We start from the raw sequence: 57,671 nt of genomic DNA on the forward strand, positions 1-57,671 counted from the left end.
GCCAGGCAGCGAGTACGGCGGCAGGGAGCACGCGGAGTCACCGGAGTGAACGCCTGCCTGCTCGATGTGTTGCATGATCGCGCCGATCACCACGTCAGTGCCGTCGCAGACCGCATCCACGTCCATTTCGATGGCGCAGTTGAGGAAGTGGTCGAGCAGCACAGGGCTGTCGTTCGACACTTTCACCGCGTCACGCAGGTAACGCTTCAGCTCTTCTTCTTCGTAAACGATTTCCATCGCACGACCGCCCAGTACATAGGACGGACGAACCACCAGCGGGTAGCCGATCTTGGCAGCAGCACGAATCGCTTCGTCTTCGCTGCGCACGGTGGCGTTTGGCGGCTGACGCAGGTTCAGGCGCTCGACCATTTGCTGGAAACGCTCACGATCTTCGGCACGGTCGATGGCGTCAGGGCTGGTGCCGATGATTGGCACGCCGGCTTCTTCCAGAGCGCGAGCCAGTTTCAACGGAGTCTGGCCGCCGTATTGGACGATCACGCCTTTGGGCTTCTCGACTCGGCAGATTTCCAGCACGTCTTCCAGGGTCACTGGCTCGAAGTACAGGCGATCGGAGGTGTCGTAATCAGTGGATACGGTTTCCGGGTTGCAGTTGACCATGATGGTCTCGTAACCGTCTTCGCGCAGAGCCAATGCCGCGTGTACGCAGCAGTAGTCGAACTCGATACCCTGGCCGATACGGTTTGGACCGCCGCCGAGGATCATGATCTTGTCGCGGCCCGATGGCGCGGCTTCGCACTCTTCCTCGTAAGTCGAGTACATGTAGGCGGTGTCGGTGGCGAACTCGGCCGCGCAGGTGTCAACGCGCTTGTAGACCGGGTAAACCTCGAGCTTGTGACGGTGGCGACGCAACGCCTTCTCGGTCACGCCCAGCAGCTTGGCCAGACGCATGTCGGAGAAGCCTTTGCGCTTGAGGCGGAACATCACGTCGCGGTCGATGCTGGCCAGACCCAGGGTCTTGACCTTCTCTTCTTCCTTGATCAGATCTTCGATCTGCACCAGGAACCACGGGTCGATCATGTTCATGCCGAAGATGTCTTCGACCGACAGACCGGCGCGGAAGGCATCAGCCACGTACCAGATACGCTCGGCGCCCGGCACGGTCAGTTCGCGCTTGAGCACGCTCATGCTTTCCGGGTTGCTCAGGTCGAGCTTCTCGTCCAGGCCGCAAACGCCCACTTCCAGACCGCGAAGGGCTTTCTGCAGGGATTCCTGGAAGGTCCGGCCGATGGCCATGACTTCACCGACCGACTTCATTTGAGTGGTCAGGCGTGCGTCGGCTTTCGGGAATTTCTCGAAGGCGAAACGTGGCAGCTTGGTCACAACGTAGTCGATGGACGGCTCGAAGGACGCAGGCGTAGCGCCGCCGGTGATTTCGTTCGACAGTTCGTCGAGGGTGTAGCCGATCGCCAGCTTGGCAGCGATACGCGCAATCGGGAAACCAGTGGCTTTCGAGGCCAGCGCTGAAGAGCGGGAAACACGCGGGTTCATCTCGATCACGACCATACGGCCAGTGTCCGGGCAGATGCCGAACTGAACGTTGGAGCCGCCGGTTTCCACGCCGATCTCACGCAGTACCGCCAACGAGGCGTTACGCATGATCTGGTATTCCTTGTCCGTCAAGGTCTGTGCTGGCGCAACAGTGATCGAGTCACCAGTGTGCACGCCCATCGGGTCAAAGTTTTCGATGGAGCAGACGATGATGCAGTTGTCCTTCTTATCGCGGACAACCTCCATCTCGTACTCTTTCCAGCCGATCAGGGATTCGTCGATCAGCAGCTCTTTGGTTGGCGACAGGTCCAGACCACGGGCGCAGATTTCTTCGAATTCTTCACGGTTGTAAGCAATACCGCCACCGGTGCCACCCATGGTGAAGGACGGACGGATGATGCACGGGAAGCCCAGGCGTTCGAGAACGGCGTTGGCTTCTTCCATGCTGTGGGCGATACCCGAACGCGGGCAGTCCAGGCCGATGGATTTCATCGCCTTGTCGAAGCGCGAACGGTCTTCAGCCTTGTCGATGGTGTCCGCATTGGCGCCGATCATCTCTACGCCGAACTTCTCCAGAACGCCTTCGCGCTCCAGGTCCAGTGCACAGTTCAGAGCGGTCTGGCCACCCATGGTTGGCAGCAGCGCGTCCGGACGCTCTTTCTCGATGATCTTGGCAACGGTCTGCCATTTGATCGGCTCGATGTAGGTGGCGTCGGCCATGTCCGGGTCGGTCATGATGGTCGCCGGGTTGGAGTTCACCAGGATGACGCGGTAACCCTCTTCGCGCAGGGCTTTACAGGCCTGGGCGCCGGAGTAGTCGAATTCGCAGGCCTGGCCGATAACGATCGGGCCAGCGCCGAGAATCAGGATGCTTTTAATGTCTGTACGTTTTGGCATGGGTTTGTCACTCAAATCCGCAGGTCAGTCGGCAAGCCGTCTTGTTCAATCTTTGAAGCCTTGAGGGGGCCGCCGGTGTCGGGACCGCCCTCAAACCTTGCACCATCAAGGCGAGCGATCAGCGTCGCTTGGCCATCTCGTTGATGAAGCGATCGAACAATGGCGCTACGTCGTTCGGGCCAGGGCTGGCTTCCGGGTGACCCTGGAAGCTGAAGGCGCTCTTGTCAGTACGCTCGATGCCTTGCAGGGTGCCGTCGAACAGCGATTTGTGGGTCGCGCGAACGTTGGCCGGCAGGGTCGCTTCGTCTACGGCAAAACCGTGGTTCTGGCTGGTGATCATCACCACACCGCTGTCCAGATCCTGGACCGGGTGGTTGGCACCGTGGTGGCCATGGCCCATTTTCAGGGTCTTGGCGCCGGAGGCCAGAGCCAGCAGTTGGTGACCGAGGCAGATGCCGAACACCGGGATCTCGGTTTCGAGCACGTCCTTGATCGCCTGGATCGCGTAGTCGCATGGCTCCGGATCACCAGGGCCGTTGGACAGGAACACGCCGTCCGGCTTCATTGCCAGCACATCGGCAGCAGGCGTTTGTGCAGGTACCACGGTCACGCGGCAACCGCGCGCGACCAGCATGCGCAGGATGTTCAGCTTGACGCCGTAGTCGTAGGCGACCACGTGGTACGGCAGCTCGGCAGCGTCGATGGTTGCGTGGCTGTCGGTTTTCAGATCCCAGACAGTCGAGCGCCATTCGTACTGCTCTTTGGTGCTGACGACTTTTGCCAGGTCCATGCCTTTCAGGCCAGGGAAACCCTGTGCGGCGGCGATGGCGGCGGCTTCAGAAATGTTGTCACCGGCCATGATGCAGCCGTTCTGTGCGCCTTTCTCACGCAGAATGCGCGTCAGACGGCGGGTGTCGATACCGGCGATAGCCACAACGTTGTTGGCTTTCAGGTAGTCAGACAGGGACATCGTGTTACGCCAGTTGCTCGCAACCAGTGGCAGGTCACGAATGACCAGGCCAGCAGACCAGACGCGGTCAGACTCGGCGTCTTCCGGCGTGGTGCCGGTGTTGCCGATGTGCGGGTAGGTCAGGGTAACGATCTGTTGGGCGTAGGAAGGATCGGTAAGGATTTCCTGATAGCCGGTCATTGCGGTGTTAAACACCACCTCACCAACGGTTTGACCGTCGGCTCCAATGGCTTCGCCGCGAAAAATGCTGCCATCAGCAAGGGCGAGTATGGCTGGCTTAGTCAAGAAGACCTCCCGTAAATAAAGCCTGAAAGGGCGATCGCAGGTTGTAAAAAAGCGGAGTGACGTATGGACACGTCACCCCGCTTCTTCACCGAATAATTCTGCGCGCTTTTAGTGGACACACTAAAGCTGTAGCTTACAGAAAAAGGCCTTTTTGGTCTACCGCCAATGAGCCCGAAAGGCTGGAGAATGCGACAGGACGTCGCTTGGCAGTGTAAAACCGGGCTCAAACGCTGGGTCTGAGCCCGATTTCGGGTGCATCTTAACGCAAATCAAGCACGTCTTGCATGTCGTAAAGACCCGGCTCACGACCATCGAGCCACAACGCAGCCCGCACCGCCCCCTTGGCGAAGGTCATGCGGCTGGACGCTTTATGGGTGATTTCCAGACGCTCACCTTCGCAGGCGAACAGCACCGTGTGATCACCGACCACATCACCGCCACGAACCGTGGCAAAGCCGATCGTTTCACGCTCACGCGCGCCGGTATGCCCTTCGCGACCATAGACCGCAACCTTCTGCAGATCACGATCCAGGGCACTGGCAATCACTTCACCCATGCGCAACGCGGTGCCTGAAGGCGCATCAATCTTGTGCCGGTGATGCGCTTCGATGATTTCGATGTCCGCGTCATCACCCAGCACGCGCGCCGCCATGTCGAGCAACTTCAGCGACAGGTTGACACCGACACTGAAATTGGCCGCGAACACGATAGGAATGTCTTTGCCCGCTTCGGTCAGCAACTGCTTCTGCGCAGCCTCCAGCCCCGTCGTGCCGATGACCATGGCTTTGCCGGCCTTGCGACAGAACGCGAGGTTTTTCAGCATGACTTCCGGCAGCGTAAAGTCGATCAACACATCGAACTCATCAGCGACCGACTCCAGATTGCCGGACAACGGCACGCCGATGCGGCCCAGCGAGGCCAGCTCGCCAGCATCCACACCAATCAGTGTGCTGCCGGGGCGCACGATGGCCGCCGTCAGACCGGTCAGCGGCGCACGCTGTTGCACGGCCTCGACCAGAATCTTGCCCATGCGCCCGGCAGCGCCCATCACAGCTATACGTCGCATGCCGACTCCTTACAAATCGCCGAAGAAGCGCTTCACGCCTTCAAACCAACCGGTGGTTTTCGGCGAATGGCTGTTGTCGTCCGCCAAAGAGCTGCGGAATTCTTCCAGCAGTTCACGCTGACGACGACCCAGGTTGACCGGGGTTTCAACCGCCACGCGGCACATCAGGTCACCGGCACCGCCGCCACGCACTGGCGCAACGCCTTTGCCGCGAACGCGGAACTGCTTGCCGGTCTGGGTCCCCTCAGGGATTTTCAGTTTGACTCGACCATCAAGGGTCGGAATCTCCAGCTCTCCGCCCAACGCCGCATCGACAAAACTGATCGGCACTTCGCAGAACAGGTGCTTGCCGTCACGCTGGAAGATCGCGTGCTCGCGCACATTGATCACCACGTACAGGTCGCCCGTCGGGCCACCCTGAGCGCCCGCCTCGCCTTCGCCAGACAGGCGAATGCGGTCACCGGTATCGACACCGGCCGGCACTTTGACGGAAAGGGTTTTGTACTCTTCGACGCGGCCTTCGCCGTTGCAGGAGTTGCACGGGTCGGAAATGATCTTGCCTTGGCCATGGCAACGCGGGCAGGTTTGCTGCACCGAGAAGAAGCCTTGCTGCATACGGACCTGGCCGATACCGCCGCACGTCGGGCAAGTGACTGGCGAGGAGCCTTTCTTGGCACCCGAACCCTCGCACGGCTTGCAGTTAACCAGCGTCGGAACACGGATATTCACGGTGGTACCGCGCACCGCTTCTTCCAGGTTCAGTTCCAGGGTGTAACGCAGGTCGCTGCCGCGCTGGGCGCCGCCACGGGAACCGCCGCGACCACCACCGAAGAAGTCACTGAAGACATCGCCAAAGATGTCGGAGAAGTTCTGACCGCCAAAACCGGCACCGCCGCCGCCCATGCTTGGGTCGACACCGGCATGACCATATTGGTCGTAGGCCGCGCGCTTGCTGGAGTCGGACAGTACTTCGTAGGCCTCGTTGGCCTCCTTGAACATCTCTTCCGACGTTTTGTCATCGGGATTACGGTCCGGGTGATGCTTCATCGCCAGGCGGCGGTAGGCCTTCTTCAGGTCTGCTTCGCTTGAGCCACGCTCAACACCCAATACTTCGTAATAGTCACGCTTTGCCATATGTCTTTGCACTCTTGAGGACGTTCGGCAAACCTCTCCTGAGCCTTGCCAAACTCGTTGAGCCCCAATACAGGCCCGGACCCAACTCACGTCAATTCAACGATCCTGGTCTTTGATTCATTGCGGTACTTTCGGCTCGAAAAGCAGGAGCATTCCCGGCCATACCAACAACACACGAGCGTTGTCGCATGCTGTAAAAATTCGCGTATTCCAGACACGCCAACGCGGGAGCAAGCTCCCGCGCGGCGACATCCTACCAGTCACCGCCTAAAGGCAGTCAACCGGGCGACCAACAACTTACTTGTGGTCTTTGACTTCTTCGAACTCGGCATCAACAACGTCGTCAGCCTTTTCAGCTTTTTCGTCTTGCGGTGCCGCGCCTTCAGCAGGCTGGGCCTGTTCGGCGTACATCTTCTGCGCCACTGGAGCAGAGACTTTCGACAGCTCTTCAACTTTGGCTTCGATTGCAGCTTTGTCGTCGCCTTTGACGGCGGCTTCCAGAGCAACAACAGCGGCTTCGATTGCAGTCTTCTCTTCGGCAGTCACTTTATCGCCAGCGTCAGCGACCATTTTGCGCGTCGAGTGAACCAGTGCATCGCCCTGGTTGCGAGCGGTCGCCAGCTCTTCGAACTGACGGTCTGCGTCGGCGTTGGTTTCAGCATCGCGAATCATCTGCTGAATTTCTTCCTCGGACAGACCGGAGTTGGCCTTGATCACGATCGACTGAGTCTTGCCGGTGGCCTTGTCTTTGGCGCCTACGTGCAGAATGCCGTTGGCGTCGATGTCGAAGGTCACTTCAATTTGTGGCACGCCACGTGGTGCTGGCGGAATCTCGGCCAGGTCGAACTTGCCCAAGGACTTGTTCTGGGCCGCTTGCTTACGCTCACCTTGCAGCACGTGAATGGTCACAGCGCCCTGGTTGTCATCGGCAGTCGAGAATACTTGCGATTTCTTGGTAGGAATCGTGGTGTTTTTCTCGATCAGCGCGGTCATCACGCCACCCATGGTTTCGATACCCAGGGTCAGCGGGCTAACGTCCAGCAGCAGAACGTCTTTAACGTCGCCAGCCAATACCGCGCCCTGGATAGCAGCACCCATGGCCACCGCTTCGTCCGGGTTCACGTCTTTACGAGCTTCTTTACCGAAGAACTCGGTTACCAGCTTCTGAACCAGTGGCATACGGGTCTGACCGCCGACCAGGATCACGTCGTTGATCGCGCCAACGTCAATACCGGAGTCTTTCAGCGCGATGCGGCAAGGTTCGATGGTGCGCTGAACCAGGTCTTCAACCAGTGCTTCCAACTTGGCGCGAGAAATCTTCACGTTCAAGTGCTTCGGACCGGTGGCGTCTGCAGTGATGTACGGCAGGTTCACGTCGGTCGACAGCGCGGAGGACAGCTCGATCTTGGCTTTTTCAGCGGCTTCTTTCAGGCGCTGCATCGCCAGCGGGTCACCTTTGAGGTTCATGCCGCTTTCTTTCTTGAATTCGTCGACGAGGTAGTCGATCAGACGAATGTCAAAGTCTTCACCACCCAGGAACGTGTCGCCGTTGGTGGCCAATACTTCGAACTGGTGCTCGCCATCAACTTCAGCGATCTCGATCACGGAAACGTCGAAAGTACCGCCGCCCAAGTCGTAAACGATCACGGTGTGATCGCCTTTCGCCTTGTCCATACCGTAAGCCAGAGCGGCTGCGGTGGGTTCGTTGATGATACGTTTTACGTCCAGGCCCGCGATGCGGCCGGCGTCTTTGGTGGCTTGACGCTGGCTGTCGTTGAAGTAGGCCGGAACGGTGATCACCGCTTCAGTCACTGGCTCGCCGAGGTAGTCTTCGGCGGTCTTCTTCATTTTCTTCAGAATTTCAGCCGAGATTTGTGGCGGCGACATTTTCTGGCCGTTCACTTCTACCCACGCGTCGCCGTTGTCGGCCTTGGCGATTTTGTACGGGACCATCTTGATGTCTTTCTGTACGACTTCTTCGTCGAACTTACGACCGATCAGACGCTTCACCGCATACAGGGTGTTATGCGGATTGGTCACAGCCTGACGCTTGGCCGATTGGCCAACCAGAATTTCGCCATCGTTGGCGTAAGCGATGATCGACGGCGTAGTACGCGCGCCTTCAGCGTTTTCAATAACTTTGGCTACGCCGTTTTCCAGCACGGAGACGCAGGAGTTGGTAGTCCCCAGGTCGATACCGATAATTTTGCCCATGTTCACTCTCCCGAAACTTTGGATTTGGATGCCGCAGCAGTGGTGGCTAACTGCGGTAGCACTTAAACGCTTGACTTATAAATGGGGGCCTTGCGGCCAATTTCAAGCCTGCTCGTCAATCGAAGGCGAAACTGGTGCCGGGGCTTTGCTGACCACGACCATGGCCGGGCGCAGCAGGCGACCATTGAGCTGATAGCCCTTCTGGAACACCTTGAGCACGCTATTTGGCTCGACATCAGCGCTTTCCTGCATGGCCATGGCCTGATGCTGAACAGCGTTGAACGGTTCGCCATGCGGATCGATCGCTTCCAGCTGATAGCGTTTCAGGGTGTCCTGGAACATTTTCAGGGTCAGCTCGATGCCTTCGCGCATTGGGCGGATGCTTTCGTCGTCCGGGTTGGACAACTCCAGACCACGCTCCAGGCTGTCGATGATCGGCAGCAAATCGCCTGCAAACTTTTCGAGGGCGAATTTGTGCGCTTTTTCTACATCCTGCTCAGCGCGACGGCGGACGTTCTGCAGATCGGCGGCAACACGCAAAGCCTGATCCTGCGCGCCTGCCAGTTGCTCTTCGAGCACTTGTACACGAGCCGCCAGGTCATCACCCGAAGCCGTGGAGCCCTGGTTGGCGTCTTGATTTTGCGTATCCACTGTCTGTTCGTCAGCCATAGATTTCTCCTTTCAATATCGTCCGTGAGCTCAACTCACGCTTCTGTCCCGGTATATGGGGCCGCAAAAATCAGCTTCAAGGGGCTCGTTGCGATTAACCCTACAAAAAGCGCTGCATTGCGATTACCCGACGCACCACGCATTTCGTCAGACTGAGCAAATCGAGCTAAGCGAGGGCATTGTCAGGCGCAAATAAAACACTGTATAAATAACCAGACCTAAAGCCTGGGAGCGGCCTTTATGCTGGTGCACCTGTCCGTACATAACTACGCCATCGTTGAACACCTCGATCTCGAACTCGATCGCGGGATGAGCGTGATCACCGGGGAAACCGGTGCCGGCAAGTCGATCATGCTCGACGCCCTGGGCCTGACCCTGGGTGATCGCGCCGACAGTGGAGTAGTCCGCCCCGGCGCAGACAAGGCCGACATCCTGGCGACCTTCGACCTGGTCGATATCCCGGAAGCCAGCGCCTGGCTCGCCGAGCGCGACCTTGAAAGCGATGGCCCGTGCATCCTGCGCCGGGTGATCACCGCCGAAGGCCGCTCCCGTGGCTATATCAACGGCACGCCCTGCCCGCTCGGCGACCTCAAGGCCCTGGGCGAGCTGCTGATCGATATCCACAGCCAGCATGAGCACCAATCGCTGCTCAAGACCGACACCCATCGCCGACTGCTCGATGAATACGCCGGGGCCACGGACCTTGCACGCCAAGTGCAGTTGGCCGCTCAACGGTGGCGCCAGACCCGCCAGGAACTGGAGCGCCTTTCCAACTCCGGCGACGAGCAACGCGCCCGCCATCAATTGCTCAGCTATCAGCTTGAAGAGTTGGAGAACCTTGGGCTCGGCGAAAACGAGCTGGAACAACTTGAGCAGGAACACAAGAACCTGACCAACGCCGAAACCCTGCTGGGCATCTGCCGGCAAGTGGTCGAGCAGTGCAGCGAAAGTGATTCTGGCAATGTCCTCAATGCCCTCACCGCAAGCCTCAATCGCCTCTCAAGCGTCAACAACTCGATCGGCGCCTTGGGCGAGGCCAGCAGCCTGCTGACCAGCGCACAGATTCAGGTAGAAGAAGCGGTAGGCGAACTGAACCGCTTCCTCGACAACTTCGACGCCGACCCGGCGCGCCTGCAATACCTGGAAGAACGCCTCGATGCGATCTACACCATGGCGCGCAAACACCGCATCCAGCCGACTGAGGTCGCGGAGATGCAGCAGCGACTGCTGGATGAAATCGAAACCCTGAATGCCAACGATGAATCCATCGAACGGCTGAGCGATGAACTGGCCTCTTATGCCCGTCATTATCAGGAGAAGGCGCGCGAGCTGAGTGACTTGCGCCATCAAGCGTCGAGCAGCCTGGCCAGCGCCGTTGAGCAGGAGATCCAGCGACTGGGCATGCCCGGCGGTCGTTTCACCATCGAGTTGCGCCCCAACAGCAGTGATGAGCTGCTGCCCAATGGCCTCGAACAGGTCGAACTGCTGGTGAGCGCCAACCCCGGCCAACCATTAAAAGCCTTGGCCAAAGTGGCTTCGGGCGGTGAGCTGTCGCGGATCAGCCTGGCGATTCAGGTGATCACCGCACAGACCTCTCGTGTCCCGACACTGGTATTCGACGAAGTAGACGTGGGCATTGGCGGCCCGACCGCCGAGATCGTAGGTCAGTTGTTACGGCGCCTCGGAGAGCGTGGGCAAGTGCTGACCGTCACTCACTTGCCGCAAGTAGCCGCTCAGGGTCACCAACATTTATTCGTGCACAAGGTACGGGGCGAAGAGGCGACCCACACCGCCGTCTCCAAGCTGAGCAAAAATGATCGCGTCGAAGAAGTGGCGCGGATGCTGGGCGGCATCGACCTGACCAAGGAATCCCTGGCCCACGCGAAAAAGATGGTCGTCACCGCAAAGATTTAAGATCGGCAGACAGCACGAAGGCGACCCTGGGGTCGCCTTCGTTCGTTTCGCGAATGTGAAATTCGCGCGACATGCTTACTTTTTCTTGCGTACGTACAGCACCAGATTGTGATCAACCATCTCGAAACCATACTTGTCGACGATGGCTTTCTGAAGGCGCTCGATTTCTTCGTCGAAGAATTCGATCACTTCGCTGGTCTCGACGTTGACCATATGGTCGTGATGCTTGCCGTCATCCAGTTCGAAGACCGCATGGCCTCCGTCGAAGTTGTGCCGCACCACAAGGCCAGCCGCCTCGAACTGAGTCAGTACACGGTAAACCGTGGCCAGACCGACGTCCTCACCAGCCTCCATCAGTGCCTTGTAAACATCTTCGGCACTCATGTGGCGCTGCTCGGCGGAATCGAGCATTTGCAGAATTTTGACCCGTGGAAGGGTCACTTTGAGGCCGGCTTTGCGTAGTTCGCTATTTTCAACCATGGTCAGCTTTCTCGCGATGCTGCTTCGCAGCTTCTCTTAATGCGGGTATGATCGGCGTTTACGTTGTCCCAGCCAAGATAGTGGAAGTCGCCCACCGATGCAAAACACCAAGCTCTTGCTAACCAGTTTCACCTTTGTGGGACTGCTCGCACTCGCCGGTTGTTCATTCCCCGGGGTTTACAAAATCGACATCCAGCAGGGCAATGTCGTCACGCAGGACATGATAGACCAGTTACGCCCGGGAATGACCCGCAAGCAAGTACGGTTTATCATGGGTAACCCTCTGCTGACCGACACGTTCCATGCCGATCGCTGGGATTATCTGTACAGCCTGCAACCGGGTGGCGGTGAACGCCAACAGGAACGCATCAGCGTTATCTTCAACCCAAATGACCAGCTTGTCAGCCTCTCTGGTGATTTCATGCCAGGCGTGAGCCGCGACGAAGCCATTCTCGGCAAGGACAGCGGCACGCAAGTCGCTGCACCAGCAGAAAACGCCGAGAAGCCAAAACCGGAAAAACCGGTCAAGCCAGGTTCGTTGCTGGACCAGATCCAGAAGGACGTCGACGGTGTAGAAACCGTTCCAGTCCCGACGCCAACACCGCTGGACACTTCGCCGCAATAATTTGCGACGCAATAAAAAACCCGGAATCTCCGGGTTTTTTATTGCCTGGCGTTTCGTGAATCACTGATTCCGCGCTTTGGCCTCGGCTGCCTTGGCGGCACGCAAGCGACGAACCTCCTTGGGATCCACCAGCAATGGCCGGTAAATCTCGATCCGATCACCCGCATGAACCGGATGCACATCAGGGTCGGCAATGACCTTGCCGAATATACCCACCGGGCAAGTGCCCAGATCCAGCTCCGGAAACTGCGCACCTACCGCTGATTTGCGCAACGCCTCGCGCACCGACGCGCCGTCAGGCACAGCGACCGTCAGCAATACCTGACGATCAGCCGCGGCATACACCACTTCGACCTCAATCACCGACTCAACCATGAATCTGCTTGGCGCGCTGGCAGAACGCGTCCACCAGCGTGTTGGCCGCCTGATTGAACAACGGCCCCAACGTCGCGCGAACAATCGGTCCGGCATAGTCGAACGACAGATCCAGACTGATTTTGCAGGCCTTATCCGTCAGCGGCTTGAACACCCAGATACCGTGCAACTGAGTGAAAGGCCCCTCTTCAAGGTTCATCTCGATCGACTGCCCGGGCACCAACGTGTTCCGAGTAACGAAATGCTGGCTCAAACCGCCTTTGGCCACCCCGACGCTGGCGCGCATGTGCTCCGGCGAGCTTTCCAGGACTTCGGCTGCCGAACACCACGGCAAAAACTCGGGATAACGCGCTACGTCGTTGACCAGGTCATACAGCGCCTGCGCCGGGTACGGCAGCAGGGCCGAGCGTTGAATATGCGTCGTCATGTCAGCGTCACTTCCACAGCTGGGCGGCAAACACTACAAGAATGCCGATGGGCGCCACATAGCGCATCAAGAACAGGGACAGGCCAAACAGTATCGGGCTGCGGATCGACAACTCGTCGCGCACCGCTTCACGCCCCATGATCCAGCCTGCAAACACCACGAAACACAAACCGCCGAGTGGCAACATGATCCGCGAGGTGAAAAAGTCGATCACACCAAAGAAGTCCAGGCCGCCGGCCGCGCCCCATTGGTAGAGGTGGAACATCCCGCCTTCGTTCACGAAAAACTTGGCTTGCTTCCAGATATTGAAGGAAAACACGGTGCCCAGACCAACGAACCAGCAGGTAAACGCCAGCCAGAACGTGACCCAGGCGCGGCTGACCTTGGTGCGTTCAACCAGATACGCGACCATCGGCTCGAGCAGCGAAATCGCCGAACTCCAGGCTGCAACCGCGACCAGCACGAAGAACACTACGCCCATCAACTGGCCAAACACTACGTTACCAAAGGCAAAAGGCAGGCTGACGAACATCAGGCCAGGGCCTTCGCTCGGGTTCAGGCCCGCAGCGAACACAATCGGAAACAATGCCAGACCGGCCACCAGCGAAACGAACGTATCGAGCAGTGCCACGCCAACCACGGTGCCGGAAATCGACGAGTTCTTCGGCATATAAGCGCCGTAGATCATGATTGAACCAACGCCCACGCTCAGCGAGAAGAACGCATGGCCCATGGCGGGCAGCAAGCCGTCGAGGACTTTTTCCGGGTGGAAGTCGAACATGAAATGCACGCCCTCCATGAAATGCCCGGTGGTCATGCTGTAACCCAGCAGCACGATGATCATCACAAACAGCAGCGGCATCATGATCCGCAAGCTGCGCTCAAGCCCGGCGACCACGCCTTTGGCGATCACCACGGCAGACAGCAGCATGAAAATCGTGTGCCAAAGTGTCAGGCGCCACGGGTCGGCGATCACATTACCGAAGTACGCGCCGACTTGGTCAGGCGTCACACCCTGGAAGTCACCACGGCCCATGTCGATGATGTAATCCAGCGACCAGCCGCCGACCACACTATAGAAAGACAGGATCAGCAACGCCGTGATCATCCCGGCGAAGGCGCCCCAGGACCACTTGCCCGAATGCCCCGCCTCCAGCGCCAGCACCTTCAAGGCATTGGCCGGACTTTGCCGGGCACGACGGCCGATCAGGGTTTCGGCCAGCATGACCGGTACGCCGATCAGCGCGATACAGGCCAGGAACATCAGCACGAAAGCGCCGCCGCCGTAAACGCCAACCATGTACGGGAATTTCCAGATACTACCCAGGCCCACGGCCGAACCGGTCGCGGCGAGTATGAAGACCCAGCGGCTAGCCCAACTGCCGTGGACAGAAACCTTGTCTGTCGACATCGTTATCACGCCCAAGCGTTCAAAAAAGAGGCCGCATTGTCCGGGATTCAATCAACCTGCTCAAGCACGTAGCGATACCGTAGCCGACTTGCTTGCAACTCCCTATAATGCCGCCCCTATGGCTAAACAGAAGAAACACCCAACAGGGACCATCGCGCAAAACAAAAAGGCGCGACACGATTACTTCATCGAGCATAAGTTCGAGGCTGGTCTGGTCCTGGCCGGCTGGGAAGTAAAAAGTCTGCGGGCAAGCAAGCTGCAACTGGTCGACAGTTACGTGCTGCTCAAGGATGGCGAAGCCTGGCTGCTTGGCAGCCACATCACGCCGCTGATGACGGCCAGCACGCACGTCATCGCTGATCCGACCCGTACCCGCAAATTGCTGCTCAACCGCCGCGAGCTGGAAAAGCTGGCGGCCGCGGTGCAGCAAAAAGGCTATGCCTGCGTGTGCCTGTCCTGGTACTGGAGCAAGCACATGGTCAAGTGCGAGATCGCACTGGGCAAGGGCAAGAAGGAATACGACAAGCGTGATACCGAACGCGAACGCGACGCCGGTCGTGAACTGGCCCGTGCGGTGCGCAACAAGGGCAAGGAAGATTAACTTCCTACCCTGATCATTCCCACGCTCTGCGTGGGAATGATCGTTTGCTGACTACATCCCCTTGCGCCGCTCCGCCCGAGCCATGCGCTGCACTTCCTGACGCACCTCTTCCAGCACTTCCTGCACATACAAAATATGGCGACTGGAAACTTCCCGCGCCTGCTCCGCCCGCCCTTCGATAATCGCCATGTACAACTCCCGATGCTGCGTGATCAGCATGTCGCGGGTTTCCGTGCGCTGCTTGTACATGCCGCCAATGTTGGTCACCACGTTGCGCTTGAGCAGGTCGAACAACCCGCGAATCGTGTGCAGCAGCACCGCGTTATGACTGGCTTCCGCAATGGCCAGGTGGAAACTGGCGTCCGCCGCGCCCTCTTCGGCCCGACTCACGTCGTCATGACGCGAATAACAGTCCTGGAGCACCTCAAACGCTGCCGTCAGCCGCTCGCGATCGACATCGGTGGCGCGCAAAGCCGCGTAATAAGCGCATGACGCTTCCAGGGTATGACGAAATTCCAGCAGATCGCGCTGCGCCTCGGGGTTGTTTTCCAGCAGATGCAGCAATGGATCGCTGAAGGTCGACCCCAGCGAATCGACGACATAATTGCCACCGCCCTGACGACTGACCAGCAAGCCCTTGGCTGCCAGTTTCTGAATCGCCTCGCGCAACGAAGGGCGTGACACGCCGAACTGCTCGGCCAGTGCACGTTCGGCCGGCAAGCGCTCACCGGACTTCAGCGTGCCTTCAAGGATCATCCCCTCGAGCCGCTCGACAATATCGTCAGACAAACGGCGCTGACGTATCTGATCAAACCCCATAACTCACTTCTCCACGATCCCGACCGCTCGCCGGGCTCTCTATTCTGGCCTATTGGCGCGGCGTCAGCACCTGCCAGGAAGACGCTCGATCAAGCCGGTCAGCGGCATTACACACGGCGTATTCGACAAAAGTTTTAGGGCGGCAAATTGACACACCGCACAGAAGGCTTTTACCCTAGCCAACAGCGATTGTAAATTGGTATTACCAATTAACCAAGAACGCTGCCCAGTGCCTGACCAACAACAATTAGGGGCCACCCCATATGCAAACCTGGCAACAGCTCTACACCCCGCTCGGCAGTCTCGGCATCTCCGCCCTCGCGGCCGTCATCCCCATCGTATTTTTCTTCCTGGCGTTGGCGGTGTTCCGCCTCAAAGGCCATGTGGCCGGCAGCATCACCTTGGCGTTGTCGATTGCCGTGGCGATCTTTGCCTTCCAGATGCCGGTCGACATGGCGTTCGCCGCCGCCGGTTATGGCTTCGCCTACGGTCTGTGGCCCATTGCCTGGATCATCGTGGCGGCTGTGTTCCTGTACAAACTGACGGTCAAGAGCGGTCAGTTCGAAGTGATCCGTAGCTCGGTACTGTCGATCACCGACGACCAGCGCTTGCAGGTGTTGCTGATCGGGTTCTGCTTCGGTGCATTCCTCGAAGGCGCTGCCGGTTTCGGTGCACCGGTGGCGATTACCGCTGCCCTGCTCGTCGGCCTGGGCTTCAATCCGCTGTACGCGGCCGGCCTGTGCCTGATCGCCAACACCGCGCCCGTCGCATTCGGCGCCTTGGGGATCCCGATCATCGTGGCCGGGCAAGTGACCGGTATCGACGCGTTCAAGATCGGCGCCATGACCGGTCGCCAGCTGCCGCTGCTGTCGCTGTTCGTGCCGTTCTGGCTGGTGTTCATGATGGACGGCATGCGCGGCGTGAAGGAAACCTGGCCTGCCGCGCTGGTGGCCGGCTTGAGCTTCGCCATCACCCAATACTTCACATCCAACTTCATTGGCCCGGAACTGCCGGACATCACCTCGGCCCTGGTCAGCCTGATTTCCCTGACCCTGTTCCTGAAAGTCTGGCAGCCGAAACGCGCCGCCGGCCAACACATTGCCGGTGCCGTCTCGGCGTCCGTGGTGACCGCCAGCGTCGGTGGTTTCGGTCAGCCGCGCACCACCGTGGCCTCGCCGTATAGCCTCGGTGAAATCTTCAAAGCCTGGTCGCCATTCCTGATCCTCACCGTACTCGTCACCATCTGGACCCTGAAGCCGTTCAAGGCGATGTTCGCGGCCGGCGGTTCGATGTACAGCTGGGTGTTCAACTTCGCCATCCCGCACCTGGATCAAATGGTGATCAAGGTGGCACCGATCGTGGCGGCCCCGACGGCCATCCCGGCAGTGTTCAAGCTCGACCCGATTTCCGCGACCGGCACGGCGATTTTCTTCTCTGCGCTGATCTCGATGCTGGTGCTGAAGATCAATTTCAAAACTGGTCTGACCACTTTTAAAGAGACCTTCTACGAACTGCGCTGGCCGATCCTGTCCATCGGCATGGTGCTGGCGTTCGCCTTCGTCACCAACTACTCCGGCATGTCGTCGACCATGGCGCTGGTGTTGGCAGCGACGGGCGCAGCGTTCCCGTTCTTCTCGCCGTTCCTCGGCTGGCTGGGCGTGTTCCTGACCGGTTCCGACACCTCGTCCAACGCCCTGTTCAGTTCGTTGCAAGCGACCACCGCACACCAGATCGGTGTCAGCGATGTGTTGCTGGTGGCGGCAAACACCAGCGGCGGCGTGACCGGCAAGATGATCTCGCCACAATCGATCGCCGTGGCCTGCGCCGCAACCGGCTTGGTGGGCAAGGAATCGGATCTGTTCCGCTTCACCCTCAAGCACAGCCTATTCTTTGCAACGATAGTCGGCTTGATCACCCTGGCTCAGGCCTATTGGTTCACCGGCATGCTGGTGCACTAAGTACTACAGGTTAAAACGCAAAAACCGACGCCGGACCACGATTCCGGCGTCAGCAATTCACAACCCGGTCTGCAAGGCTGCTGAAAGCTTCCCGCTCTATATTCAGCAGCCTCAGCGGACGGATAACCGGGACTCACCCGGAGACACGCCTGATGAGCGAGCTTTTTTACAACGCTGTGCCGAACGCGACCCGCGTCGCCCCGCCACTGCCCGAGCCTCGGCAATACCCCAGCGAGAAACCGTCACGGGTGTACCTGTTCGGGACTTGCGTAGTGGACTTGTTCTACCCGGAAGCCGGGATGGACGCGATCCACTTGCTGGAACGCGAAGGCATTCGTGTCGAGTACCCACAAGGGCAAAGCTGCTGCGGACAACCCGCCTACACTTCGGGTTACACCGAGCAGGCAAGGACCGTGGCGCGTTCGCAACTGGCGCTGTTCGCCGGAGATTTTCCGGTGGTGGTGCCGTCGGGATCGTGTGCCGGGATGTTGCGCGAACACTATGCCGACTTGTTCAAGGACGAGCCGGACACGTTGAAGCAAGTCCAGGCGCTCGCCGCCCGGACGTACGAACTGGCCGAGTTCCTGCTGTTTGTCTGCAAGGTGCAGCTCAAGGACAGCGGTGAGCCGGTCAAAGTGGCGTTGCACACATCATGCTCGGCACGCCGGGAAATGAACACCCACCTGCACGGTCGCGAGTTATTGGCGCAATTGAGCAACGTGGAGCGGGTCAATCACGACCACGAAAGCGAATGTTGTGGCTTCGGTGGGACGTTCAGCGTCCGTATGCCAGACATTTCCGGCGCGATGGTGGCGGACAAGACCCGGTCGTTGAAGGAATCTGGCGCGCACAAGGTACTCAGTGCCGACTGCGGTTGCCTGATGAACATCAACGGCTCGCTGGAGAAACAGCAGGAAGCATTGCGCGGCCAGCACCTGGCCAGTTTCCTCTGGCAGCGAACCGGAGGTGCCCGATGAGCACTTCCACGATTATTCCGACGGTCAGCGTCGACGAAGATTTTCGTGCCCGGGCTCACAAGGCGTTGGACGACAAGCAACTGCGAAACAACTTTCGCACTGCGATGGATTCACTGATGACAAAACGGGCAGCGTCCTTCAGCGATGCCCACGAAAGAGAACATTTGCGATCGCTGGGCAATGCTGTCCGCGCCCGTACGTTATCCAAGTTGCCCGATTTGCTCGAGCAGCTTGAACAGAACCTGACCCGCAACGGTGTGACAGTGCACTGGGCGGAAACGGTGGACGAAGCCAATGGCATCGTCCTCTCGATCATCCGCGCTCACGAGGGGCGGCAAGTGATCAAGGGCAAATCGATGGTCAGCGAAGAGATGGAGATGAATCATTTCCTCGCTGATCAAGGCATTGAATGCCTGGAATCGGACATGGGCGAGTACATCGTCCAGCTCGACCACGAGAAGCCTTCACACATTATTATGCCGGCGATCCACAAGAATGCCGGTCAGGTCGCGTCCTTGTTCCACGACAAACTTGGCGTGGAATACACAAAGGACGTTGACCAACTCATTCAGATCGGTCGCAGAGTCTTGCGGCAGAAATTCTTCGAAGCGGACATCGGCGTCTCCGGTGTCAACTTCGCCGTGGCCGAAACCGGCACCCTGTTGCTGGTGGAAAACGAAGGCAACGGGCGCATGACCACGTCGGTGCCACCGGTGCACATCGCCGTGACCGGTATCGAAAAAGTCGTGGAAAACCTGCGCGACGTGGTGCCGTTGCTGTCACTGCTGACCCGCTCGGCGCTGGGCATTCCGATCACCACCTACGTCAACATGATCTCCGGGCCGCGCAAGGCGCATGAACTCGACGGTCCTCAGGAAGTGCACCTGGTCTTGCTCGACAACGGTCGCAGCCAGGCATTTGCCGACAGCGAACTGCGCCAGACCCTGAACTGCATCCGCTGCGGCGCCTGTATGAATCATTGCCCGGTCTACACCCGAATCGGCGGCCACGCCTATGGGGAGGTTTACCCTGGGCCTATCGGAAAAATCATCACGCCGCACATGGTCGGCCTGGCGAAAGTCCCGGACCACCCCAGCGCCTCATCGCTTTGTGGTGCGTGTGGCGAGGTCTGCCCGGTAAAAATCCCGATCCCTGCATTGCTGCGTCGCCTGCGGGAAGAGAACGTCAAAGCCCCGAACAGCCCGCATCAAGTCATGCGCGGCCAAGGCAGCAAGTATTCGCGCAAAGAACGGTTCATCTGGAATGCCTGGGCGAAGCTCAACAGTTCGCCGACGTTGTATCGGCTGTTCGTTTTCTTCGCCACACGGCTGCGCGCGCTCACGCCGAACCATATCGGCCCGTGGACGCAGAACCACAGCGCCCCCAAACCCGCCGCCCGCTCACTGCACGACATGGCCCGCGAGCATTTGGCCAAACAGGGAGACCGTTGATGAGCGCCAGACAAAACATCCTCGCCAAGTTACGGAAAAGTCTGACCGGCACTACGCCGGTGCCTGACGAGTTCGACGTCGAACTGGTGACAGCGCCCTACACCTACACCGCTGAACAACGCATTCCGCAGCTGCGCAAATTGATGGAAGCGGTGCACACCGAAATCCACCTGACATCGGGCGAAGGCTGGCCTTCGCTGCTGGCCCGGTTGTTACAGGATCGTCAGTTGCCCAGCCTGTTGATCGCGCCGACTACACCTCACGGGGAACACATCACTCAGCATTGGGCGAAAAATCCGGGGCTGCCGGCGCTCAAAGCCTACGACCGCCCGATTGAAGAATGGAAAGCCGAGTTGTTCAACGAGACTCCGGCCAGCCTCACCGGCACCCTTGGCGCAATCGCGGCCACCGGTAGCCTGATTCTGTGGCCGACGCGGGAAGAGCCGCGCCTGATGAGCCTGGTGCCACCGGTGCATTTCGCCCTGCTCAAGGCCAGTGAAATTCGCGACAACTTCTATCAGGTGCAGCAGGAATTCAACTGGGCCCACGGCATGCCGACCAACGCCTTGCTGGTGTCCGGCCCGTCGAAAACCGCCGACATTGAACAGATCCTCGCCTACGGCGCGCACGGTCCGAAAGACCTTGTCGTGTTGATCCTGGAGGACCAATGAGTCTACCGGCGGCTTTCCTTAGAGATGCACAGCAACTGATCCCCCAAGCGCGACGTTTCGACGACCCGCTGTCGACATTGGCCTTCGGCACTGATGCCAGTTTCTATCGGCTGATTCCGCAACTGGTAATTCGCGTCGAGTCCGAAGATGAAGTGGTGGCGCTGCTCAAACTGGCGCAACGGGATCAGGTCCCGGTGACCTTCCGCGCCGCCGGCACCAGCCTGTCTGGCCAGGCTATCAGCGATTCGGTGCTGATCGTGTTGGGGGATAACTGGAACGGTCGCGAGATTCGTGGCCAAGGTACGCAAATCCGCCTGCAACCGGGCGTGATCGGCGCACAAGCCAACGCCTGGCTGGCCCCGTTCGGACGCAAGATCGGCCCGGACCCGGCCTCGATCAACGCCTGTAAAATTGGCGGCATCGTCGCCAACAACGCCAGCGGCATGTGTTGCGGCACGGCGCAGAATACTTATCACACGCTGGCCGGCATTCGGCTGGTGCTGGCCGATGGCAGCCGCCTCGATACCGAAGACGCGGCCAGTGTGGCGGCGTTTCGACAAAGCCACGCCCCGTTGCTTGAACGTCTGGCCACGTTGGGCCGCGAGACGCGCGCCAACGCCGAACTGGCGGCAAGAATCCGCCACAAATACCGTCTGAAAAATACCACCGGCCTGTCACTCAATGCCTTGGTGGATTTCGACGAGCCTGTGGATATCTTGAGCCACTTGCTGGTGGGCTCCGAAGGGACCCTCGGCTTTATCAGCGCGGTGACTTACGACACGGTGATCGATCACCCGAACAAGGCCTCGGCGCTGATCGTGTTCCCGGACGTGGAAACCTGCTGCAACGCCGTGACCGTACTGAAAAGCCAACCGGTGTCGGCCGTGGAACTGCTGGACCGTCGCAGCCTGCGCTCGGTACAGGACAAACCCGGCATGCCCGCTTTCGTACAACAGCTGTCGAACAATGCTTGCGCGCTGCTGATCGAATCCCGCGCCGCATCGTCCACTTTGCTGCAGGAACAACTGGCGCAGATCATGGCGTCGCTGACCTCGTTCCCCATGGAAAAACAGGTCGACTTCACCGAAGACCCGGTGGAAAACGCCCGCCTCTGGGCGATCCGCAAAGACACCTTCCCCGCCGTCGGCGCCGTGCGCAAAACCGGCACCACGGTGATCATCGAAGACGTGACCTTCCCGGTGGAACAACTGGCCATCGGCGTCAATCGCCTGATCGAGCTGTTCGACAAACATCACTACGACGAAGCGATCCTTTTCGGACACGCACTGGAAGGCAATCTGCACTTCGTCTTCACCCAAGGCTTCAACAACCCGGAAGAAGTCGCACGCTATCAGGCGTTCATGGACGACGTGGCGCAGTTGGTGGCGGTGGAATTCGGTGGCTCGCTAAAGGCCGAACACGGCACCGGGCGCAACATGGCGCCCTTCGTCGAACTGGAATGGGGCAGCGATGCCTACCAGTTGATGTGGCAGCTCAAACGCCTGCTCGACCCCAATGGCATTCTCAATCCGGACGTGGTGCTCAGCGAAGATCCACAGATCCACCTCAAGCACCTGAAACCGTTGCCGGCCGCCGATGAGATTGTGGATAAGTGCATCGAGTGCGGTTTCTGCGAGCCGGTGTGCCCGTCGAAAGGCCTGACCCTGAGCCCGCGTCAGCGCATCGTGATCTGGCGGGATATTCAGGCGAAAAAACGCGCAGGCGTTGATACCACCGAACTCGAAGCCGCTTACGAATATCAAGGCATCGACACCTGCGCGGCCACCGGTCTTTGTGCGCAACGCTGCCCTGTCGGCATCAATACCGGCGAGCTGGTGAAAAAACTCCGCAGCCGCAACGCAACGCGTACGAAAACCGCCAACTGGCTGGAAGGCAATTTCGCCACGGCACTGCAAGGTGCGCGTTTCACCCTGCACGTTGCCAATGGCGCACGGATGCTGCTGGGAGCGCCACGCCTGGCGAAGCTGTCGGCGACGCTGACGAAGCTGTCCAAAGGGCAGGTCCCGCAGTGGACCAACGCCATGCCGCAGCCGGAAAAAGCCATTCGCTTCAGCCCGACCGTGTCGGACGAACGCCCTCGGGTGGTGTACCTGGCGGCGTGTGTGTCGCGAGTCATGGGCCCGGCGGCGGGTGATAAAGAGCAGATGTCGCTGTACGACAAAACCCGTGGACTGCTGGAAAAAGCCGGTTACCAAGTGGTCTTCCCGGACAATCAGGACAACCTCTGCTGTGGCCAGCCATTCGCCTCAAAAGGTTACGCCGAACAGGCCGAACACAAACGCCAGGAACTGATCGGCGCCTTGCTGCACGCCAGTCGCGGCGGGCTCGACCCGATTTACTGCGACACCAGCCCCTGCACGCTGCGGCTGGTTCAGGACCTGGGCGACGTTCGACTGGACCTGTACGACCCGGTGCGATTCATCCGTACGCATTTGATGGATCGCCTGGATTTCACACCGCAGGAAGCGCCGATTGCCGTACACGTCACGTGCAGTACCCAGCACCTTGGCGAGAGCCAGGCGTTGATTGATCTGGCGCGCAAGTGCAGCAAAACCGTGGTCATTCCTGAAGGGATTCACTGCTGCGGGTTTGCCGGTGACAAGGGTTTCACCACGCCGGAACTGAACGCTCATTCGCTAAGAACGCTCAAGGACGCGGTGCAGCAGTGCAGCGAGGGGATTTCCACCAGCCGCACCTGTGAGATCGGGCTGTCGCAACATGGCGGCATTGATTACCACGGGCTAGTCTATCTGGTGGACCGCGTTACCCAGGCTAGGGCGACCTGAGCAAGACCTCAAGGAAGGCGCATTCAAGCGCTTTTTTTAGTGTTTCTTGCCAGAACCGACAGCAGTACAGCAAAAATTTAGAACCCTGACGTGCCGCCGCAGTCCACTGATCAAGTCCCGCAAAAGTGGGACCTTCCCAACACTCGGCAGCCCGTCCTGATGGTCAGAATGACTGGCCTCAGTTCAAGGAGATACACATGAAACGTTCTGTACTGTTTGGTCTGTTCGTTACTGCCTCACTGCTGGCTTCCCCCTCGTTTGCCGCCGAAAAAGATCTATGCGCGGTCAATCTGCAAACCATCGAAAACGCACAGGCACAGATTCCTGCGGAGATGGCTGACCAGGTAGCGGACTCCGTCAAGCAAGCCCAAGCGGACCATGCAAAAGGCACCAAGGAAGGTACTGACGCTTGCATCGCCGAGACCAATGACACCATCAAGATGATCAAGGACGCGAACAAAGGCGGGAAGTAACCCGGCTCTGGGCCGACCTTCGGGTTGGCACGCTGGCTCTAACCGATACACATCCAAAACCCGCCAATTGCGGGTTTTGGTGCATTTGGGGTTTGATAATCCCTTATAGCGCCATTGCTTCCATCAGTCAGTTTTTCCATAGCTTTTTTTGCACAAACCGAATTACTGTGCCGCGCCGTAGTCTTTTAGATAAGCCCATCAATCGTGGCTGACTATCCGCTCGAGGAGATACCCATGAAACGTACCGCACTCGCTGGTCTGTTCATTTGCGCTGCAATGTTGGCCTCTCCGGTATTTGCTGCGGACAACAACCTGTGTACGAGCAAGCTGCAAGAGCTCGAAGCCAAAGTGAATTCGCTGCCAGCGACCGCCACCAATGCGCCGGAGATCAAAAGACTGTTGGCCAGCGCCAAAGCGTCACAAGCCGCCAAAGATGACAAAAAATGCGCCACCGAGGCCAGTCAGGCATTGGCGATGGCCAATTGAACAACGAACCAACCCATGATCAATCGAAGCCCACCTTGCGGGTGGCCTTCTGAAGCGTGTTGGCGTACACTGCACAGGCCTGTTGCTCACTTTGATTCACCGAGTAGCAGGCTCGGGGCCGTTTAGGATTCGACGCCGGTTGCGAAACTTTAGGTGCATGCCGAGTTGGTAACAGAACTCGTAAATCCACTGTTGCAACTACTTATAGTTGCCAATGACGAAACCTACGGCCAGGAATTCTCTCTCGCTGCGTAAGCAGCTTTAGATCCTGAGCTTCTGGTACCTTCGGGTCCAGCAATCACCAGGGGATGTCTGTAAACCCAAAGTGATTGTCATATAGAACAGAATCGCCGTGCAGTACGTTGTGGACGAAGCGGCTAAAACTTACACAACTCGCCCAAAGCACCCTGCCCTTCGGGTCGCTGAGGGTTAACTTAATAGAAACGGCTACGCATGTAGTACCGACAGCGGAGTACTGGCGGACGGGGGTTCAAATCCCCCCGGCTCCACCACTTCATCATCTAAAGACGTCCACGGACGTCTTTTTTTGTGCCTGAAATCCAGTAAATACGGGGATATCAGGGCTGCGGGGGGCTTTCCAGGTTTTTTAAGTTCCAGGCGATTTGGTATTCCCAATGGTATTCCCGGCTACCCGGCGCTAATCTTGGGAATACCAAAAGGTGTCATGGAGTACTTCTCATGTGCGCTCAAACTACCCGCCTCTCCGACCGCCAGCTCAAGGCGGTCAAACCGAAAGACAAGGATTACGTCCTCACGGATGGCGACGGGCTCCAGCTGCGAGTCAGAGTCAATCGCTCGATGCAGTGGAATTTCAACTACAGGCATCCCGTAACGAAGAATCGAATCAACATGGCACTCGGCTCTTATCCCGAGGTTTCTCTTGCGCAAGCGAGGAAGAAAACCGTTGAGGCCAGAGAGCTGCTTGCACAGGGCATCGACCCAAAAGCTCAGCGCAATGAGCTGCAGGAAGCCAAACGAGCGGAAACGGAACACACCTTCGAGAACGTGGCAACCGCCTGGTTCGAGCTGAAGAAGGATTCCGTCACGCCGGCGTATGCCGAAGACATTTGGCGCTCCCTCACACTGCATGTTTTTCCGAGCATGAAATCAACGCCTCTCTCGGAAGTCAGCGCCCCAATGGTCATCAAGCTCCTTCGTCCGATTGAGGCCAAAGGCAGCCTTGAGACAGTTAAGCGAGTGAGCCAGCGCCTTAACGAGATCATGACCTACGGGGTCAACTCCGGAATGATCTTTGCCAACCCTCTCAGCGGCATTCGAGCGGTCTTCAAGAAACCCAAGAAAGAGAACATGGCCGCGCTACCAGCTGATGAGCTTCCCGAGCTCATGATCGAAATCGCGAATGCCGCCATCAAAAGAACGACCCGCTGCCTGATCGAATGGCAGCTGCACACCATGACACGTCCTGCCGAAGCGGCGACTACCCGATGGGCAGACATCGACTTCGACAAGCGCATCTGGACCATTCCACCGGAGCGCATGAAAAAGCGTCGCCCGCACACCATCCCGTTGTCCGACCAGGCACTCGTGCTGCTGGAGACACTTAAGCCCCACAGTGGACACAGGGAATACGTGTTCCCGGCAGACAGAAATCCGCGTACCCACGCCAACAGCCAGACTGCCAACATGGCGTTGAAACGCATGGGCTTCCGGGACCGTTTGGTCAGCCACGGCATGCGCTCTATGGCCAGCACCATCCTGAACGAGCATGGCTGGGATCCGGAGCTGATCGAAGTCGCCCTTGCCCATGTCGACAAGGATGAAGTTCGAAGCGCCTACAACAGGGCGGACTACATCGAGCGCCGGCGCCCAATGATGGCTTGGTGGAGTGAGCACATTCAGAAGGCAGCTAGCGGCAATTTGTCAGTCTGCGCTATCCAAAAAAATCCGGATCGCAAGGTCGTTTCAATACGTTGATCAATGCGCTAAGGCAGACCTTTCAAGCAGCACTTTTGCGTCCTCTAAAGGACGCTGTTGTGTATGGAAATCTCTAGTCCAGCGCCACTTTACTGAGACTATAAGCACACAAGTCCACACACAGTTCGCGTACCTTAGCCTGATCAAGGCTGCGGTTCTCAGCATCAAGAATGCTCATCAGGTCCGCCTGATCCGGCATTCCCAGCACCAGCCGGTAGAGTGCGCGTTCCCTGATGAGGGCTTCGTAGCGTTCGCATTGCTCACTGCCCGGCACTGCCAGAAAATATTTGTGGCTGCGTGCTCCTTCCACGACCCACCAGGGCGACAGCCCGGAGTCACTGCTTAGCTTTTCATCGGCAAGCTTCGCTAATCTGCACCAAGGGCTCCTGGTTGATGGGTTTGAGTTGAGGTTCTTCCCCAGTTTTTCGGCAATGGCCCTGCGCACGGACAGGCTGGCAAAGCGGGTAATTCGCCCTTCGCGCTGCTCGAGCGCGACTGGGCTGGTGGCCAAGTCCCAATGTGCCAGCGCATCGCACCAAGGATGAAGATCGATGCCCTCTTGCCCCACGGAAGTTGTCACTAGAACATTCGGCCAAAACGGGCTGTTGAAGGCCTTTCGGATCTCGTCAGAACGCAACGGCATATTTTGCTCATTGTCGTCAGGGTCAATGTGTAAGGTTTGACCACGCCCTTCAGACAGAGGCACAGCTACGTGGCAGCGCAGGGTAAAAGTGCGCTGCTCCTCGTTTATACGTTTATCGTGGACAGTGGTGTTGGCATCACGCAGCCCGAGACTCTGGCCAAACTCGTTGAGAAGCTCTACCCAGTCGTTTGAACCGCCTGTGCGCAGGTACCAAAAGTGCTCGTCCAGAACAGACTCAAAGTTGCCATTGATCACGGCACTACGAATTGCTTGTGGATAAATCGCACTCTCGTGAGCACCGAGCACTGCATGAAACCACGCTTTATCGAGATAGGTACGTAGATGCCGCCAGGCAACGGAAGTTATTCGAGGCAAATACTGATCTGCATCAGGGCAGTGTCGACGGAGCACCCTTAACAGAACGACGGCCGGAGAGTCGAGCGCCAAAGCCGTCAACGTGGACAATTCCTTTTCGGTGATTTCGCTGCACGCCTTCGCCGCAGCAGTTTCCCATTTCTTCACGCTAACTTGCAGCCCGTCCGATGGGTCCTCCTCCAACACCCACTGCCATGCTGCTTGCGAGTTATCCCAGAGACCTGCCCTGCTTTCGAGAGCAGCCAAAACGTCCCGAATGTCGCGAGGCGTAGTGTTGCGACTTGCGACAACAGACACACCTAGGTCGTCCAGCTTTGCACGCAACTGCTGCTCGATGGCTTGCTTCATCAACGGTAACGCACCGATGCCCGCTGCCAACGGCTCAAGGTCAGCGAGAAAGGGGGATGGATGAAACAGGTCCAGCAAGTCTGTGCTGCTTTTTTCTGCCTGCAACCAACGGCGCTTGTTGGCTTTTTCGTAGCTGATCGGCTTGTCGCCGCCAAGCGCTTTACTCAACCGGCTTTCCGCAGCGAAGCTGACCAATCCGGCAATCGCGCCTGGCACCGCGCGGTAACGACTGAATACAAGCAGCTTGCTGTTCGCAGTCTCTCCACCAGCGACTGATTTCCAACCGCCTTCAAGCGGCCACCAGGGTAGTGAAGGCGCCGCCCAAGGTTGTAATAACCGTTGCCCGCCTATCGTCTTCATCAGTGCACGCAAACCAGGATGAGGCAACGCAGGCGGCAGTTTATATCGGTTCCTGCTGCTTTTGCTCAGTGCTGCACGTACCGGACCGTTGCTGTTGCTCCAGGCAGAGTAACGATTACCGAGTGTCTGCAGCGCCAAGGGCACCGATTGCCACAGTGGCAGAATCCAAGGGTGGTCTTTAGCCTGGAAGCTCTCGTGCATCTGACAAAACTGATCGATATCGCAAGGCAGAAGTTCTTCCTCGATAATCGCCGCGCCATCCAGGGAAGCGGTATCGCTACGGAGCTTTTGCGGTCGCTCGGTTCTAGACATCAGAGGCGATAGTTTTGCGATCAATTCTTTTCGAATTGTTTTCCCTCGATCGGAGTCGGTCAGGCCTTTGCGCAGTTCCTCGCTAAGGTCATTGAAGAGTTTTTTGGTTTTTATTGCGTGAGCCTGACTACCGGCGAGAAAGCCGACCAGGTTGAAAAAATCCGAGCTTTGATGGCTGCTGTTTTCATCGTTGTTTGTCGGTTCGCGGCGACCGCGATAGGGCGTGTAAGGCGTGGCGGACAACAGCAGCAAAGCTGGCCCCACCCCGGCATTCCCACGAATATGGTTCAACACCAGTGCCGCCGCTCTATCGCGGCCGCGCGTAGCGTCATCGGCATCAGCCGCATCTTCGTCAGTCAGATCTCGAAAGCGCTGAAATTCATCGAAGATGACCAGCCCGGGATTGATGCCTTGAAGGCCGGCGATGGCGAGTGCGGTACGGGCCATACCCCGCAGCTCGGCACGCAGCGATTCGTCGCCCAACATCTGCTTGAGCCGGGAGGGCAATTGTTGCCCAGGGAGCATGCCCAATGTTTCTCGCAAAGCCTCGCGGAAACGTCGCCGGAATTCCGCGCCGCCCAGTTTTCCATCTTGCTCCTGCTGACGATAGTAATTAACCCAATCCGTAAACGAGTCAGCACTGCCCCTCAGGGCATCTTCAAGGGACGTACCGAGTGCAGGTACAATCTGCTGCAGCATCACCAGCGCCAATGCGCGCTCTTCCTTACGGCCATCCTGCCGCTGACCTTTACGGGTTGGGATGGCCGTTGCCGGGGTCAGCGAATAAACGTTGTAGGCTTGGTGTAACGGCTTATCCCGAGTGACTAACAGACTGGGCCGATCCACTGTAGCAATCGCTGATTTACGCTCAATTTCAGGCAAGAAGGTTAACAACCGATCAATATTTTGCTTGGCGATACCTAGATTGGAACAGACGTACAACACAGAGAACGGCTGGTCGCAAGCCGCTCGTGCCAACCCTTCGATGACGCCGCTGCCCACGATAGTCTTTCCTAAACCCACTTCGTCAGCAACCAGAAAGCGCCGCGAACCTGAGGTCTTTTTCAGCGTTTTGAGCGCAGCCTTTATCGTGGCTTCCTGGAACGGTTTTTTCTTGATGCTCATGTGGTTTTCCGCCGCTTGTACATGGCCAACCCGGAACGCAACGCGCCCCATGTTCTGGCGAAGCGTTGCATCTGCTCTTCCATTTTCGGGTCTGTCTGCACGGTCGTCTTTCGCTGCTGCCACAGGGCAAGAATGCGGTCCACTTCATCAAGCCTCGAACGGTCTTTCACCCACAGTCGTAGCGCTTGCTCCAAGCTGGGCAAACCGATAGCAGGAGCGCTACTGACCAGGGGTTTCTTCAGCTGGTCGTCCCAGCTGCCGCCCTCATCACCATTGGAATACCCGGTGAGCACATCATGAATCCAAGCAAGCATCTGACGAGGGCCCAGATAGTCGCTCAACACGGCATCGTCGCGCGTCTGGTCCAGACCCGGACTCCACTCCACCATCTGCACCCATTCAACCTGTTCGCTACCCAAAACCAACCTCACTCGCAGGCAGCCCGAGTTCGCGGCCAGTTCGGCAGTCTCTGGCAGCTTCAGGACGTGGGTATTGCGAGGCCAAAGCGAGGGCTCTTCCACAAGCCGTCCGCAAAAAAGTGAAATATCCTTCTCAACGGGGTGGGGCAGGTCATTAGCCTTGATTACGGCCACGCCCACCTCGCGCTTTTGCTCTGCGCCGAGCAAACGAGCGGCGACATGAACGCGCGCACGGGCCAGCTTGATGGCTGACGTATCCTCCGCAGGCTGCTGCAGCAACGCATCCGGCTGCACCTGCATCGCCATATCCGCAAATGTGCGCAACCCGGCTAACAATTGGTCGCTTGCCGCGCTGGCCAATTTTTGGATTTCAACGCGAGCGACGCACTCGGCATTTCTACTCCAGGCCCGCTGCGTAAGGTTGGCGCTGCCCAGCCACAAGGTATGGCCCGCGCCATGCTCGGCATGGATAAATTTCGCGTGCAGGCCGGTCTGGTCAGCAGGCGCTTTTTCTCCATCTACCGTTAACGACGTGTCTGCCGCGCTATCAAGTACAGGTTCCGGCAGCACCAGTAATTGGGCATAACCATCAAGTGCTTTACCCGCTTGCCCTGCAAGCCGGCTTAACTCCGGGCGTATCGATAACAACTGGCGTTGCGTGTGAGCGCCGCCCCATTTCCCCAATGCTCGTACTGCCTCGCCCTCCAGAAAGGGGGAAACGGCGAAGAGCTGATTTACCTCGGCTGGGGCAGATGGCAATCGGCGCGCTGCATCACCCGGCAGCATTAACTCAAGCTCCGCCACGAGCAGACCCACTGGCACCTGCCATTGCACTTGCTTTATTGCTTTGGAGAGCCCCGACCATTGCCTGAGTTGGGGAAACGATTTGGCTAACAACGCGGCCAAGGTTCCAATTCCAGCAATCACCTGAGGAACAGTTTCACCTTTAACGCCTTCATGGCTTCCAGCTGCCAATACCAAGCCAAGATCCCAGGACATATCCAGGGTCAAATTGCGGCTGCCAAGCATAAAAACCCAGCGTTCATCGCTGACTGAAGGGTCGGCAGGCACATAGCGTACAAGGGCAAACTTGGCGTGCCAGGACTGCCCGTTATGCACTCCCGCAGAGCCCTCATCAAATGGCGCTTGCACGATAAAACGGTCGAACAACGCCACAACCGAAGCGGGCTTGGGAGGCAAGGTCAATCGCCCGCTTTGCACAACAATATGAACGTTGTCGCGCAGCTCGGTTAACGCACGCACCAGGCCGACCCGCGTACCGGAAGCCGACTCATCGTCCTGCCCGGCCAGGGCCAGCAGTGCCGCCGCCACTACCGAGCTGTGCGCGGAGTAGGTCGAAAGCACTGCCCTGTCGGTTCGCCAGCCAGGCGGTGGGCGCAAGTGATCAAGTACCGCCACATGTGGCAGATGCGGGGTCAATTGCGTAAATCCTCTAACAACGTACGAACATTGTCCCAGCGGTAATGCAGGGGTCTGGCCAAAGGATGCGTTTCACTCTCCCACTCCGCCCGGCGCTTGCGGCCTGCCAAATTTGTGGGTAACCGCGCACGCGCTCCTTTTCTCGCACGCTCAGCGCCCGTATAGACTTGCTGCACTATCGAGAACGATGCGGTGTCCGAGTCAAGCCACTGCTGCGTAGCACGCATAACCTCTCGCAGTGGCGCGGACAGGCCGGGAATGGTTACCTCAAGCGCCGTAATATCCAGAGCAAGAGCCGCTTCGCCGTAGATTTCAACCACTTGTTCAAGCCGGTCACGATGCAGGGTAGGACACTCTCGACTCTCACCTGCTTTCAACTGCTCGACCAACGCGGCATATACCGCGCGACCAATACAGGCCAACGCCGACATGTTTTTTGCCAAGAGCAAAGCTCGCCGATCATCTTCGGCAGCCACGTCGCAAATCCTCGGGTCCCAAGGCTCATCGATATCGGCGACTGGCAGGCGTTTCTCTACCAGGCGTGCCAGCAGGCTCTGCTCCGACGACTCGGGAGTACGGCGCAGGCCTAGTAGCTGACGGCGAACAAACGCGCGCTCATCCTTGCTCAAACGAAAATCCAGCGTTTGGTTGTCTTTCAACAGCTCAGGTGGTGCTGCCGGTAATTGAGCAAAGGGCGAAGTTTCAGACTCAAACAACGGCTCGCCATCTACGTCCTGGCGGGGATTACCGGCTTGTTGATGCATGGCCTCAAGGCGCTTGAGTATTTGCTTTCTCGAAAGCGACACGCCATCGGCACGTGGGCGCAGAATCCCCCAGCGGCTCAAGGCCGACCAATAAATCATTGAGGGCGTCTGGCTAGGCAGTTCTAGCAAGTTGGTGCCGCCGATCACGCCTTTACTGGCGTCAGGGTGTGTTTTCAATTGCCGTATCAGGGCCAACTCATTCTTACGCAGCACCGCTGGATTGCCTTTCGCTGCCATCATTAACCAAGGTACAAACAGCACATAGCGCAAGCGTGTATGCAGAACCGAAGTACCCGGAAAAAAACGATCAGCAAAGGCCTGATGCAGGGCTAGAAAACCCACCTCATCAAGCACCCCCTGGGAGTCGGACTTTAGTGCCTCTTCGGCCCTGGCCACCGCACTTCTTGATAGCTGAATCCAGCCGATCATGCACATTGCTCCACTGTTCGGCCTGCCTTGCAGCAGCGCCACTGGGCATCTTTAACCGGCGTTACGCAAAGGGGGCAAACACCTCCGCCGCCCCCCATCTCAATACCCGTTTCACTGCCTCTCGGCATTCAATTCAGCACCTTGAACTGCGCATCGATGGTTTGTGCCTCAACACGCCACGCCTGGAAGCGTTGCTGGCGTTCGTTGCTGTCTTTCAGGCTGTCCTGGAGCATGGCGACGCTGTCTTTGAGTTCCAGATACTTGTCGAAGAATTGCTCTCTGAATTGCTCGGCGTTGATCAGGCCGATCAGCTCCTTACGCTGCTTCTCGAAGTCTTCAACCATCTTCGCGATGGAGGTGCGGAACGCCTCTTCCCGCTTGTATTGCTCCCAGCTGTCCCAGACTTCAATGGCTACGCCGAGGAAGGCCAGAGCACCGTTGGCACCTTTGGCGAACTTCACTGCGCCCCAGGGTTTGAATTTCAGCAGTGAGCCAAGCTCCATGCCTACCATCTTGCCAGCGCTGACGAGGGTGTCGCGGGCGGCCAATACAGTGGTGTTGTTGATCACGTTGCCTTTAAGCAGGTGATTAACGCCCTGTTTGCCGAACGCGCGGACGTTGGTGTTGAAATGGTTGATTTCGGTATCGAAGCCAAGCTGCATCTTCGCCACGTCAAGGGTGATGGACTCGGTCTGGCGGCTGAATTCGTTCTGTAAACGCGTAGCCAGTACGATGCCTTCGGCGCCAATTTCGCGCTCGAAGAAGTCGCCGAAAGTCTCCAGGCTGCTGCCCTTGGCTTGCATGATCAGGTCAGTGAAATAGCGTTCTACGAAGGAACTCAAACTTCTGCGAACAGCTTCAATCTCTAGCCCGGTCTTTTCCAACTGGTCTTCAGAGCGGCTTTTCAGCTCGCGGAGTTTGCTCACTTCCTGCGAGATTTTCTGATCGTTTTCGATGGCAACCGGCAGCTGCTTGTTCAGCACATCACGAATCACGCTGTTGTGCATTTCGCCGGCCAGCGCGGCGCTGCCGCCGTTGTTCTGGATTTTGCTGGTGGTTGCCGATTGCAGGCTGGCGATATGGGACAGCGTTTTGAACTGGCCGATATTGGCCAGCCAATGATCAAAACCCAGATCAAATGGATTGGCCGCCACCGCCACGATGGACAACTGGCCAACTTCCGCTTCGTTCAGCCCCACCAGCTCGCGCAGGCGGCCAGTGACGTTAGTACGTTTCACCGCCAGGTTGGTCTGGTAGTCCTGCTCGTCTTCGACGTCGGCCACTTCATCGAAACGGCTGAGGACAAACACCGTGCGTGGCAGCAGGTCCAGGGTACGGAACAGCCACACCAGATCGTCCTGGTGACTCTCTTTGATCGGGTTGGTGGAGTTCATTACGTAGAGCACCAGATGGGCTTCGCTCACGTATTTCCTGGTGATGTCTTTGTACTTTTCGATGGCGTTGGTTTCGGCGTTTACCTGTTCTTTGAAACCGAACAGCCCGGGGGTGTCGATCAATACAAAGTCGTCGCCCACTTCGTACACCTTCACCTCATTGGACGACTCCTGGTGGCTGATTTTCATGCTGGATTTATCCAGCTTTTCCATCCAGGCCGCGGCGATAGACGTCTTGCCTTCGGAGAAGCCGCCAATCAGGGCCACTTTGAGTTTTTCGCCGGCCACGCTGTCGATGGCGGTTTTCAGCTTGCCTTTTAGCGCCGGGTCAACAAGTACGCCGGCGGCTTCGCCTTGATCGAGGAATTTGAGCAGTTTGCCAAGCAGCTCTACCGAACGCGCTTGCTGAGCCTTGAATGTATCGAGGGTGTTTTCCATTACAGGGTTCCTGCATTGTCGATCTGGCGGGAAATGTTAGTTAGCTGATCGGTCGATTGGCCCAGTAGCTGCACCAGGCTGGCGGTCTGGGTGATGGGGGCTTCAAGTGCCTGCTCCAGCACGCTGATTTTTTTCTCCATGTCCGCCAAGGCGGTTTTCAAACCGTCGTGGAGCAAGGTGCGTAATTGGCCGGTGGCTTCGCGCAGGTTGCTATCAACGGCCTCGCGCTGCTGAGACTTCTTGTAGTCGGGGCTGAACGCGCTTCTTACAGCCTTGTAAGAGGATAAAACAAGGCCGGCGAGCGCGGGGGCAAGTGCCAGCAAGCCGGCTCCGCCAGTAAAGATCGCCGCAGCAATGCTGCCGGCCAGGCCAATCAACAGGGTGCCGACCTTGATGCCGTTGTCGATCTTGATCTTGAGACCGAACTTGCCATTGAGCTTGGTATTGCCGAGTTTGGCGTAGATGCCAGTCAGTTCGCGGGCCTGCGCTTCGAAGCGGGCAAGAATGTCTTCGGCTTCCTTTTGGAAGCGCTCGACCTCCTTCGCGATGGCACCCGGAAGCCGATCGCTCAGTTGCTTTTGCTGGGCGTCGATGGTGTCGCGGAACGCTTGCTTGAACTCATCGTTGCTGATGTCGGCGTCGATGAGTTTGTACATCGCATTTCGCACGTCGCTGACAAACTGATCTATCTCGGTTTCACCGGCTGATTCCAGGCGTTTTTTCAGGGATTTAAAGCTGCCCTTCAATTGCACCTGGGCACTGCGGCCGTCCAGGCGGAGGTTCTCCAACAACTGGCTGAACCTGCCTTTGAGCTCTTTCAGCGCTGTAACCGTCTGGTCCAACGCGTCCTTGGCCTTATGGAAGTTGGCCCGGGTTATCTTGGCTTCGCTGCCATCAAGCAGCTTGCCGTTGAGCAGGTACAAAAACGCGCGCAAGCGGGTTTTTTCCAGCAGTTCTTCGGCGTCGAAGTCAGCAAGAATCTTGGTGCGCCGAGTGGCATTTTGCGAGTTGGGTGCAAAGTGATCGGTTGAGGCCAGAAACGCAGGCAGTGCCGAGAGGGGAAACACCTCGCGGTAGTGGTCGCCAAGCTGCCCGCGCATCTTCTCGTTGAGCCCTTCCAGGCTCACGGCTTCGTCTTCGGAGATTAGCGGGCGGTTTGTAAGCGAGTGTTTAGGGTTGGTGATTTTCTTGTTGAAAATCGTCCAGACCTCGGTTTGCGCGCCCAGGTGTTCCTTGATTTTTTCCAGAGTGCCTTTGCGTTGCGCGTCACCGGTTTGTGGTGGCGCCGCCTGGTTGGTGACGTAAAGCACGGCGTGGGCAGTTTGCACGGCTTTCTCGATCTGGCTGACCACCAGCCCCTCGTTACCCTCGATGCCGGGCACATCCAGCAAGGCGAATGGTTGGCCGTTCAGCTTCAAGTCGTAGCGCTGGGTTTGGCGGGTGAAATCGGCACGGCCATCGCCAATGATTTCGCCGTCGCCCAACGTTTGCAGCTTTACCAAGTGGCTTTCGCTTTCCTGCGTTTGTTGCACGAGTTGTTGTGCCAGCGCGTGTTTGCCTCGCTCCACTTCGCTGAATTGGGCGCGCAACGGCTCAATGGCACTGTCACGGGCGGCAGCCACCAATGGCGGCTGCTGCTCGGCGAGTACCAGTTGCGCCTCTTCCGGCATTGGCTTGAACAAACGAATCAGCTTCTGCCAGAGCGAGGCGGTTTCCTTGCGCTCGGCAATAAGCGCCCTGAGGGAACTAATGGCATCAAGAGCATCGCTGTGCAGGCGGTTATGGTGCTCGGTAGTGTTGTCGAGCTGTTGCGCCAGCCCGGCAAGCTGAACGTCGGTCTGTTCAACGGCCTGTTGCATGCGCTGCAAGTTCTCTTCGCTTAGTTCGTATTTGATTTGTAACTCACGGAATGCGTGTTGATGGGCGACCTTGGTAGGCTCTTGCAGCAGAATGCGCAGGGTTTCAATAAGGGTCGATTTTCCCGCACCGGTTTCGCCATACACCGCGATAGTGAAGGTTTTCCACTCGGCGTTTTCCTGGAGTTCCTTGAGTTGTGCCTTCAACGTGGTTCGTTGCTCGTTCAGCAGTTCTCGCGCGTCTTGTTGTGCCAGATTCAACGCAGGATCGGTCGTCTGGTTGCTCAGCGACAGAGCGATACGCGCCAGCTCATCATTGACGTGCTGATAAATATCGCTGGCCGTTTTGAGTTCGAGCGTCATCGTGCTTACTTCCTGTAAATGAAACGGTTCAGGCAGGGGAACGGTGGTAGCCAGCCCCTCCTCCAGCACTCCTAAACCTTGAACTTGCGAGGTGGTTTTGAACCGTACCTGGGTCAGCACCTCAGGGAGATGTTTCCAATAGTCGCTGTGACCGAAGCCGGCGATCCGGATATTCTCGAAATGCTCAACCTCGTTGCGGCCCAGGCAAACTTCCCCTGCATTCTTCAGCAACGTCCAATCCGATTTGGAATAGGCATTGATCAAACGGCCTTTGAGCACACCGCGCATTTGATGCGCCTCGGCGGGCTCCACAGTGACAGCGGCAGCCATCAGCAACACATCATTGACGGCGAGCGAATGTGACTGCGCGGCGACAAGTTTTTTCAGGCTACTGATAATCAGACGCCCGCCGAGCGAATGACCGATCAGGTTGATCGTGTTGATACCAAGGTGGTGGTCGCGCAAGTATTCGCTCAGTTGGTCGAGTAGCGACTCGCCCATTTCCTCGGCTCGCGAGCGTATTTTCCAAAAATGCGAGCCACGATCGACAGCAGCCACGGCGGCACAAATCGGCAACGACACGTCACTTGAAACCTTGAGTAGTGTTTTTGACGTCCGATTGAAACGGGCAAAATGGCTGGACGGCCAGAAGGCGAAAATATTCGTGTGGCATCGAATGGATTCAGGAATGCTCGCCAGCAAGGTTTGCCGGTCTTTAACACTATGGCCGGCGCTATAACCGTGGATGAAGATATTCGCTTCATTCGATCCGTGGCTTTCGTTTCCTAGGCTGCTGAACGTAAATAGTTTGCTCATCGAGTTCTCGATATCCCTGTTACTTCAGCCAGCTAGACGATGCATGCACCCGTATTTTTTTCGCCCAGACCAAAGGGCCCCGGCAGGCTGTCCAGATCACGCTGCAGCATACGCAAACTTATTGAGATGCCTTCTTCGTGCAGTTTTCCAGCAACGTAGTGGTCGCGCGACGCTGAGGTTCTCGTGGGATTAGTCGTAAAAAAGCGAGCTGCCTGAGCAGCGTACCCTTCGCTTCGGACATCACAACTTCCTTGTTAAAGAGGATGAAAAATGGCGGCTACACGCCGCCATCTCTTTGACGACCATAACTTACCAGATGGCTCATTGCTATAACCGGCCGTTAAGAAGCCCGGCCGGCATAGCCTGCCTTAACCCTGCATTAGAATGTGTCGCCCAGACCAATGCGAGATGAACTACCCCTCGCAGAAGGTTGTAGCCTGTCGGTTAGGGCGATCAATGTGACCAAAGACCGCAACATCCTACCCATACGGTAGGCCGCCGACACCGGCGACAACGCGCGTAATCCGTGGCTTGCAGCATGGCGCCAGAAGTGGCGACTGTAGCCAGATCTCCCCTCCGGCCAAGCCCCTGCGCAGGGGAAGGCTCTGCATTCCCCTGCGCAGGGGCTCACATTTAAAAGACAACGAACGGCTAATCGCGCATCCCACACTACTCACGATTATGGTCCTTAGCAGCTCGATGACCTTTTCATGGCGACAACGGCGACAGTGGCGACAACCCCCGTCCTGCCTGGACTGGAGCGTGGCGACAAAAGTGGCGACAGTCGCCACTTTATCGCCGAAATCGTTTAAAGGCTTGACCACTTTTGGCCACCGGCGTACGAATGAATGCGCAAGCCGCTGTCATCGACAGCAACCCTTAGAGGTAGCCCGAACCTAAAAGGCTACGCCACATGGTGGGTGGTTCTCCCCAAGTGCGACTAGCGTCCGGCAGCTCGCACGGTCACAGCACTCGCTGTGATGGATGCCTACTTAACATCAATGACGTCCGCAGCATCTGCTCTCCACTCTGCTGCCCTGCAGCAACGCCACCGCTTGGCTCATTCGCTGCGCCAACTCGTGCCCGTCTCTTTCTTCAGGAAAGAGACCGGCGCTCCTACCATTGCTGCAGCCCTGCTCGCACGGGCCTTTGCGGCTTTCCCCCTCGTGACAATCGGCATGACAAACATCGAATGCTCACTCGCCACAGCGATGCCGATGATGGTGCCGCAGCCCACGGAATGGACTGCACCTGACTGACAGTCAGGCATGCCCCGGTCATCACCTCGCTGCCTTCACCCGACTCAGGATCTCGCGGTGCCGGTTTCGTCAGCCAGTGCAGCCTCCACCCGCCCACCGCTATCGGTGTTCAGGAGGCCAGATCATGAGATGCCCACGCTCCCGGTCGTAAGGAGCCGTCAGTCCCGCGTAAGTGGACAACCCTCACAGGTCGCAGGGGCCTTGATCCCTGATAACACTCAACAACCGTGGCGGGATGAGTGAGGACGACGTCGATAGTCTCAGGAGAAGTGCGATGCAACTGTGCGAAGCGTTCGAACCACCACAACCCTTGCTGGAATACCAGCAGGCGCCACTGCCCTACCCGGTCGAAGCACTCGGGGATCTGTTGGGCCCTGCGGTCGAACGACTGGCCGAGGTGATCGGCGTACCCTGCGCCATGGCTGCGCAATCGGTGCTGGCTACCACGGCCTTGGTGAGCCAGGGCCATGCCAATGCCCAACTCGACGGCCGAACTTATCCGCTGTCCCTCTACCTACTGACGGTGGCGTCCTCGGGTGATCGCAAAAGCGCGGTGGATCACCTGGCACTGAAGGCGGCGCGCGACTGGGAACGACAGCAGTGGACCCTGTATGCGGAAAAGCTCAAAACCTATCGCGCCGCTACCAACATCATGGCCAAACCCAAAACCTCAAATAAACACGCGGAGGCGGAAGGCGGTGAGCTGTCCGAGCCGGTACCGCCGAGACTGATCATTGCCGACCCCACCATTGAGGCCCTGGTCAAAAGCCTGTGCCATGGCTTGCCCAGCATGGGCTTGTTTAATGATGAAGGTGGTCAGTTCTTGGGCAGCAGCACCATGAGCAAAGAGAACCTACTCAAGGCGATCACCACCTTGTCGACACTGTGGGATGGCAGCCCGATCGATCGGGCGCGCTCCATGGCGGGGGAAAGTCTGCGGGCCTATGACCGTCACCTAAGTCTACATCTGATGCTACAGCCCTACCTGGCCAACCAACTGTTCAAAGACCCGGTGATCAATGGCCAAGGCATCCTCGGCCGTTGCCTGATCAGTTGGCCCGAGCGCCTGGCCGGCCAACGACTCTACAAGGCGATCGACCTGACCCGAGATACCAAAGTCCAGCGCTACCAACAGCGGATCACCGCCCTGCTGCAAAAGCCCTGGCCGCTTCACCAGGATGGCTCTCTCAATCCCGCCACGCTGGAGCTGACTCCCCGCGCCCGTCGTGCCTGGATAGATATTCACGACACCATCGAGTGCCAGTCTGGCGAGTTCGGCGAGTTGGCCGGCGTCCAGTCTGTGGCGGGCAAGGCGGCGGCGAATGTACTGCGTATCGCGGGCGTGCTGGCCATGGTTGAAGAGGCCAGTGCGCTGGACGAGGCACACATCCAGCGTGCCTCCACGCTGATGGATTACTACCTGGCCGAGATTCAACGCCTGACCGAACAAGAGCCGGTCAATAGCCGACGCGAGGAAGCAGATCGGCTGCTGCGCTGGCTGGTGCAGAAAGGCTGGACCCAGTTCACCGTCCGCGACGTCAATCGCAACGGTCCTCGTTTTGCCCGCAAGAGCGCTGACCATACCGCCTCTTTATTGGTCGTACTGATCACTTTTCGCTGGCTGAGCAGCCGCGACGGAAAAACTTTCGAGGTCCGCCATGTTCCGCCTCAATGACGCGGTGCGCTGCTACAAGGCGCAACATCAATCGCCACCTGAATCGCGGCGTGTCGCCGCTTCTGTCGCCAGCCTGTCGCCACGCGCCGGGCCAGAAACAACGAGGGTTGTCGCCACTGTCGCCGCTGTCGCCACACCACCCCTGGAGCCAGCCAACCTTGCCCTGCTGATCGAGCAACTGCGCGAAGAAGGGGCACTGCTGCAACACCAGGAGAACGCCCTCCTGATCCGCCCGACACACTGGCAGCAAGTGGACAGGCTTAGCCCCCACTGGAAAGCCCTGCTGCTCTATCTGCAGACAAACGAAAACGGTGATGACAATGGCACTGGTCGGTCGACGTGATGGTCGCAACTTTGGCTACGGTCGTCAGCTGAGCTACGCCGGCCCACAAGCGCTCAAGGATCTGTTTGCCGGCGGCCACTTCGCCACGGTCAAAGCGCATAGCGATCGCTGGCAAGCATTCGTGCGTTGGTGTCGGTCAGAGGACGGTCCCGGTTACAACGATGCGCGCCAGATCGATCGCCGGACGCTGCAAGACTACGCCGCGTATCTGCGCCAGCAGATCCAGCAAGGTGAACTCTGCATCGCGACCGCGCAGAACCGCCTGAGCAGCGTCAACCGCACCCTCGCTGCGCTGCGCGGTGATCAGGACGTGAGGATCGCTAGCCCGAGCCAGGCGTTAGGACTGCAGCGCTCGAGCGTACGCACCCGCGCGCCGGATGGCCAAGACCAGCAACAGGTGCGGCGAGTACTCGAGGCACTTGGCGAACAGCACCACGAGCGGGTGGCCGCGATTGTCCTGTTGGCCCGAGCAACTGGCATGCGACTGCGCGAAGCGATCCTGGCTGACCTGCCACGCTTGCAGCGCGAAGCCGCTCACTTAGGCCGCATCAACATCCAGGACGGCACCAAAGGCGGCCGCTCAGGAGCTTCAGCGCCGCGATGGGTTGTGGCCAATGAAGCGGTGAAGGCGGCACTACAGTTGGCTCGTTATACGTCGCTGCCCCGCAGCCGCAACTTACTGGCCCGAGACGAAAGCTACGCCGTATTCCTGCACCAAACCGTGCTCCCCGCCCGCGAAACGCTACATGAACACGGACTGAAGGGTTTCCATGAACTGCGAGCGGCCTACGCCTGCGAGCGTTACGAGCAACTCACTGGCCACACCGCACCAGTCAACGGCGGCCACTGCTATCGCATTGACCGCGACCTTGATCAACAGGCGCGGCAACAGATCAGCCTTGAGCTTGGGCATAACCGAATCGATGTAGTTTCGGCCTACATTGGAGGTCGAGCGTGACCAAACCCTTCGATATGGCGCTGTTCCTGAGCGGCGTACTGACCGGCTCGACGGCCACGCAGCAACGCCACCTACGCCAAGCCCGAGTCATGCAAGCGGCCATTCAGCAGCGATGGCAGCGAGACAATCCCTGGACCTGGCAGCGCAAGCATGTGCGCTGGTTTCTCACTCAGCATCTGAAAGACCATTCCGACGCCACCTGGTATTACTATCGTCTCACCGCGCTATTGGTCTGGAAGCGATTAGGGAACGGCCGAGAATTGCTGATCTGACGCTCGAGTCGTGGATAGGCAATCCTCCAGGTTCGCTTGCCCATCTATCTCAGCGTGGATATTCTCTTGCGGATAAACCTGCTCGAAAAACACCGCCACAATGGCAAAAAACAACCCAAACAGGTTAGTCGTGACAGATACAAACTCGCCAGCGCAGCCTTGCTGCGGCTCCAGATCTTTGCCCTGAGTGGGGGTGCCCGAGCATCGGATTAACATCCCTCCTTCTCAATGCCACATCTATCGCATTTCATGTCGCAGAGAATTGAGCACCTGCAACAGACTCACGCGACATCGCACAGCCTTTACCGTCAAGCCCGAGTGAGTCGTCGCATAACTTAGGAGTTAAGCGACGACTGTGGCTTGGAGCGACAGGCAGCTATCTAGGATGACACCATCGATCGGGCCAAGCGAGCCGAGCTAGCCCGCCGCCGCGCGCGCTCTGGCGTACAGCCACCCCTGGAGCCCAAAGACGAACATTAAGGTTGAGGTCGTTCAACTGGAAGTTCGCGGTGGGAATTCGTACACGTCCGTGGAGCTACCGGCCTCGGCCCACTGCAAATGATGGAAGTCGAAGGACTGCTGCAACTGCGGCTTGACGATGCGAAAGTATGGCGAGACGTCGAAGTCGCGTGGCACGAACAGGCTGTAGTTGCGGATGTGTAACAGCTCGCGACACGCCTGCTCTACCGCCGGATGCAGGGGATCGCGGCTGTCGATCTCCGGCAGGATTGGATAGTGGATTGACTCGAAAGCCTGTGCCAGCAACGTCGAACAGATCGCCCGAGTGGGGGGAACCACTGCCAAACGCGATCATCCGCCGCTTCAGTCACCCCGGTAGCGGCGGTCTCACCAGGTAGCGGGCAAGATCGAACAGGTTGCGCAGATCGTAGCCCTGTCCAAGCCGCCCGCGCACGAAATCCAGCAACGCCGCGAGGTCGGTCTCATCCAGCCCGATCGGACGGCAGATGCGAGTGTGCTGGTCCAGGAAGTCCGCCAGCAGCACCAGGTGCACTCCGGCCACTACATCGGCCTCGATCAGCTCGCGCACCGGCTCGCTAGCGCCGGACATAGGTCCCAGGCGGTCACCGACGTATAGCGCGGCGTGCGACCAGGTGGACTGGGTCAGGTACTTGATCGCGCTGGAGAGGCGGCTGGTGCCTTCTACCAGCAGCACATCGCCCACCCGCAGGGTGGCGGCGAGGTGTTCCGGCGGGAAAGCCGGCAGCTGGCTGTGGCCGGGGCGGGGCGTGGCCGCGTCAGGTGGCCGGCTAGCCGAAGATCAAGGGCATGCAACAACGACATCATCTGCTCCAGGTTGGGCTGACGACAAGGCTAGCGCAAAGCCACGGGACAGGCTCACCTCGCTAGGCCAGCCAGAGATCATGCCGAGATAAGGCAAAAATTAGGACATTCCCGTTGCTGGCTGTTGTTCTATAAAGACTTTAGCGCAAACCACTTCAAGTCCTCCTGAATGGCTGGCCACCTCACCGACACCACCTTCTGATTCTCGGCTAAGGCAAATGCATTCGAGCTAGGGCCGAGGCTCAGGCGTGACCGGATTTAACTTATGGGCGATGTCAGATGTTCATGATCATCCCAAGTTTTTGAAATATCTGTTTTTTATCCCTTCCAATCACGCTATAGATTCATCGAAAGTTGTTCATGGGCAAAGCAACTATGGCACCTTCCGTCGGCAGGATATCGAAGAAGCCCCCAGTGCCCTTATGCACGGCAGCTCTACTTCGGCTCACCTTTACAGACTTATATGCATCCGACGTACAGTCAAAGATGCAGATCGGAGAGTCTCAGCGCAGGTCGACCAGCTGCAGATCGTCGTGCTGCAAGGATAATCGGGTGTTAGTACTCGAAAACGGTTGAAACTGCTTAATAAGCTCGGAGGAAAGTATCATTATCACGTATAGAAAAGCAGCACAGGCAGGCTTTTCGAACTATCGAGAACGGGGCCAAGATTGGAGCGGTCGTGGAGGAGGTTAGTAAGCAATTAGCCGCAAGTGGGTATTCGCCTTGAGACTATTGTCATCAAGGTCGGTGAACTAAATCTTGATTACCTGGCTACTTTTTCGGAGCGGTCGTGGCCGAGCAGTTTAACGAACTAGGTAAGATTGTCATGTTAATATAACTCTTAATTTTGATCTGTTGCTTTTATTCGGAGCAGAGGATACCCAATGAAAAATTGGAACCTTCGACGCATTGATCAACACTGGCCGGCAACAAGGTCGCATTCGAGCCACCGAATGCTGGATGCCTTTCGGCAGGTGAGTCCAGCCACTGACAGCATTGCGTAGGGAACGCATATCGATTAGCACTCATCTCGACAAACGCTTGGACGATTGTGCATCAAATGAGGATATGCTGGCTGGCGCGGTGCAAAACCTGCGACTTTTGACCAATTTTTCTCCCAGGGCACTAGCCATGAGATCGATGCGCAGGCACTGAGCAGAATTGAACTAACCCAACAACAGATCAGTAAAGCCATCCCAAGGCCGGAAGCTTTCAGTGTGCTACGTCGAAGGTGAGCTAACCATGAGCTGCGCTCCAATGTACACCTGTCATAACAGATGTTATATTGAGTACGTACTTCAGATTTGTATTGCTGGCAGACAGAGGCCAAGTCATGACGCAAAAATTTAACTGTTTTGCCAGCGAAGTCAAAGCCCTGCGCAAGAAGTTGATTATGTCGCAGGAAAATTTAGCCGCAGAATTAGGTGTGAGTTTTGCAACTGTCAACCGCTGGGAAAACGGTAAGACTCAACCATCAAAATTGGCAAAAAATCAGTTTGAACGCTTTTGCGAATTACAAAAAAAACAAGGAGCGTTATAAATGGCAAGCAGCAACTTTGATTGTCTCAAACACCATGATGAACTTCTGGTTCGCCTAGCCCAAACAGCCGAAACCTGCTTTGTACCAGACCCTAATACAACACTCATAAAAATGCGTCAGCTGGGAGAAGAGCTAGCTAAAACCATCGCCTCACGTGTCGGTGTCGAATCCGGTTCTGACATCAAGCAAGTTGATTTGTTGCGCGATCTGGACTACACCCTAAGGCTAGATATTCAAATAAAAGATGCTTTCCACGCTCTTAGAAAGCTGGGCAATCCTGCGGCTCACGATATTACATCTTCGACCCATCGAGATGCACTCAAAGCTCTACAGGTGGGGCACGCACTAAGCGCTTGGTTTCATATCAGCTTTGGCGGGGATAAAGCCAAAGATTTTAAGCTCACTCCCTTCGTTAAGCCGAGGGACCCTTCGGAAAAAGTGCGTCAGCTCGAAGAAGCGCTACTCGAGCTACACAAGCAAAATAGGTCCGCAGAAGAACGTTTGGCCCACGCGGAACAATTAAAGCAAATAGAGGCACTTAAAGCCGCAGCCGAGGAGCAGCGCGCCGAGAAAATGGCTGGCGAGAGTAAGGTGTGGGAAGAGATCGCCACCGAACATGAGGCCAAGCTAGTCGAGTATCGTGCAAAGATGGATGCCGCGAATGTTATGTATAAACTAACATTCCAAAGTCAAGCCCCACAACAGCAGGCCGAACAAATCCGGCGAGTCGAAAAAAACACTCTACAACTTAACGAAGCCGAAACCCGTATTTTAATCGATGAGCAGCTGATTTCTGCGGGCTGGGAAGCCGATAGCGTCAATCTCAAATACTCCAAGGGCGCGCGCCCTGTACCCAATGAAAATAGAGCTATTGCTGAATGGCCATCAGGCTCCGGCCCCGCTGACTACGTACTTTTTATGGGGATGACTCCCGTTGCAGTAGTTGAAGCGAAAAAGAGTGCAAAAAGCGTTTATGGCAGTATCGATCAATCTAAACGCTATGCTAAGGAGCTGCAAGAGCAGAATGCTTTTATCATCGAAACTTGCTATGGAGAATTTAAGGTTCCACTAACTTTCGCCACTAACGGACGTCCCTATTTAAAGCAGCTAGAAAGAGAAAGCGGGATCTGGTTCTTGGACGTACGTGATAACAGTAACCGCCGAAAAGCTTTGAAAGGCTGGTACACACCACAAGAAATAAAAACCTACCTCCGACAAACTCCACAAAAGGCAGAAGCCGAGCTGGATATAATGGATTTTGATTACAACCTGAAGCTGCGCGACTATCAGGTTGATGCAATCAAAGCGGTCGAGGGTTGTATAAAACAAGGTAAAGAAACCGCATTAATTGCCATGGCCACCGGCACCGGGAAAACCAAAACTGCAATAGCCATGATCTATCGATTACTAAAAGCAGAGCGTTTTCGTCGTATCCTTTTTTTGGTTGACCGTTCAGCGCTAGGCATTCAAGCCACAGATGATTTTAGTGAAGTTCGTCTAGAAAACCTCAACACCTTTGCGGACACCTTTGAGGTGATGGGGATGGAGCAAAACAAAGCGCCAAAGATCACACCAGACGACGGCACTAAAGTGCATGTCGCCACTGTACAGGGGCTGGTGAAACGCCTCCTATACCCCGGCGATAACGACAATAAACCAAGTGTGGGCCAATACGATTGCATTGTGGTAGACGAGTGCCATCGGGGATACCTGCTCGACCGCGAGTTAAGTGACACTGAAATCCTATTTCGCGACCAGCAAGATTACCAATCAAAATATCGTTGCGTTATCGAATACTTTGATGCCTTTAAAGTCGGCTTGACCGCAACACCGGCTCTGCATACCACCGATATATTTGGCCCGCCGGTTTTCACTTACAGTTATACTGAGGCCGTACTTGATGGCCACTTGAACGATCACCTGCCGCCAGTTCGCATTCACACCAAGCTGGCCGAGCGAGGGATCAAGTATGCCGTGAACGAAGATGTAAAGGTATACGATGCTGAAAAAAACAGCATTGAAACTTACAAAACACCTGATGAACTAAACTTCGATGTGGCTGACTTTAACCGTAAGGTCATTGCCCCAGAATTTACCAAAGCCGTCACTCGATGGCTGATCGAAAGCGATTCGATTAATCCCTACTCACCAGCCAAAACCCTAGTTTTCTGCGTCACCGACAAACACGCTGACGATGTCGTCGAAGCCTTCAAAGCAGCCATTGAGAACTACCATGGCGAAGTGGAAGACGATACCGTGCAAAAAATCACAGGCGCTAGCGATAAACCTCTAGCGAAAATCCGCAGCTACAAAAACGATCGCTTGCCCAATATCGCAGTCACTGTTGATTTGTTAACAACCGGTATAGATGTCCCCAGTATTTGCAATTTGGTGTTTTTACGCCGAGTCAACAACCGTATTTTGTTTGAACAGATGTTGGGGCGCGCTACCCGTCTGTGTCCTGCAATTGGCAAAGGCCCATTTCGTGTCTACGACGCTGTGGATATCTACAAACAGTTAGAGAAAGTCAACACCATGAAGCCGGTGGTGACTAACGTTAACATCAAATTTAGTGAACTCGCAGTGGAAATGACCCAAGCCACCGCCCCAGATTTGCAAGACCTAGCAAAAAAACAATTTATTGCAAAACTTCAAGTAAAGAAGAATTTTTTAAGCGACGAGCAAGCTGAAAAATTTGAAACTATCGTCGGCAAACCACCTGCGGAATTTGCCAAAGAACTCAAATCCATGCCGCTAGAAATAGTCGCCGAATGGTTTACCAACCATCCTGGTTTGGGGGAATTGTTAGATCAAAAATTCTCAGGCAGCGGAGGCAGCGCTAAACCAAACCTGGTGCTTCACGACGGTGAAGATGAATTCACCCATACCACGACCGGTTATGGTGAAGGTAAAAAACCCGAAGATTATCTCAATGCTTTTCAAAACTTTATCAACGCGAACAGCAACCGGTTGCAAGCGATAAAAACAGTCATCAACAAACCCTGGACCCTAAGCCGCCAAAGTCTAAAGGAGCTTGCGGTCGAGCTGGACCTCAATCATTTTCGCGAAAAGGATTTGCAAACCGCCTGGCAAGAAGTAAAACAGGAAGAAATTGCCGCGCGCATCATCGGCTTCATTCGCCAAGCCGCATTAGGAGAAGCTCTAATCCCTTGGGAGCAACGAGTTGATCAAGCGCTGGAAAAAATTCTGCAGTCTCAAGTGTGGAAAACCCCGCAGCGTGAGTGGTTGCATTTGATCGCAGTACAAACGAAAGCCACTACTATCGTCGATGAGGCAAACCTGAATCAGGGTATATTTAGACATCAGGGTGGCGTTAAACGCGCCGACAAATTATTTGGAAAACCCGTAGTCGAAGTGCTGGAACGATTTAATCTAGCACTGTGGAACTAACTTTGTTTTATTTCTGCATAGTCGGGAATTTATAGGATGCAAATAGCATTATGAGCACTCAAGACCTCGTCGCCAAACTCTGGAACCTTTGTAATCTGCTCAGGGATGACGGCGTTACCTATCACGAATACATCAACGAGTTAACCTTTCTTGTCTTCCTCAAAATGGTCGATGAAACTGGGCAGGAAGAACATATCCCCGCGGGCTACCGCTGGATCGACCTGGAGGCCCATAATTCGGCCTCTCGGCTAGACGAATACAAAAAACTGCTTATTCATCTGGGCAGCCACGGCTCGCTGATTACCCAAGCAATATACAACAACGCCAGCACCGTTATTCGCAAACCCGCTACTCTTAACAAACTGGTTACGGAGATTGATAAGCTCGACTGGTACAGCGCCAAAACTGAAGGTTTGGGCGATATGTACGAAGGCCTGCTCGAAATTAACGCCACTGAGAAAAAATCCGGCGCCGGCCAATACTTTACCCCGCGCGTACTGATTAACGCCATGGTCGATCTAATGAAGCCGACATTGGACGATGTCATAGTCGACCCCACCGCGGGTACAGGCGGTTTTTTAATCAGCGCTCACCATTACGTTAATGCCCACAACAATATTCAAGCACTGGATGAGATCTCCTACGACAAATACCAGCACAAAACATTTTTTGGCATGGAACTGGTGCCTGACACCCGTCGCCTGGCAATGATGAACCTGATGCTGCACGATCTTGCCATTGACGACCAAAATGCCGGCATCTTTTATGGGGATACACTCAGCAATGAAGGCAAGCAACTCCCCTCGGCTACGTTGATTCTTGCCAATCCGCCTTTTGGCACCAAGCAGGGAGGCGGTATTCCTACGCGGGATGATCTAATTCACTACACCAGCAACAAGCAACTGGCTTTTTTGCATCTGATATACCACGTTATGCTTAAACCTGGTGGTCGCGCCGCCGTAGTATTGCCCGATAACGTGTTGTTTGAGGGAGGTACAGGCAAAATCATCCGGCAAGACTTAATGGAAAAGTGTAATTTACATACTATTCTTCGTTTGCCCACGGGTATTTTTTACGCGGCTGGAGTTAAAACAAACGTATTATTTTTTGACAAACCTAAAGACCCAAAGAAAGACAAAGGTAATACTAAAAATGTATGGGTCTATGACTTACGCGCCAATATGCCGCAGTTTGGCAAGCGCACTCAGTTTAGTGCAAAACTTCTTGAGGAGTTCTATGAAGCCGTAGGCCATGATCTTACCCAAATAGATGAGAAATCGCGCCAGAATTTTGTTAAGAGACATGCAGAAGGTAGTGACATTGGTGATGTCGAAACATGCCGTTTACGATGCTTCAGCCGTGAAGTCGTTCGTGCTAAGGACGATTCCTTGGATTTGGCGTGGATTCGAAATAACAGCATCGAAGACAGCGCCAATCTGCCAGAGCCTGACGCGTTGATAAATGAAGTATTGGAGGAAATGGCAGGGGCGATGCTGGAACTGAAAGCGATCTTGGTGGAACTGGGCGCAGCAGAAGAAAATGAAGAGGTTATTCTGTGATCAGAGAATTACCAAAAAGCTGGGAAACCCCTCATTTAGAAGAACTACTTAACTTTGTCATCGGTGGGGACTGGGGCGAAGATCCAGAATTCGAAGGTGAGGGTTTTACTGAGGTTTTTTGTATTCGCGGTACCGAATTCAGACACTGGGAACAAGAAAAGGGCGCAACAAAAGTTCGTCGTAAAGTTAAAGTTTCTAGCCTTGAAAAAAGAATTTTGGAAGAAGGTGATATTTTAATCGAGGTTTCTGGCGGGGGACCAGATCAACCTGTTGGCCGAACTGTGTTGATTGATTCAAAATCTTTGGCCGTGAGGGACGAGCTTCCAAACGTTTGTACGAACTTCATTCGCCTGGCGAAGCCTAGCTCAAAAATAAATTCGGCATACTTGAATTATTACTTAAAAAGCTTTTATTTGTCTGGCGAAGTTACCAAATATCAGGGAGGCAGTAATAATCTTAGAAATTTGAAGTTTAAGGAGTATTGCAAGATACTTGTACCACTCGCCCCCTTAGACGAACAGACTTGCATTGCGAATAAACTTGATAGCTTACTCGCCAAAGTCAATGCGGCTCAGGCACGATTAGAGAACATTCCCCTCCTGCTTAAACGATTCCGGCAATCCGTCCTCGCCACCGCTGCTTCGGGTGAGCTAACTCGAGAATGGAGGGGGGACGTAGGCAGTCGTGAAGATTCTCTCACATGGGAATTTAAAAACCTACCTAGCAACTGGCAATTGAAGCTACTACCACAAGTGTCAGAAGCCAGATTAGGGAAAATGTTGGATAAAACTAAGAATCTCGGAAAACCCACTCGGTACCTCGGGAATATCAACGTTAGATGGGGGGCATTTGACTTAAATGATTTAAAAGAGATTCTTCTATCTGAGAAGGAATATGAGGAGCTAAAAATTAATGACGGTGACCTCCTGTTATGTGAAGGGGGCGAACCTGGCCGCGGCGCGGTATGGAAAGGCGGCGACAATGAACTAACTTTCCAAAAAGCGTTGCATAGAGTTCGTTTCGATGGAAGTGTGCTTGCGGACTTTGCATTGTTATGCATCGAAAATGACGCGCGCCAAAATAGACTTTCATTACTTTTCACAGGCACAACCATTAAACATCTAACAGGAAAAGCTTTAAAAAAATACCCTCTTCCTATACCTCCATTAGAAGAACAGAAAGAAATTGTCCGTCGTGTCGAGTCTCTTTTCGCACTATCCAATGCGGCTGAAAGGCAATACGATGAAGCAAAAAAACGCATCGACCGTTTAACTGAATCGCTTCTAGCAAAAGCCTTCCGCGGTGAGCTGGTGCCACAAGACCCCAAAGACGAACTAGCTTCGGTGTTGTTAAAACAGATTCAAGTCGAACGTGGACAACTAGTAGCAAATAAACCCAAACGCCAGGCCAGTACACGTAAAGCCGGCAACAAGAATAGCGATTTGAAATCGAGCAAGACAACCTACATGAAACTTTTCGAAGCACCTAAAAACTATCTTGTTGACCTGCTTATCAAGCTGGGTGATGAAGCGCATCCCAAGGTGTTATGGAGCAAAACCGAGCTCACGATCGACGACTTTTACGCCAAGCTCAAGCAGGAAATCCAAGCAGGCAGTATTGTGGATGACAACGTCTCGTCCGACCCGACCCTGCGCAAGCTAAAACTAGCCAAACCGGCGGCTTAACACACAAGGTAAGGGGAGTGAAGGTATGCGATTAGAGCGCCTTTATGTAAGGGATTACGGCAATCTGCAGGATTTTGAGTTCAAGCCGGCCCAGCAGCCACAAACTACTGTCGTGCTGGGTCGTAACGGTGCCGGAAAATCCAACCTTATCGAGGCATTGGTAGAGATTTTTCGTGATCTGGAAGCAGGCTCAGTAGCCAGCTTTTACTATGAATTAACCTATCAAGTCCGCGATCATGTAGTGCAAGTTACCAATACTCCTACAGGTCGCTCTCGGCAGCAGTTTACTGTCGATGGTCAAAAACTCACAGCCAAAGCCTTTAATGAAATGGCTGACGAGTATCTGCCTAAGTATGTATTTGCTTATTACTCCGGTTGGAACCGACGTTTAGAGAAGTTGTTTGATAAACCCACCAAAGAACTTTATAAACAATGGAAGCAAGGTAGCAGTAGTGACAACATTCCACTTCGCCGCCTGTTTTATTGTCGCAAAGATTACAGCCAGCTAGTATTGCTGGCGTTTTTTCTAATGGATGAAAACCCTAAAATCAAAGAGTTCCTCGTGGACTTTTTAAAAATAAATGATTTTGAATCTGCGCTATTTGTAATGCACAAACCATTTTGGCGCGGTAGCAAAAAACCAACAGAAAACGATCTTAAATATGGAGATCCGATTTTCTGGTATGCTAAGGGGGCATTTCAGAGTTTTACCGATCGTCTTTGGCGACATGCAATTGCCCCTATACGCAATGAGGAAACTGTCACTAAGGATTTTCGAGACCGCACAGAAGATCAAGAGCGTTTGTATTTATACATTAAAGACAAATCCACACTGAAAGAGCTGATGTATCCTGGAGAAGATGAAACACACTTCTTTGCCCATTTGGAAGGCTTGCACCTGTGTGATCTAGTAGATGAAGTGCGTGTCACCGTCGACCACAGTAAAGCCGGCCTGATCCGTTTTGACCAGTTGTCAGAGGGCGAACAGCAATTGCTCACCGTGCTGGGCTTATTACATTTCACTAAAGGCGAAGAAAGTCTATTTTTATTGGATGAACCAGACACCCACCTGAACCCAGCCTGGACTTACGAATACCTTAGCCTGCTGGAAAACCAAGTGGTTGATCAATCGTCACAACTGTTAATCGCTACCCATAATCCTTTAATGATCGGTGGCCTAAAGCGCGAGCAAGTGCGTTTGCTCAATCGCCACGACAAAGATGGAGAATACACTGTTAGCGCCGACATGCCTGATGAAGACCCGATCGGCATGGGAGTTGATGGTTTATTGCAGTCAGATATTTTTGGCTTGAAATCGGTGCTGCCTCCCAGCGTGGTCGAACGTCTTACCCAACGGTACAAGCTGTTAGGTGTTCGTAATAAAACGAAGAAAATGGCTGATGAGCTTGAAAGCTTAACGCGTGAGCTGGGCGAACTGGGCATCGCCCACAGCTTTCCGCACCCGTATTTTAATCAGTTTTCAATAGCATTAGCCCGTAATCCAATTATGACCAAGCGTAATTTTAGCGCTGATGATATTGCGGAACTGGAAGAACTTACTGATGAGTTGCTACAAGACATCATTGACCGAAAATACAATGAGGACCATCAATGAGATACATTGCGCTCCAGGAAAGCAATAAGGATGCATTAAAAGCTTGGGTAATAAGATCCAATGAATTATTGGAGGAAATGAAAGCTGAGCCGAACGCGAAAAAACGTAAAGCTATCATTCATCGCAATAAAGCGCATTGGCGAGAGTTTGGATTGTTAGAGTTTTTGAAAACCTTATCCAATGGAAAATGCTGGTACACCGAGGCGAGATTTACCGCTGAGTACCCACACCTAGAACACTTCCGACCCAAGAGCTACGCCCGTCAAGTGAGCGGTGTTATTTGCCACGATGGTTATTGGTGGTTGGCATTTGATATTGAAAATTATCGTTTATCAAAGCCAATGCCTAACACCCGCAAAGGAACTTACTTTCCATTACGTGATCATGCAATGGCGGTGTGTAAACCTGGCATCGCCGTCACCCGTGAAAGTCCTATGTTCCTTGATCCGTCAAATGAAGATGACGTTGCATTGATAGGTTTTAATGCATTGGGGGAGTCTGAACCTTGTAAGGAGCCCCCTATCGATTTAGATGAGTGGGATAAATTAAGGGTTGCGTTTTCTATCCAGCGCTATGGATTGAACGACAAAGATTTATGTGATCAACGAAAGGCATTATGGATCTCTATAAATGCCATGTTTGATGAGTTTGCAGTATTTGGCCTCAAGGCTAAAAGAGAATGTTGCATTGAAAGTGCGGGGAAGGCAAAACAGATAAGAGCCGAGTTAAAAAAATTTTTAAATCCTAGCAATGAGTTCACCGCACTTATACGCGATTGTTTTAAGTCCCATCAAGTTGGGCGCTCGCTATATCCGCAACTTTCGGCAATGTGATTTACCATATAAATTTTGCGTCATCGATACACTGATCATTCGGTTAGTCTTCTTAAACTCCTTATCATTGGAGTATCGGTCGATGTGCTGAGTCTCTTGCCCTTCAATAGATCCAAGGTGCCAGAATGCTGTGGGTCTATCTCCTTCCCGTTCACCAACAGTGGCAATTCTATCTTTGCGTGATAGGTCGTCCATCGCCGCCTAATTTTGAATAGGTGGGGTTCATGGAGCGCATACCCACCATCCCTACCAGCAGCCCAATGCGACAGGAAGAACCCAGCCAGTCCCCGGGCGACGAATTTACTCCACAGGAAAACTCAACGGTACAGACGAATCCTGATGAAAACCTGAGCGATGCAATTTTTCGGCTAAACGGTATTCCAATTGGTATTCCAACTAAAAACAAAAAAAGATATTAATGTTATAAATCAATATTTTACTGAACTGATTCAAATTACCCCGGCCCATCAAATACGAAGCAAGCCAAAACCCGCGAAGTGCGGGTTTTGTTGCATCTGGTGGTTGGTGATTTGCGTTTTACACAACCAGACCTACCCTGTCGTACTACTCCCAAGGATGGCACCATGAAATTTAAAACACTGATTGTCGTGGTAACCCTTTCCCTGACATCCAGCTGTGCGTATTACAACGACCGCACCACCGACACCAGCAAGAGCGGGCGGATTGCCTGTGAGGCCGAGCCTGCCAACCAGCCGGGTTGTTATACGAAGCAGTCGAAGGATTGGAGTTGGGGTGGGTTAACGTTTGGGGTTGGGGCTTCGAACTAGGCTCCGGACTCTCAGAAACCGCCGGGGCTGTAAGCATCTTTTAAACAAAAAATCCCGCCGTGATCCTACAGGCACTTTGATTTCTGGAGAGATTTCCGACAGGTTTTGGCGGTTGTCGGGTAGGAAGATGAGTGGATAGGCTTTGTCGGTCGCTGCGCATCAGCGATCGGGTGTGGAAACCCGAAGATAAACAAACATGTCCTCATGGCATACTGTCGCGCTTTTTTCGGCCGCAGGTTCAAGTTATGGCGGCTGTGCGTGGGAGACCTTCGGGTCTGCCGGGTTTTGTCCGTTTATCTCGGTTTTTCCACCTCGCGCACAGCTGCCACCCATTCGAGTGGAATCGGAAAAGTGGCAGCTCCTATGAATTAAAAGGACGATCTTGCCATGATTAAAGAAACCCCAAATCCACCTGCCGCGGATGACGTATCCCCCTACGAATCCCCCGACTCAAAAAAGCTCAACGACGCCGCTGACCGCGCGCTGAACCATTACCTCAATCCCTCCGCCCTCAAATCACCTGCGGCCCGCAAGCCGAGCACGATGTTTTTCGTTTCGCCGGATATGACGAACGAAGACCTGTTGGCCCATGCCTGTGAGACGTTGGCTTCGGCGAGTGTGATGACGAGTGATTTTGCGGCGTATCTGGAAGGGCCGCACCGGCATACTGCGATGGCGATTCAGCAGATTGTGATGCTGGCGGAACTGACGGTGAATCGGATGCTGGATAACGTTGAAGTGCCGAGATCTTCGCCACACCGCTGACCCCTTGTAGGCGTGAGCCTGCTCGCGACGGCCGTGTGTCAGTCACCCTCCTTTTTGAATGTACGATGGCTATCGCGAGCAGGCTCACTCCTACAAAAAGCAAATCCGGTGTGAGGCCAGGATCTACACCACTTTCAGCTCAACCGAAACATGCCCCCGCGTCATCCGTGAATACGGGCACATCTGATGCGCAGCGTCGGCCAGCTCACGCTTCACCCCATCTTCCAACCCGGGAATGTTGACGTTCAACCTGACCGCCAACTGAAAATCCCCACCACTGGTTTTACCCAGATCCACCTCGGCATCCACCGACGTGTCTTCCGGCAATTTGATTTTCATCTTGCCCGCCGCCACCTGGATCGCGCCGATAAAACACGCCGAATAGCCCAGCGCAAACAGTTGCTCCGGGTTGGTGCCGGGCTTGCCCGAGCCGGGGGAGCTGAAGGTGACGTCGAGTTCGCCATCGCTGGACTTGCCGGTGCCGGTGCGGCCGCCGACGGTGTGGGTTTTTGCGGTGTACAGAACGGTTTCCAGTGCAGTACTCATGGCCGTGACTCCTGAAGGGAAGCGACAGAATAGGCAAGCCTAGCAGCGCAGCGTCCACGCATCGGTGACGTTGGTCGGATGAAAAAAAGGCACTGAGCGATGATCGCCAGTGCCTTTTTTGTGCCTGAAAAACTGTTAGCGCGACAGCATGAACGTGTCGTACTCCAGATCTTCCAGCGCCGTGGTCAGCCGGTGTAAGCCCAGCAATACACAGATCAGCAGCGACAGCGTAAACCCGTATCCGAAGAAGCTCGGGCCGAGGTACATGCTGAACAGCGTCAGCATCGCGTTCAACACCGCGAACAGCACGCACAATTCCAGCACCACGGTGCGTTTGTCCAGATAGAAGAACACGTTGAGCAACGCCATGAACACCACCTGAATGCTCACGCCGATCAGGTCGATGTAGAACAGCGGCAGGTAGTAACTGGAGATGCCCAGCCAATCGAGCAAGCGCGGCGCGAACAGGAACAACAGCACCGCCGTCAGGCCCTGGACCTTGCAGATTTCCAGCAAGCCCTGGCGGATCGACAAGGTCATTTCGGTTTTCAGCTGACCGATGTGCTGCAAGGTTTCGCCTTCGCGGATTGCCCGGAACAGACGGTCGTACCACTCGGCAAAATCGGTTTCGATGCGCACCAGAAACACCGCCATGCCAGGGATGATCGCCAGGTACGCGAGGAAAATCGGCAAGTCGTACAGGATCGACGCGCGCAGCGGGCCAACGATTGCGTTGGAGGTGCCGGGGTTGAACCAGAACATGAATTTGTCGATCCAGATGCCCAGGTTGTAGAAGAAACCGGTGGCCAGCAGGCTGAGGAAAACGTTGCGCCGTGCGAGGAAATCGAAGGCGATGAGTTTCTCGGCCCGGTACTCGCGCAGGATGTCGTAGAGGAACAGGAACAGCAGCGTGCTGTGCCCGATCAACAGCGCCAGCAGCAAGCCCGGCATCTGCAGAAAGCTCAGCAGGTAAGCACTCGCGACCATCAGCGTGTAACCCACCAACATCACCAGCAAGATGCGGTTATAGGCCTTCATCCCCGAGAGGAAGATGATCACCAGCCACAAGTTGCACAGCACCACAAAGTTGGCCAACACCAACACGCGGTAGATCAGCGGCTGGTCGAACAACAGACCCAGTACGATGATGCCCAGCAGCCCCGCGCCCAAGGTGACCAGCAACAACACGCCCAACAGGTTGGGCAGGATCTGATCGTACTTGTGCTCGAACAACCGGTCGGACACGAAGCGGGTGAAGAACAACTGCAGGCCGCCCGTGAGGATCAGCGAGGTGGCCATCAGGTACGTCACCGTCACCAGAAACTGCCCGACCAAGGCGTTCGGCAGCAGCAAGCCGATACTGATGATCCCCACCAGCATCACGCTGATGATCGACAACACCCACGGCCCGGAGCTGATCAGCCCCGCGTAGACGTAGGCGTGCAACGTCGCGGTGTAGGAATCACGCGAAAGGATTTTTCGCAGTTCGAAGCCAATCCCGGCCATTTAACTGTTCTCCATGGCAGCTTGATACAAGTCGCGATAACGCTGCAGCATCAAGGCTTCGGTGTAGTAACGAGTGACCCGCAACAAGCCACTGGCCTGAGCGGCCTGCCAGCGTTGCGGGCTGCGCAGCAGTTCGAGGATCGCCGCGCTGGTGGCTTGCGGGTCGGCAATCGCCACCACTTTGCCGGCGTGCCCAAGGTCACGGTCTTCGGCGCTGCCGCCTTCGATCAACTCACGGCACGAGCCGACGTCGCTGCTGACCACCGGCGTACCGGCGGCCCAGGCTTCAAGGATCACCAGCGGTTGCGCCTCGCTGATCGAGGTCAGCACCATCAGGCCGAGTTTCGGCAAGATCTC

Annotated in this window: 45 protein-coding genes and 1 other RNA gene (2 of these 46 running past the window's edge); 25 read left to right on the forward strand and 21 right to left on the reverse strand. The window is 55.9% G+C overall.

What is annotated here, in order from left to right:
- The 6 genes from carB to grpE all read right to left on the reverse strand — a co-directional run.
- On the reverse strand, positions 1 to 2,406 hold the 5' portion of the coding sequence (gene carB / locus H8F22_RS25680) for a carbamoyl-phosphate synthase large subunit (RefSeq protein WP_027924455.1). 816 nt of this gene lie to the left of the window's left edge; 2,406 of the gene's 3,222 nt are visible here — the first part of the coding sequence; it begins with the start codon at positions 2,404 to 2,406; the stop codon falls past the left edge of the window.
- A 118-nt stretch (positions 2,407 to 2,524) separates the two neighbouring features.
- Positions 2,525 to 3,661, reverse strand: a complete 1,137-nt coding sequence (gene carA / locus H8F22_RS25685; protein ID WP_027924454.1) for a glutamine-hydrolyzing carbamoyl-phosphate synthase small subunit — start codon at positions 3,659 to 3,661, stop codon at positions 2,525 to 2,527.
- Between the two features lie 259 nt (positions 3,662 to 3,920).
- Complete coding sequence (dapB, locus tag H8F22_RS25690; protein ID WP_194940820.1) at positions 3,921 to 4,727, reverse strand: 4-hydroxy-tetrahydrodipicolinate reductase; 807 nt, start codon at positions 4,725 to 4,727, stop codon at positions 3,921 to 3,923.
- Between the two features lie 9 nt (positions 4,728 to 4,736).
- Positions 4,737 to 5,861: a molecular chaperone DnaJ gene (dnaJ, locus tag H8F22_RS25695; protein ID WP_027924452.1), complete on the reverse strand. Its 1,125-nt coding sequence runs from the start codon at positions 5,859 to 5,861 to the stop codon at positions 4,737 to 4,739.
- Positions 5,862 to 6,158: 297 nt separating this feature from the next.
- Entirely contained in the window at positions 6,159 to 8,075 is a 1,917-nt protein-coding gene (gene dnaK, locus H8F22_RS25700; RefSeq protein ID WP_027924451.1) for a molecular chaperone DnaK, read from the reverse strand.
- Between the two features lie 102 nt (positions 8,076 to 8,177).
- Entirely contained in the window at positions 8,178 to 8,744 is a 567-nt protein-coding gene (gene grpE / locus H8F22_RS25705; RefSeq protein WP_194940821.1) for a nucleotide exchange factor GrpE, read from the reverse strand.
- A 240-nt stretch (positions 8,745 to 8,984) separates the two neighbouring features.
- Between grpE and recN the strand changes: the two genes are divergently transcribed.
- Complete coding sequence (gene recN, locus H8F22_RS25710) at positions 8,985 to 10,658, forward strand: DNA repair protein RecN (protein ID WP_059181640.1); 1,674 nt, start codon at positions 8,985 to 8,987, stop codon at positions 10,656 to 10,658.
- Between the two features lie 75 nt (positions 10,659 to 10,733).
- On the opposite strand, the gene fur is transcribed toward recN, so the two are convergent.
- Positions 10,734 to 11,138 (reverse strand): ferric iron uptake transcriptional regulator, encoded by a 405-nt coding sequence (gene fur / locus H8F22_RS25715; protein WP_003197684.1) that lies wholly within the window; start codon positions 11,136 to 11,138, stop codon positions 10,734 to 10,736.
- A 97-nt stretch (positions 11,139 to 11,235) separates the two neighbouring features.
- On the opposite strand from fur, the gene H8F22_RS25720 reads away from it, so the two are divergent.
- Positions 11,236 to 11,763, forward strand: coding sequence for an outer membrane protein assembly factor BamE (locus tag H8F22_RS25720; protein ID WP_027924448.1), 528 nt, complete (start codon positions 11,236 to 11,238; stop codon positions 11,761 to 11,763).
- 60 nt (positions 11,764 to 11,823) lie between these two features.
- Here H8F22_RS25720 and H8F22_RS25725 read toward each other — a convergent pair whose 3' ends face one another.
- Genes H8F22_RS25725 through H8F22_RS25735 form a run of 3 tightly spaced genes read right to left on the reverse strand, consistent with a single transcriptional unit; the run spans position 11,824 to position 13,976 of the window.
- Positions 11,824 to 12,138, reverse strand: coding sequence for an RnfH family protein (locus H8F22_RS25725; protein WP_059181641.1), 315 nt, complete (start codon positions 12,136 to 12,138; stop codon positions 11,824 to 11,826).
- On the reverse strand, positions 12,131 to 12,565 hold the full coding sequence (locus H8F22_RS25730; protein WP_027924446.1) for a type II toxin-antitoxin system RatA family toxin: 435 nt from the start codon (positions 12,563 to 12,565) through the stop codon (positions 12,131 to 12,133). The genes H8F22_RS25725 and H8F22_RS25730 overlap by 8 nt, the downstream gene beginning before the upstream one ends.
- Before the next feature lie 7 nt (positions 12,566 to 12,572).
- Entirely contained in the window at positions 12,573 to 13,976 is a 1,404-nt protein-coding gene (locus H8F22_RS25735) for a sodium-dependent transporter (RefSeq protein ID WP_027924445.1), read from the reverse strand.
- A 118-nt stretch (positions 13,977 to 14,094) separates the two neighbouring features.
- Here H8F22_RS25735 and smpB point away from each other — a divergent pair, with 118 nt between their 5' ends.
- The gene (gene smpB / locus H8F22_RS25740) at positions 14,095 to 14,577 is read left to right on the forward strand and encodes an SsrA-binding protein SmpB (RefSeq protein WP_027924444.1); all 483 of its coding nucleotides are present in this window, start codon (positions 14,095 to 14,097) and stop codon (positions 14,575 to 14,577) included.
- Positions 14,578 to 14,628: 51 nt separating this feature from the next.
- Here smpB and H8F22_RS25745 read toward each other — a convergent pair whose 3' ends face one another.
- The gene (locus H8F22_RS25745) at positions 14,629 to 15,396 is read right to left on the reverse strand and encodes a GntR family transcriptional regulator (RefSeq protein ID WP_027924443.1); all 768 of its coding nucleotides are present in this window, start codon (positions 15,394 to 15,396) and stop codon (positions 14,629 to 14,631) included.
- Between the two features lie 263 nt (positions 15,397 to 15,659).
- On the opposite strand from H8F22_RS25745, the gene H8F22_RS25750 reads away from it, so the two are divergent.
- The 9 genes from H8F22_RS25750 (at position 15,660) to H8F22_RS25790 (ending at position 26,175) form a co-directional block, all read left to right on the forward strand.
- A complete protein-coding gene (locus tag H8F22_RS25750; RefSeq protein WP_027924442.1) occupies positions 15,660 to 17,354 on the forward strand; it encodes a lactate permease LctP family transporter in 1,695 nt (564 codons plus the stop codon).
- Between the two features lie 152 nt (positions 17,355 to 17,506).
- A complete protein-coding gene (locus tag H8F22_RS25755; protein ID WP_027924441.1) occupies positions 17,507 to 18,331 on the forward strand; it encodes a (Fe-S)-binding protein in 825 nt (274 codons plus the stop codon).
- Entirely contained in the window at positions 18,328 to 19,782 is a 1,455-nt protein-coding gene (locus tag H8F22_RS25760) for a LutB/LldF family L-lactate oxidation iron-sulfur protein (RefSeq protein ID WP_194940822.1), read from the forward strand. The genes H8F22_RS25755 and H8F22_RS25760 overlap by 4 nt, the downstream gene beginning before the upstream one ends.
- Positions 19,782 to 20,453 carry a LutC/YkgG family protein gene (locus H8F22_RS25765; protein ID WP_194940823.1) on the forward strand — a complete coding sequence of 224 codons (672 nt, stop codon included), beginning with the start codon at positions 19,782 to 19,784 and terminating at the stop codon, positions 20,451 to 20,453. Before H8F22_RS25760 ends, H8F22_RS25765 begins: the two co-directional genes overlap by 1 nt.
- Complete coding sequence (locus H8F22_RS25770) at positions 20,450 to 23,260, forward strand: FAD-binding and (Fe-S)-binding domain-containing protein (RefSeq protein ID WP_059181644.1); 2,811 nt, start codon at positions 20,450 to 20,452, stop codon at positions 23,258 to 23,260. The genes H8F22_RS25765 and H8F22_RS25770 overlap by 4 nt, the downstream gene beginning before the upstream one ends.
- Before the next feature lie 197 nt (positions 23,261 to 23,457).
- On the forward strand, positions 23,458 to 23,733 hold the full coding sequence (locus tag H8F22_RS25775) for a hypothetical protein (protein ID WP_194940824.1): 276 nt from the start codon (positions 23,458 to 23,460) through the stop codon (positions 23,731 to 23,733).
- A gap of 234 nt (positions 23,734 to 23,967) precedes the next feature.
- A complete protein-coding gene (locus tag H8F22_RS25780) occupies positions 23,968 to 24,219 on the forward strand; it encodes a hypothetical protein (RefSeq protein WP_027924436.1) in 252 nt (83 codons plus the stop codon).
- Between the two features lie 114 nt (positions 24,220 to 24,333).
- Positions 24,334 to 24,731: a transfer-messenger RNA gene (ssrA, locus tag H8F22_RS25785) on the forward strand.
- A 187-nt stretch (positions 24,732 to 24,918) separates the two neighbouring features.
- A complete protein-coding gene (locus H8F22_RS25790) occupies positions 24,919 to 26,175 on the forward strand; it encodes an integrase domain-containing protein (RefSeq protein ID WP_194940825.1) in 1,257 nt (418 codons plus the stop codon).
- 73 nt (positions 26,176 to 26,248) lie between these two features.
- Here H8F22_RS25790 and H8F22_RS25795 read toward each other — a convergent pair whose 3' ends face one another.
- The 5 genes from H8F22_RS25795 to H8F22_RS25815 all read right to left on the reverse strand — a co-directional run bounded on the left by H8F22_RS25795 (position 26,249) and on the right by H8F22_RS25815 (position 37,257).
- Entirely contained in the window at positions 26,249 to 29,338 is a 3,090-nt protein-coding gene (locus H8F22_RS25795) for a DEAD/DEAH box helicase family protein (RefSeq protein WP_194940826.1), read from the reverse strand.
- Positions 29,335 to 31,197, reverse strand: coding sequence for a phospholipase D family protein (locus H8F22_RS25800; RefSeq protein ID WP_194940827.1), 1,863 nt, complete (start codon positions 31,195 to 31,197; stop codon positions 29,335 to 29,337). The genes H8F22_RS25795 and H8F22_RS25800 overlap by 4 nt, the downstream gene beginning before the upstream one ends.
- Positions 31,194 to 32,390 carry a DUF6361 family protein gene (locus H8F22_RS25805; RefSeq protein ID WP_194940828.1) on the reverse strand — a complete coding sequence of 399 codons (1,197 nt, stop codon included), beginning with the start codon at positions 32,388 to 32,390 and terminating at the stop codon, positions 31,194 to 31,196. The genes H8F22_RS25800 and H8F22_RS25805 overlap by 4 nt, the downstream gene beginning before the upstream one ends.
- A 128-nt stretch (positions 32,391 to 32,518) precedes the next feature.
- Positions 32,519 to 34,222, reverse strand: coding sequence for a LeoA/HP0731 family dynamin-like GTPase (locus tag H8F22_RS25810; RefSeq protein WP_194940829.1), 1,704 nt, complete (start codon positions 34,220 to 34,222; stop codon positions 32,519 to 32,521).
- Positions 34,222 to 37,257, reverse strand: coding sequence for a DUF726 domain-containing protein (locus tag H8F22_RS25815; RefSeq protein WP_194940830.1), 3,036 nt, complete (start codon positions 37,255 to 37,257; stop codon positions 34,222 to 34,224). Before H8F22_RS25815 ends, H8F22_RS25810 begins: the two co-directional genes overlap by 1 nt.
- 1,533 nt (positions 37,258 to 38,790) lie before the next feature.
- On the opposite strand from H8F22_RS25815, the gene H8F22_RS25820 reads away from it, so the two are divergent.
- The 4 genes from H8F22_RS25820 to H8F22_RS25835 are packed head-to-tail and all read left to right on the forward strand — an operon-like array spanning position 38,791 to position 41,764.
- A complete protein-coding gene (locus H8F22_RS25820) occupies positions 38,791 to 40,191 on the forward strand; it encodes a YfjI family protein (RefSeq protein WP_194940831.1) in 1,401 nt (466 codons plus the stop codon).
- Positions 40,175 to 40,534, forward strand: coding sequence for a hypothetical protein (locus H8F22_RS25825; protein WP_194940832.1), 360 nt, complete (start codon positions 40,175 to 40,177; stop codon positions 40,532 to 40,534). Before H8F22_RS25820 ends, H8F22_RS25825 begins: the two co-directional genes overlap by 17 nt.
- Positions 40,512 to 41,492, forward strand: coding sequence for an integrase domain-containing protein (locus H8F22_RS25830; RefSeq protein WP_194940863.1), 981 nt, complete (start codon positions 40,512 to 40,514; stop codon positions 41,490 to 41,492). Before H8F22_RS25825 ends, H8F22_RS25830 begins: the two co-directional genes overlap by 23 nt.
- Positions 41,489 to 41,764, forward strand: coding sequence for a hypothetical protein (locus H8F22_RS25835; protein ID WP_194940833.1), 276 nt, complete (start codon positions 41,489 to 41,491; stop codon positions 41,762 to 41,764). The genes H8F22_RS25830 and H8F22_RS25835 overlap by 4 nt, the downstream gene beginning before the upstream one ends.
- A gap of 492 nt (positions 41,765 to 42,256) precedes the next feature.
- On the opposite strand, the gene H8F22_RS32715 is transcribed toward H8F22_RS25835, so the two are convergent.
- Both H8F22_RS32715 and H8F22_RS32720 read right to left on the reverse strand, forming a co-directional pair.
- On the reverse strand, positions 42,257 to 42,568 hold the full coding sequence (locus tag H8F22_RS32715) for a hypothetical protein (RefSeq protein WP_228758943.1): 312 nt from the start codon (positions 42,566 to 42,568) through the stop codon (positions 42,257 to 42,259).
- Between the two features lie 22 nt (positions 42,569 to 42,590).
- Positions 42,591 to 42,938 carry a C40 family peptidase gene (locus H8F22_RS32720; protein ID WP_324188467.1) on the reverse strand — a complete coding sequence of 116 codons (348 nt, stop codon included), beginning with the start codon at positions 42,936 to 42,938 and terminating at the stop codon, positions 42,591 to 42,593.
- A gap of 1,461 nt (positions 42,939 to 44,399) precedes the next feature.
- Here H8F22_RS32720 and H8F22_RS25845 point away from each other — a divergent pair.
- The 9 genes from H8F22_RS25845 (at position 44,400) to H8F22_RS25885 (ending at position 55,262) form a co-directional block, all read left to right on the forward strand.
- On the forward strand, positions 44,400 to 44,606 hold the full coding sequence (locus H8F22_RS25845) for a helix-turn-helix domain-containing protein (RefSeq protein WP_194940834.1): 207 nt from the start codon (positions 44,400 to 44,402) through the stop codon (positions 44,604 to 44,606).
- Positions 44,607 to 48,017: a type I restriction-modification system endonuclease gene (hsdR, locus tag H8F22_RS25850; protein ID WP_194940835.1), complete on the forward strand. Its 3,411-nt coding sequence runs from the start codon at positions 44,607 to 44,609 to the stop codon at positions 48,015 to 48,017.
- 50 nt (positions 48,018 to 48,067) lie between these two features.
- Positions 48,068 to 49,576, forward strand: coding sequence for a class I SAM-dependent DNA methyltransferase (locus H8F22_RS25855; protein ID WP_194940836.1), 1,509 nt, complete (start codon positions 48,068 to 48,070; stop codon positions 49,574 to 49,576).
- A complete protein-coding gene (locus H8F22_RS32980) occupies positions 49,573 to 51,261 on the forward strand; it encodes a restriction endonuclease subunit S (protein WP_194940837.1) in 1,689 nt (562 codons plus the stop codon). Before H8F22_RS25855 ends, H8F22_RS32980 begins: the two co-directional genes overlap by 4 nt.
- 25 nt (positions 51,262 to 51,286) lie before the next feature.
- On the forward strand, positions 51,287 to 52,876 hold the full coding sequence (locus H8F22_RS25865; protein WP_194940838.1) for an AAA family ATPase: 1,590 nt from the start codon (positions 51,287 to 51,289) through the stop codon (positions 52,874 to 52,876).
- Positions 52,873 to 53,709 carry an HNH endonuclease family protein gene (locus H8F22_RS25870; protein ID WP_194940839.1) on the forward strand — a complete coding sequence of 279 codons (837 nt, stop codon included), beginning with the start codon at positions 52,873 to 52,875 and terminating at the stop codon, positions 53,707 to 53,709. The genes H8F22_RS25865 and H8F22_RS25870 overlap by 4 nt, the downstream gene beginning before the upstream one ends.
- Positions 53,710 to 53,933: 224 nt before the next feature.
- Positions 53,934 to 54,128: a hypothetical protein gene (locus H8F22_RS25875; RefSeq protein WP_194940840.1), complete on the forward strand. Its 195-nt coding sequence runs from the start codon at positions 53,934 to 53,936 to the stop codon at positions 54,126 to 54,128.
- A gap of 165 nt (positions 54,129 to 54,293) precedes the next feature.
- A complete protein-coding gene (locus H8F22_RS25880; RefSeq protein ID WP_194940841.1) occupies positions 54,294 to 54,497 on the forward strand; it encodes a hypothetical protein in 204 nt (67 codons plus the stop codon).
- A gap of 387 nt (positions 54,498 to 54,884) precedes the next feature.
- Positions 54,885 to 55,262: a DUF6124 family protein gene (locus H8F22_RS25885; protein WP_194940842.1), complete on the forward strand. Its 378-nt coding sequence runs from the start codon at positions 54,885 to 54,887 to the stop codon at positions 55,260 to 55,262.
- Between the two features lie 123 nt (positions 55,263 to 55,385).
- Here the strand turns inward: H8F22_RS25885 and H8F22_RS25890 are convergent, their stop codons facing one another.
- The 3 genes from H8F22_RS25890 to pelF all read right to left on the reverse strand — a co-directional run.
- On the reverse strand, positions 55,386 to 55,808 hold the full coding sequence (locus H8F22_RS25890; RefSeq protein ID WP_059181649.1) for an organic hydroperoxide resistance protein: 423 nt from the start codon (positions 55,806 to 55,808) through the stop codon (positions 55,386 to 55,388).
- 135 nt (positions 55,809 to 55,943) lie between these two features.
- The gene (gene pelG, locus H8F22_RS25895) at positions 55,944 to 57,314 is read right to left on the reverse strand and encodes an exopolysaccharide Pel transporter PelG (RefSeq protein WP_027924428.1); all 1,371 of its coding nucleotides are present in this window, start codon (positions 57,312 to 57,314) and stop codon (positions 55,944 to 55,946) included.
- Positions 57,315 to 57,671 carry the 3' portion of a GT4 family glycosyltransferase PelF gene (gene pelF / locus H8F22_RS25900; RefSeq protein WP_059181650.1) on the reverse strand. Its footprint extends 1,158 nt past the window's final position, so the window shows 357 of its 1,515 coding nt (coding positions 1,159–1,515); its start codon lies off the right edge, out of view; the stop codon is at positions 57,315 to 57,317.

It is taken from the genome of Pseudomonas mucoides (assembly GCF_015461845.1).
GTDB lineage: Bacteria > Pseudomonadota > Gammaproteobacteria > Pseudomonadales > Pseudomonadaceae > Aquipseudomonas > Aquipseudomonas mucoides.

Coding starts and splice junctions, on each gene's coding strand:
- H8F22_RS25745 (WP_027924443.1), bottom strand. CDS start 15,396: ATGGGGTTTGATCAGATACGTCAGCGCCGTTTGTCTGACGATATTGTC.
- H8F22_RS25755 (WP_027924441.1), top strand. CDS start 17,507: ATGAGCGAGCTTTTTTACAACGCTGTGCCGAACGCGACCCGCGTCGCC.
- H8F22_RS25865 (WP_194940838.1), top strand. CDS start 51,287: ATGCGATTAGAGCGCCTTTATGTAAGGGATTACGGCAATCTGCAGGAT.
- H8F22_RS25870 (WP_194940839.1), top strand. CDS start 52,873: ATGAGATACATTGCGCTCCAGGAAAGCAATAAGGATGCATTAAAAGCT.
- grpE (WP_194940821.1), bottom strand. CDS start 8,744: ATGGCTGACGAACAGACAGTGGATACGCAAAATCAAGACGCCAACCAG.
- H8F22_RS25735 (WP_027924445.1), bottom strand. CDS start 13,976: ATGTCGACAGACAAGGTTTCTGTCCACGGCAGTTGGGCTAGCCGCTGG.
- H8F22_RS25825 (WP_194940832.1), top strand. CDS start 40,175: ATGTTCCGCCTCAATGACGCGGTGCGCTGCTACAAGGCGCAACATCAA.
- H8F22_RS25765 (WP_194940823.1), top strand. CDS start 19,782: ATGAGCGCCAGACAAAACATCCTCGCCAAGTTACGGAAAAGTCTGACC.
- fur (WP_003197684.1), bottom strand. CDS start 11,138: ATGGTTGAAAATAGCGAACTACGCAAAGCCGGCCTCAAAGTGACCCTT.
- H8F22_RS25820 (WP_194940831.1), top strand. CDS start 38,791: ATGCAACTGTGCGAAGCGTTCGAACCACCACAACCCTTGCTGGAATAC.
- pelG (WP_027924428.1), bottom strand. CDS start 57,314: ATGGCCGGGATTGGCTTCGAACTGCGAAAAATCCTTTCGCGTGATTCC.
- H8F22_RS25725 (WP_059181641.1), bottom strand. CDS start 12,138: ATGGTTGAGTCGGTGATTGAGGTCGAAGTGGTGTATGCCGCGGCTGAT.
- smpB (WP_027924444.1), top strand. CDS start 14,095: ATGGCTAAACAGAAGAAACACCCAACAGGGACCATCGCGCAAAACAAA.
- H8F22_RS25760 (WP_194940822.1), top strand. CDS start 18,328: ATGAGCACTTCCACGATTATTCCGACGGTCAGCGTCGACGAAGATTTT.
- H8F22_RS25855 (WP_194940836.1), top strand. CDS start 48,068: ATGAGCACTCAAGACCTCGTCGCCAAACTCTGGAACCTTTGTAATCTG.
- H8F22_RS25810 (WP_194940829.1), bottom strand. CDS start 34,222: ATGGAAAACACCCTCGATACATTCAAGGCTCAGCAAGCGCGTTCGGTA.
- H8F22_RS25885 (WP_194940842.1), top strand. CDS start 54,885: ATGATTAAAGAAACCCCAAATCCACCTGCCGCGGATGACGTATCCCCC.
- dapB (WP_194940820.1), bottom strand. CDS start 4,727: ATGCGACGTATAGCTGTGATGGGCGCTGCCGGGCGCATGGGCAAGATT.
- hsdR (WP_194940835.1), top strand. CDS start 44,607: ATGGCAAGCAGCAACTTTGATTGTCTCAAACACCATGATGAACTTCTG.
- H8F22_RS25815 (WP_194940830.1), bottom strand. CDS start 37,257: ATGAGCAAACTATTTACGTTCAGCAGCCTAGGAAACGAAAGCCACGGA.
- H8F22_RS25790 (WP_194940825.1), top strand. CDS start 24,919: ATGTGCGCTCAAACTACCCGCCTCTCCGACCGCCAGCTCAAGGCGGTC.
- H8F22_RS25805 (WP_194940828.1), bottom strand. CDS start 32,390: ATGATCGGCTGGATTCAGCTATCAAGAAGTGCGGTGGCCAGGGCCGAA.
- H8F22_RS25830 (WP_194940863.1), top strand. CDS start 40,512: ATGGCACTGGTCGGTCGACGTGATGGTCGCAACTTTGGCTACGGTCGT.
- H8F22_RS25730 (WP_027924446.1), bottom strand. CDS start 12,565: ATGACGACGCATATTCAACGCTCGGCCCTGCTGCCGTACCCGGCGCAG.
- H8F22_RS25780 (WP_027924436.1), top strand. CDS start 23,968: ATGAAACGTACCGCACTCGCTGGTCTGTTCATTTGCGCTGCAATGTTG.
- H8F22_RS25775 (WP_194940824.1), top strand. CDS start 23,458: ATGAAACGTTCTGTACTGTTTGGTCTGTTCGTTACTGCCTCACTGCTG.
- H8F22_RS25720 (WP_027924448.1), top strand. CDS start 11,236: ATGCAAAACACCAAGCTCTTGCTAACCAGTTTCACCTTTGTGGGACTG.
- dnaK (WP_027924451.1), bottom strand. CDS start 8,075: ATGGGCAAAATTATCGGTATCGACCTGGGGACTACCAACTCCTGCGTC.
- H8F22_RS25845 (WP_194940834.1), top strand. CDS start 44,400: ATGACGCAAAAATTTAACTGTTTTGCCAGCGAAGTCAAAGCCCTGCGC.
- H8F22_RS25750 (WP_027924442.1), top strand. CDS start 15,660: ATGCAAACCTGGCAACAGCTCTACACCCCGCTCGGCAGTCTCGGCATC.
- H8F22_RS25875 (WP_194940840.1), top strand. CDS start 53,934: ATGGAGCGCATACCCACCATCCCTACCAGCAGCCCAATGCGACAGGAA.
- H8F22_RS25795 (WP_194940826.1), bottom strand. CDS start 29,338: ATGAGCATCAAGAAAAAACCGTTCCAGGAAGCCACGATAAAGGCTGCG.
- H8F22_RS25770 (WP_059181644.1), top strand. CDS start 20,450: ATGAGTCTACCGGCGGCTTTCCTTAGAGATGCACAGCAACTGATCCCC.
- H8F22_RS25880 (WP_194940841.1), top strand. CDS start 54,294: ATGAAATTTAAAACACTGATTGTCGTGGTAACCCTTTCCCTGACATCC.
- recN (WP_059181640.1), top strand. CDS start 8,985: ATGCTGGTGCACCTGTCCGTACATAACTACGCCATCGTTGAACACCTC.
- H8F22_RS25890 (WP_059181649.1), bottom strand. CDS start 55,808: ATGAGTACTGCACTGGAAACCGTTCTGTACACCGCAAAAACCCACACC.
- dnaJ (WP_027924452.1), bottom strand. CDS start 5,861: ATGGCAAAGCGTGACTATTACGAAGTATTGGGTGTTGAGCGTGGCTCA.